The sequence below is a fragment of the Mycobacterium sp. Panama NTM2 genome (assembly GCF_054355555.1).
Genome location: NZ_CM135953.1, coordinates 1,190,942 through 1,246,917 on the forward strand (window position 1 = coordinate 1,190,942; position 55,976 = coordinate 1,246,917).

The 55,976-nt window shown below is 68.6% G+C and carries 55 protein-coding genes and 1 riboswitch (2 of these 56 running past the window's edge); of the genes, 35 read left to right on the forward strand and 20 right to left on the reverse strand.

Features of this window, described 5'->3' with window-relative positions:
* Window positions 1-733, reverse strand: partial view of a hypothetical protein gene (locus tag ACXYX3_RS05790; protein ID WP_458610587.1) — the 5' end (the start) only. Its footprint begins 1,130 nt before the window's first position; 733 of the gene's 1,863 nt are visible here — the first part of the coding sequence; its start codon is at window positions 731-733; the stop codon falls past the left edge of the window.
* 256 nt (window positions 734-989) lie between these two features.
* On the opposite strand from ACXYX3_RS05790, the gene ACXYX3_RS05795 reads away from it, so the two are divergent.
* From ACXYX3_RS05795 to ACXYX3_RS05825, 7 genes are all read left to right on the forward strand, one after another.
* A complete protein-coding gene (locus ACXYX3_RS05795; protein WP_458610589.1) occupies window positions 990-1,688 on the forward strand; it encodes a serine/threonine protein kinase in 699 nt (232 codons plus the stop codon).
* A 51-nt stretch (window positions 1,689-1,739) separates the two neighbouring features.
* Complete coding sequence (locus ACXYX3_RS05800) at window positions 1,740-2,555, forward strand: N-acetylmuramoyl-L-alanine amidase (protein WP_458610591.1); 816 nt, start codon at window positions 1,740-1,742, stop codon at window positions 2,553-2,555.
* 48 nt (window positions 2,556-2,603) lie between these two features.
* Window positions 2,604-3,341, forward strand: coding sequence for a hypothetical protein (locus tag ACXYX3_RS05805; RefSeq protein WP_458610593.1), 738 nt, complete (start codon window positions 2,604-2,606; stop codon window positions 3,339-3,341).
* A gap of 137 nt (window positions 3,342-3,478) precedes the next feature.
* Window positions 3,479-4,222 (forward strand): serine hydrolase, encoded by a 744-nt coding sequence (locus tag ACXYX3_RS05810; protein ID WP_458610595.1) that lies wholly within the window; start codon window positions 3,479-3,481, stop codon window positions 4,220-4,222.
* A 70-nt stretch (window positions 4,223-4,292) separates the two neighbouring features.
* Window positions 4,293-4,601, forward strand: coding sequence for a hypothetical protein (locus tag ACXYX3_RS05815; RefSeq protein ID WP_458610597.1), 309 nt, complete (start codon window positions 4,293-4,295; stop codon window positions 4,599-4,601).
* Between the two features lie 698 nt (window positions 4,602-5,299).
* The gene (locus ACXYX3_RS05820) at window positions 5,300-6,022 is read left to right on the forward strand and encodes a GntR family transcriptional regulator (protein WP_241203097.1); all 723 of its coding nucleotides are present in this window, start codon (window positions 5,300-5,302) and stop codon (window positions 6,020-6,022) included.
* Between the two features lie 53 nt (window positions 6,023-6,075).
* A complete protein-coding gene (locus tag ACXYX3_RS05825) occupies window positions 6,076-7,632 on the forward strand; it encodes an NCS1 family nucleobase:cation symporter-1 (RefSeq protein WP_458610599.1) in 1,557 nt (518 codons plus the stop codon).
* A 1-nt stretch (window position 7,633) separates the two neighbouring features.
* Here ACXYX3_RS05825 and puuE read toward each other — a convergent pair whose 3' ends face one another.
* Window positions 7,634-8,545 carry an allantoinase PuuE gene (gene puuE, locus ACXYX3_RS05830; RefSeq protein WP_458610600.1) on the reverse strand — a complete coding sequence of 304 codons (912 nt, stop codon included), beginning with the start codon at window positions 8,543-8,545 and terminating at the stop codon, window positions 7,634-7,636.
* 89 nt (window positions 8,546-8,634) lie between these two features.
* Here puuE and ACXYX3_RS05835 point away from each other — a divergent pair, with 89 nt between their 5' ends.
* The 4 genes from ACXYX3_RS05835 (at window position 8,635) to ACXYX3_RS05850 (ending at window position 14,996) form a co-directional block, all read left to right on the forward strand.
* Complete coding sequence (locus ACXYX3_RS05835) at window positions 8,635-9,501, forward strand: MaoC/PaaZ C-terminal domain-containing protein (protein ID WP_458610602.1); 867 nt, start codon at window positions 8,635-8,637, stop codon at window positions 9,499-9,501.
* A gap of 128 nt (window positions 9,502-9,629) precedes the next feature.
* Complete coding sequence (locus tag ACXYX3_RS05840; RefSeq protein WP_458610604.1) at window positions 9,630-10,796, forward strand: GGDEF domain-containing protein; 1,167 nt, start codon at window positions 9,630-9,632, stop codon at window positions 10,794-10,796.
* A gap of 32 nt (window positions 10,797-10,828) precedes the next feature.
* Complete coding sequence (locus ACXYX3_RS05845; protein WP_458610606.1) at window positions 10,829-14,134, forward strand: error-prone DNA polymerase; 3,306 nt, start codon at window positions 10,829-10,831, stop codon at window positions 14,132-14,134.
* Window positions 14,135-14,345: 211 nt separating this feature from the next.
* Window positions 14,346-14,996 carry a nitroreductase family protein gene (locus ACXYX3_RS05850; protein ID WP_458610608.1) on the forward strand — a complete coding sequence of 217 codons (651 nt, stop codon included), beginning with the start codon at window positions 14,346-14,348 and terminating at the stop codon, window positions 14,994-14,996.
* A gap of 1 nt (window position 14,997) precedes the next feature.
* Here ACXYX3_RS05850 and ACXYX3_RS05855 read toward each other — a convergent pair whose 3' ends face one another.
* Both ACXYX3_RS05855 and ACXYX3_RS05860 read right to left on the reverse strand, forming a co-directional pair.
* Window positions 14,998-15,462: a tRNA (cytidine(34)-2'-O)-methyltransferase gene (locus ACXYX3_RS05855; RefSeq protein ID WP_241203090.1), complete on the reverse strand. Its 465-nt coding sequence runs from the start codon at window positions 15,460-15,462 to the stop codon at window positions 14,998-15,000.
* A gap of 21 nt (window positions 15,463-15,483) precedes the next feature.
* A complete protein-coding gene (locus ACXYX3_RS05860; protein ID WP_241203089.1) occupies window positions 15,484-15,636 on the reverse strand; it encodes a hypothetical protein in 153 nt (50 codons plus the stop codon).
* A gap of 243 nt (window positions 15,637-15,879) precedes the next feature.
* Between ACXYX3_RS05860 and ACXYX3_RS05865 the strand changes: the two genes are divergently transcribed.
* The 7 genes from ACXYX3_RS05865 to ACXYX3_RS05895 all read left to right on the forward strand — a co-directional run bounded on the left by ACXYX3_RS05865 (window position 15,880) and on the right by ACXYX3_RS05895 (window position 21,890).
* Window positions 15,880-18,207, forward strand: coding sequence for a HAMP domain-containing sensor histidine kinase (locus tag ACXYX3_RS05865; protein WP_458610611.1), 2,328 nt, complete (start codon window positions 15,880-15,882; stop codon window positions 18,205-18,207).
* Window positions 18,204-18,596 (forward strand): roadblock/LC7 domain-containing protein, encoded by a 393-nt coding sequence (locus ACXYX3_RS05870; protein ID WP_458610613.1) that lies wholly within the window; start codon window positions 18,204-18,206, stop codon window positions 18,594-18,596. Before ACXYX3_RS05865 ends, ACXYX3_RS05870 begins: the two co-directional genes overlap by 4 nt.
* 7 nt (window positions 18,597-18,603) lie before the next feature.
* Complete coding sequence (locus tag ACXYX3_RS05875; protein ID WP_458610615.1) at window positions 18,604-18,960, forward strand: DUF742 domain-containing protein; 357 nt, start codon at window positions 18,604-18,606, stop codon at window positions 18,958-18,960.
* Window positions 18,941-19,525, forward strand: coding sequence for a GTP-binding protein (locus tag ACXYX3_RS05880; protein WP_458610617.1), 585 nt, complete (start codon window positions 18,941-18,943; stop codon window positions 19,523-19,525). The genes ACXYX3_RS05875 and ACXYX3_RS05880 overlap by 20 nt, the downstream gene beginning before the upstream one ends.
* A 5-nt stretch (window positions 19,526-19,530) precedes the next feature.
* Window positions 19,531-20,091: a pentapeptide repeat-containing protein gene (locus ACXYX3_RS05885; protein ID WP_458610619.1), complete on the forward strand. Its 561-nt coding sequence runs from the start codon at window positions 19,531-19,533 to the stop codon at window positions 20,089-20,091.
* A 102-nt stretch (window positions 20,092-20,193) separates the two neighbouring features.
* Complete coding sequence (locus tag ACXYX3_RS05890) at window positions 20,194-20,673, forward strand: RrF2 family transcriptional regulator (RefSeq protein WP_458610621.1); 480 nt, start codon at window positions 20,194-20,196, stop codon at window positions 20,671-20,673.
* Window positions 20,670-21,890, forward strand: a complete 1,221-nt coding sequence (locus tag ACXYX3_RS05895; protein WP_458610623.1) for a globin domain-containing protein — start codon at window positions 20,670-20,672, stop codon at window positions 21,888-21,890. Before ACXYX3_RS05890 ends, ACXYX3_RS05895 begins: the two co-directional genes overlap by 4 nt.
* 1 nt (window position 21,891) lies before the next feature.
* Here ACXYX3_RS05895 and ACXYX3_RS05900 read toward each other — a convergent pair whose 3' ends face one another.
* Both ACXYX3_RS05900 and ACXYX3_RS05905 read right to left on the reverse strand, forming a co-directional pair.
* Window positions 21,892-22,458 carry a TetR-like C-terminal domain-containing protein gene (locus ACXYX3_RS05900; protein WP_458610625.1) on the reverse strand — a complete coding sequence of 189 codons (567 nt, stop codon included), beginning with the start codon at window positions 22,456-22,458 and terminating at the stop codon, window positions 21,892-21,894.
* Between the two features lie 184 nt (window positions 22,459-22,642).
* Window positions 22,643-25,210, reverse strand: a complete 2,568-nt coding sequence (locus tag ACXYX3_RS05905) for an FHA domain-containing protein (RefSeq protein ID WP_458610627.1) — start codon at window positions 25,208-25,210, stop codon at window positions 22,643-22,645.
* Between the two features lie 286 nt (window positions 25,211-25,496).
* Here ACXYX3_RS05905 and ACXYX3_RS05910 point away from each other — a divergent pair, with 286 nt between their 5' ends.
* On the forward strand, window positions 25,497-26,072 hold the full coding sequence (locus ACXYX3_RS05910) for a TetR/AcrR family transcriptional regulator (RefSeq protein WP_458610629.1): 576 nt from the start codon (window positions 25,497-25,499) through the stop codon (window positions 26,070-26,072).
* Here ACXYX3_RS05910 and ACXYX3_RS05915 read toward each other — a convergent pair.
* Complete coding sequence (locus tag ACXYX3_RS05915) at window positions 26,056-27,264, reverse strand: NADH:flavin oxidoreductase (protein ID WP_241203080.1); 1,209 nt, start codon at window positions 27,262-27,264, stop codon at window positions 26,056-26,058. The two genes, ACXYX3_RS05910 and ACXYX3_RS05915, sit on opposite strands and share 17 nt — an antisense overlap.
* Before the next feature lie 28 nt (window positions 27,265-27,292).
* Between ACXYX3_RS05915 and ACXYX3_RS05920 the strand changes: the two genes are divergently transcribed.
* The 5 genes from ACXYX3_RS05920 to ACXYX3_RS05940 all read left to right on the forward strand — a co-directional run bounded on the left by ACXYX3_RS05920 (window position 27,293) and on the right by ACXYX3_RS05940 (window position 31,189).
* Window positions 27,293-28,150 (forward strand): bifunctional methylenetetrahydrofolate dehydrogenase/methenyltetrahydrofolate cyclohydrolase, encoded by an 858-nt coding sequence (locus ACXYX3_RS05920; protein WP_241203079.1) that lies wholly within the window; start codon window positions 27,293-27,295, stop codon window positions 28,148-28,150.
* On the forward strand, window positions 28,147-28,431 hold the full coding sequence (locus ACXYX3_RS05925; protein ID WP_458610632.1) for a DUF3017 domain-containing protein: 285 nt from the start codon (window positions 28,147-28,149) through the stop codon (window positions 28,429-28,431). The genes ACXYX3_RS05920 and ACXYX3_RS05925 overlap by 4 nt, the downstream gene beginning before the upstream one ends.
* A 185-nt stretch (window positions 28,432-28,616) precedes the next feature.
* Window positions 28,617-28,745 (forward strand): hypothetical protein, encoded by a 129-nt coding sequence (locus ACXYX3_RS05930; protein ID WP_255729752.1) that lies wholly within the window; start codon window positions 28,617-28,619, stop codon window positions 28,743-28,745.
* Between the two features lie 100 nt (window positions 28,746-28,845).
* Window positions 28,846-29,976, forward strand: coding sequence for a ferredoxin reductase (locus ACXYX3_RS05935; RefSeq protein WP_458610633.1), 1,131 nt, complete (start codon window positions 28,846-28,848; stop codon window positions 29,974-29,976).
* Between the two features lie 10 nt (window positions 29,977-29,986).
* Window positions 29,987-31,189, forward strand: coding sequence for a fatty acid desaturase family protein (locus ACXYX3_RS05940; protein WP_241203076.1), 1,203 nt, complete (start codon window positions 29,987-29,989; stop codon window positions 31,187-31,189).
* A gap of 4 nt (window positions 31,190-31,193) precedes the next feature.
* On the opposite strand, the gene ACXYX3_RS05945 is transcribed toward ACXYX3_RS05940, so the two are convergent.
* The 4 genes from ACXYX3_RS05945 to ACXYX3_RS05960 all read right to left on the reverse strand — a co-directional run bounded on the left by ACXYX3_RS05945 (window position 31,194) and on the right by ACXYX3_RS05960 (window position 35,425).
* Window positions 31,194-31,925: a class I SAM-dependent methyltransferase gene (locus tag ACXYX3_RS05945; protein ID WP_241203075.1), complete on the reverse strand. Its 732-nt coding sequence runs from the start codon at window positions 31,923-31,925 to the stop codon at window positions 31,194-31,196.
* Window positions 31,922-33,040 (reverse strand): homoserine O-acetyltransferase MetX, encoded by a 1,119-nt coding sequence (gene metX / locus ACXYX3_RS05950; protein WP_458611988.1) that lies wholly within the window; start codon window positions 33,038-33,040, stop codon window positions 31,922-31,924. Before metX ends, ACXYX3_RS05945 begins: the two co-directional genes overlap by 4 nt.
* Window positions 33,041-33,045: 5 nt before the next feature.
* A complete protein-coding gene (locus ACXYX3_RS05955; RefSeq protein WP_458610636.1) occupies window positions 33,046-34,392 on the reverse strand; it encodes a bifunctional o-acetylhomoserine/o-acetylserine sulfhydrylase in 1,347 nt (448 codons plus the stop codon).
* Between the two features lie 39 nt (window positions 34,393-34,431).
* A riboswitch (SAM riboswitch) is annotated at window positions 34,432-34,551 on the reverse strand.
* Window positions 34,552-34,594: 43 nt separating this feature from the next.
* The gene (locus ACXYX3_RS05960; RefSeq protein WP_241203073.1) at window positions 34,595-35,425 is read right to left on the reverse strand and encodes an alpha/beta fold hydrolase; all 831 of its coding nucleotides are present in this window, start codon (window positions 35,423-35,425) and stop codon (window positions 34,595-34,597) included.
* Between the two features lie 61 nt (window positions 35,426-35,486).
* Between ACXYX3_RS05960 and ACXYX3_RS05965 the strand changes: the two genes are divergently transcribed.
* Complete coding sequence (locus ACXYX3_RS05965) at window positions 35,487-36,356, forward strand: exodeoxyribonuclease III (protein WP_458610638.1); 870 nt, start codon at window positions 35,487-35,489, stop codon at window positions 36,354-36,356.
* Here ACXYX3_RS05965 and ACXYX3_RS05970 read toward each other — a convergent pair.
* Window positions 36,307-37,332 (reverse strand): lipase family protein, encoded by a 1,026-nt coding sequence (locus ACXYX3_RS05970; protein WP_458611989.1) that lies wholly within the window; start codon window positions 37,330-37,332, stop codon window positions 36,307-36,309. The genes ACXYX3_RS05965 and ACXYX3_RS05970 overlap by 50 nt on opposite strands.
* A gap of 88 nt (window positions 37,333-37,420) precedes the next feature.
* Here ACXYX3_RS05970 and trpS point away from each other — a divergent pair, with 88 nt between their 5' ends.
* Complete coding sequence (trpS, locus tag ACXYX3_RS05975; protein ID WP_458610639.1) at window positions 37,421-38,434, forward strand: tryptophan--tRNA ligase; 1,014 nt, start codon at window positions 37,421-37,423, stop codon at window positions 38,432-38,434.
* 13 nt (window positions 38,435-38,447) lie between these two features.
* Window positions 38,448-39,500: an inner membrane protein YhjD gene (gene yhjD / locus ACXYX3_RS05980; protein ID WP_458610641.1), complete on the forward strand. Its 1,053-nt coding sequence runs from the start codon at window positions 38,448-38,450 to the stop codon at window positions 39,498-39,500.
* Window position 39,501: 1 nt separating this feature from the next.
* Here yhjD and ACXYX3_RS05985 read toward each other — a convergent pair whose 3' ends face one another.
* On the reverse strand, window positions 39,502-40,719 hold the full coding sequence (locus ACXYX3_RS05985; RefSeq protein ID WP_458610642.1) for a D-alanyl-D-alanine carboxypeptidase family protein: 1,218 nt from the start codon (window positions 40,717-40,719) through the stop codon (window positions 39,502-39,504).
* A 150-nt stretch (window positions 40,720-40,869) separates the two neighbouring features.
* Between ACXYX3_RS05985 and ACXYX3_RS05990 the strand changes: the two genes are divergently transcribed.
* Both ACXYX3_RS05990 and ACXYX3_RS05995 read left to right on the forward strand, forming a co-directional pair.
* Window positions 40,870-42,012, forward strand: a complete 1,143-nt coding sequence (locus tag ACXYX3_RS05990; RefSeq protein ID WP_458610644.1) for a metallophosphoesterase — start codon at window positions 40,870-40,872, stop codon at window positions 42,010-42,012.
* 123 nt (window positions 42,013-42,135) lie between these two features.
* Window positions 42,136-42,291 carry a hypothetical protein gene (locus ACXYX3_RS05995; protein WP_458610646.1) on the forward strand — a complete coding sequence of 52 codons (156 nt, stop codon included), beginning with the start codon at window positions 42,136-42,138 and terminating at the stop codon, window positions 42,289-42,291.
* A 60-nt stretch (window positions 42,292-42,351) separates the two neighbouring features.
* Here ACXYX3_RS05995 and ACXYX3_RS06000 read toward each other — a convergent pair whose 3' ends face one another.
* The 4 genes from ACXYX3_RS06000 to ACXYX3_RS06015 all read right to left on the reverse strand — a co-directional run bounded on the left by ACXYX3_RS06000 (window position 42,352) and on the right by ACXYX3_RS06015 (window position 45,739).
* Complete coding sequence (locus ACXYX3_RS06000; RefSeq protein WP_241203067.1) at window positions 42,352-42,654, reverse strand: hypothetical protein; 303 nt, start codon at window positions 42,652-42,654, stop codon at window positions 42,352-42,354.
* 162 nt (window positions 42,655-42,816) lie between these two features.
* The gene (locus tag ACXYX3_RS06005; RefSeq protein WP_458610648.1) at window positions 42,817-43,818 is read right to left on the reverse strand and encodes an SMP-30/gluconolactonase/LRE family protein; all 1,002 of its coding nucleotides are present in this window, start codon (window positions 43,816-43,818) and stop codon (window positions 42,817-42,819) included.
* 14 nt (window positions 43,819-43,832) lie between these two features.
* A complete protein-coding gene (locus tag ACXYX3_RS06010) occupies window positions 43,833-45,221 on the reverse strand; it encodes an aspartate aminotransferase family protein (protein ID WP_458610650.1) in 1,389 nt (462 codons plus the stop codon).
* On the reverse strand, window positions 45,218-45,739 hold the full coding sequence (locus tag ACXYX3_RS06015) for an Lrp/AsnC family transcriptional regulator (RefSeq protein ID WP_043406241.1): 522 nt from the start codon (window positions 45,737-45,739) through the stop codon (window positions 45,218-45,220). Before ACXYX3_RS06015 ends, ACXYX3_RS06010 begins: the two co-directional genes overlap by 4 nt.
* A gap of 123 nt (window positions 45,740-45,862) precedes the next feature.
* Between ACXYX3_RS06015 and ACXYX3_RS06020 the strand changes: the two genes are divergently transcribed.
* Entirely contained in the window at window positions 45,863-47,356 is a 1,494-nt protein-coding gene (locus ACXYX3_RS06020) for a gamma-aminobutyraldehyde dehydrogenase (RefSeq protein ID WP_458610652.1), read from the forward strand.
* 74 nt (window positions 47,357-47,430) lie between these two features.
* Here the strand turns inward: ACXYX3_RS06020 and ACXYX3_RS06025 are convergent, their stop codons facing one another.
* Window positions 47,431-48,291, reverse strand: a complete 861-nt coding sequence (locus tag ACXYX3_RS06025; protein ID WP_458610654.1) for a universal stress protein — start codon at window positions 48,289-48,291, stop codon at window positions 47,431-47,433.
* A 9-nt stretch (window positions 48,292-48,300) separates the two neighbouring features.
* Window positions 48,301-49,812, reverse strand: a complete 1,512-nt coding sequence (locus ACXYX3_RS06030) for an APC family permease (protein WP_458610656.1) — start codon at window positions 49,810-49,812, stop codon at window positions 48,301-48,303.
* A 161-nt stretch (window positions 49,813-49,973) separates the two neighbouring features.
* Between ACXYX3_RS06030 and ACXYX3_RS06035 the strand changes: the two genes are divergently transcribed.
* Entirely contained in the window at window positions 49,974-50,990 is a 1,017-nt protein-coding gene (locus ACXYX3_RS06035) for an NAD-dependent epimerase/dehydratase family protein (RefSeq protein ID WP_458611990.1), read from the forward strand.
* Here the strand turns inward: ACXYX3_RS06035 and ACXYX3_RS06040 are convergent.
* The gene (locus ACXYX3_RS06040; protein WP_458610658.1) at window positions 50,931-51,536 is read right to left on the reverse strand and encodes a TetR/AcrR family transcriptional regulator; all 606 of its coding nucleotides are present in this window, start codon (window positions 51,534-51,536) and stop codon (window positions 50,931-50,933) included. The genes ACXYX3_RS06035 and ACXYX3_RS06040 overlap by 60 nt on opposite strands.
* A gap of 244 nt (window positions 51,537-51,780) precedes the next feature.
* On the opposite strand from ACXYX3_RS06040, the gene ACXYX3_RS06045 reads away from it, so the two are divergent.
* The 4 genes in view from ACXYX3_RS06045 to ACXYX3_RS06060 are tightly spaced (at most 10 nt apart) and all read left to right on the forward strand, a layout consistent with a single transcriptional unit that may run on beyond the window.
* Window positions 51,781-52,866 (forward strand): polyprenyl synthetase family protein, encoded by a 1,086-nt coding sequence (locus ACXYX3_RS06045; protein ID WP_458611991.1) that lies wholly within the window; start codon window positions 51,781-51,783, stop codon window positions 52,864-52,866.
* Window positions 52,866-54,371 (forward strand): phytoene desaturase family protein, encoded by a 1,506-nt coding sequence (gene crtI / locus ACXYX3_RS06050; protein WP_458610660.1) that lies wholly within the window; start codon window positions 52,866-52,868, stop codon window positions 54,369-54,371. The genes ACXYX3_RS06045 and crtI overlap by 1 nt, the downstream gene beginning before the upstream one ends.
* On the forward strand, window positions 54,371-55,318 hold the full coding sequence (locus ACXYX3_RS06055) for a phytoene/squalene synthase family protein (RefSeq protein WP_458610662.1): 948 nt from the start codon (window positions 54,371-54,373) through the stop codon (window positions 55,316-55,318). Before crtI ends, ACXYX3_RS06055 begins: the two co-directional genes overlap by 1 nt.
* Window positions 55,319-55,328: 10 nt before the next feature.
* Window positions 55,329-55,976 carry the start of an FAD-dependent oxidoreductase gene (locus ACXYX3_RS06060; protein ID WP_458610664.1) on the forward strand. Its footprint extends 879 nt past the window's final position, so 648 of the gene's 1,527 nt are visible here — the first part of the coding sequence; its start codon is at window positions 55,329-55,331; its stop codon lies off the right edge, out of view.

A 55,976-nucleotide genomic window follows, 5' to 3' on the forward strand; every position in this document is an offset into this window, starting at 1 on the left:
CGCCTTGCTGATTAGCCCCTGCGCTGGATGGTGGAGCTGCTTGCGAAGGAGGTGACGGCGGCGCGAACGACTGGGGCACGGACGCCGGCGGGGCGAACGCCGGTGCGGAGGCGCTGAGCGTGGGGTTCAGCGCCCGAAGCTTACGGAACAGGCTCAGCCGTTTCGCAACGACGCGGTCGGCCAGCGCGACGACACCGGATTGCTGTCCCCATGCGGACATCCACACCTGAACGGCATAGGTTGAGTCGGAGAGTTGTTCGACGTCGATCGACAGCGTCGGCTTGTTCTTCAGCACAGCGCCGAGACCGAGGCCGCGGGCGCGAAAGTTCAACTGGCCCGGCCCTGATACCTCACGCCACCAGACCGAGCCGAAGTGCCGCTGGATCACGTCGACAACATCCGCCGGCTGCGCTTGCACAGTGATCTCGCGCTGCTGCTTCGCCGCGATGCTCAGCGCCCAGCCGAGAACGAACGCCACCGCGACGATGACGATGATAGCGATCAGGAAGTCCACGGCCGACCTACTGACGAGCGTCGAGCGGAGTGGCCGCCCAGAACGTGCGCACAGGTCGGTCTGCCACCCATGATTCCCCCCCAGATCGTTTGCGGACGCGCGGTCTGAGTGTCGTCCGACGTACATTCTGGCCGATCCTCTCAAGAACCGCCGCCCATCGTGACGGAAACAGAGGAGCAACCGACCAGTAGGGCGGCAAAGCGTCCATCGGGTGTCCATCTCGCGAGATCGTCTGATCGTTCGAACTCGCCTGCACACAACGGATCGACAGCTGTCGAATTCGCCGCATAGGCGCCCGCCAGCCGGGGTTCGACAGTAGGATTCGCGCGCAGAGGCAAATGTCGTTCGACAGCACCCGAGGTACGGATCGTCGGCCGGGGCCGCGCCATTCCCGACGACGCGGGGTAGCGCTGTGGTTTGCTTTTACCGGGGTGTCGAGACGCACGCCGCGGTGGGGGCTTTGAGGGGGTACTTGATGACCGACGATTCTGGACCGATGTTTCCGTTGCCGACCGAGACGTCGGGCGGCGCACCGACGGGCGCTGCTCCGCAGCCGTCGGGTTACCCGCGGATGGGCGCACCGCATCCCAACGTCGGCCCGATCTCCTCGGCGCCGTCCACCGGGGGCGTTCAACCCAAGCACTGGGCCGTCATCGGAGTCGTCGCGGCCGTCGTGATCCTGGTGGCCGTGCTTAGTGGGGTGCTGCGCGGCGAGGACACGCCGGAGACCGCCGCCGCGCAGGATTCCTCGACGGCGGCTGACGACAGTGCATCATTGGCGGTCGAGCCCGAGATCGACTACGCCCCAACTCCGCCGATCGTGAGTTCACGGCCCGCGTCCGAGGTGGCGCTCCGCGTAAGCGCACCCATCAGTCAGCCCCCCTGTGACGGCACCGGGATCGTCGTTTTGGGCTCGGCGGTCGTGCCCGGCAGGTACGAGTCGGAGATTCAGCGTCTGCTGAACGCCAACCCCGGCGCCGACTATCTGCGCACGGATCACGCGTGCCCGTCCTTGCGGCAGGTCTCGGATGCGGGCACGCCGATCTACGCGGTGTACCGGCCCGGTGGCCGCACCCAATCGGAAGTGTGCTGGGCGGTGCGCGCGGCGGGTGGCGACGCGTACGGCAAGTGGCTCGACATGACCACCGATCCCAAGTTCATGCTGCCGTGCTAGGCGAATCTCAATTGACGGATGCCACAGCACCCAAGACAGGACCGAAGCCCGGTGTACTCAAACTTTTTTCGTGAATGCGCGCGGCGCGGCGACACGACCGACGGCGTCGAGTTCGGACGTCGCAACCTGCTTCAGCTCGCCGTTGCTGCCGGACTCGGCGTGACGCTCGCGGCGTGCTCGAACGACACCGTGGCGGCGCCGCAGTCGACCACGCCCACGCCGCCGGCGACCAGCGGCCTGCCGGTGCCGCAGCCGAAGGTGCCACCTCCTCCCGCCGGGCACCCGGCGTCGATGCTGTGCCGGGATGCCTGGGGTGCGCGTCCCGCATTCCCCGGCAGCGTGCCGCAGACCATCACCCGGATGACGATCCATCACTCGGCGGAGGCGCTGGGGGACAACCGGAACATCACCCAGCACCTGCGTCAGCACCAGCTCTACCATCAGGACGGCCGGGGTTGGATCGACATCGCGTACCACGTGGGCGTGGATCGCAACGGTAACATCTTCGAACTGAGGGCGCCGGAACTCGTCGGTGACACCGCGACGGAATACGACCCGACCGGTCACTTCCTCGTGCTCTGCGAAGGCAACTTTGATGAGGAGACTGTCCCAGAGGCGCTACTCGACGGAGCGGCAACGGCATTCGCCTGGGCGGCGCAGACGTTCCACGTCGCGTCCGACACTCTTGCCGCCCATCGGGACTTCGCGCCCACGGAGTGTCCCGGCGCGAACCTCTACTCCCACGTCGCATCGGGAGATCTGAAGCGCCGCATCGACGACCTGCTGGCCACCGGAGGCGTGGACCTCCGGCGCATCTGCGGGGACGAGGCCGCTGCCGTCGTCGCGAAAATCGAGGCCGGCCAATGACGCTGTGAAATAGGAACAGCCACAACGGAATTCGAAGGAGTGCGCGCAATGACCGATCCGCATCAGCCGCTGTTCTCGTCGCCGGGATATGAGCCCTCCGGCGGCATGTCAACACCTGGCGCCGCAGCACCCGCGGGCTATCCGCAGGCCGCGGGCGGGAGCGCATACCCACAGATCGGCTTGTCGGGTGGGCCTGCTCCGGGACGTGGGCCGGCGACGTCCGCACCCGAGCGGCAGCGCTACATGCTCATCGCGGGTGCGGCGCTCGCGGTGATCGCGCTGGTGGTCGTGGCGGTGGCGACGTTGACCGGATCGGGTGATTCCGGTTCTACGGCGGCGTCGCAGACCCGCCCGGCCGGGACGGATCAGCAGTCCGGGTCGAGCGGCGCCGGCAGCGGCGGCGAGCCCGCGCGTTCCGAAACGACGGGGAGGAACACGCCGACGGAGTCCGTGCCACCACCGTTGGTGCAGTCCCCCGACTCCTACGACGAATCGTGCGGCAACGGCTTCCACGTCACGGGTCGATCGGGCTGGGCGACCAACTCCGGGCGGGGTAGCAACGAGACGTCCTGCTCCTTCGCTCGCAGTGTCCTGCTGGCGTACTGGGATCAAAACGGTTCCGCGAGTATGGATCCGCGCACTGTGGTCGCAGGGGGCAGGGTCGCGTGTCCGACTACCGGCGGGCGCTGCGCCGGAAACGACTTCGTCATGGAGTGCGCGGTGTTCGGTAGCGACCCCTGGATCACGTGCACCGGTGGCCGGAACGCGCGGGTTTACATCTATTGAGGCGCAACCGGCCTGGCTTGTGTCGCCCAGTTGCAGCGGTACTGGTGTCCCTGGCTAGCGTCGTCGCCGGATGCGGCCAGGGGGGTCCGACGGCAGCCCCCTCGTCTACTCCGCCGTCGGCGACCTCGACACTCGCTGTGGCGCCACTCCCCCCGGCCCTGCCGACGCCGGTGCAGGACGGCGACCTGATCGCGAGCTTCTCGGCTCTCGCCGAGACGATCGGGGGATCTGTCGGCGTCGCCGTGTCGAACGGCGTGCAGACGTGGATGTTCGGCGCGGAGACGACAGGCCCCGCGTGGTCGACGATCAAAGTGCCACTTGCGATCGCCGCCCAACGGTCACTCGGCGACACTGCGCAGCCACTCGCCGCGCGCGCGATCGAACAGTCCGACAACGCGGCCGCCGAGGAGCTCTGGTCGATGTTGGAAGGAGGGACGACCGCAGCCGCTGCCGTTGAGACCGTGCTGCGCGAGACGGGCGATCCCTCGACCGTGGTCCAACCCGAGCGAGTGCGGCCGGGTTTCACACCATTCGGGCAGACTGAGTGGTCGACTCAGATGCAAGCCAGATTCGCGGCTCGCCTTCCGTGCGTCGCGGGATCGGCACCCGTCGTCGAGCTGATGCGCAATGTCGGCCGCGGCCAGCAATGGGGTTTGGCGGACCAGACCGATGTCGCTGTGAAAGGCGGCTGGGGACCGGACGTGGACGGCATGTACTTGGTGAGGCAGATCGCCCTGCTGGGAGATGCGGCCGGCGCGGTCGGCGTTTCTCTAGCCGCGCGGCCGAGTGACGGCTCGTTCAACTCAGGCGTCGCGGCAGTCAGCCAGCTGGCGCAGTGGGTGACCGCCAATCGGGGGCGGTTCGCACCGATGCCTTGCTGAGGCAGCATCTTGCCAAAGATCGTGTTCATGCCGATCGCCCGTTCTCAAAGGCAATTAACACGGCTCTCGCGTGCGCAAGTACGCACCCACCGACGGGCAGCTGGTGCAACCTTTGCCCTCCGCGCAGGGCTTCCTCGACCGCGTCACCGTCGATGACGACGAAGCCGTCGAGTGGCGTCCGAAGGGGCAAGAGTCTCCTGTGATCATCGATGCGGACACCCGATTCGGCCGGCTATCCGTCGGCGGCATCAGCGCTTGCGTGCTGATGGAATGTTCCGACGACGGTTACGAAATCGATAAGATCGCAACGGAATTGGGTCTAGACGTGCGCGAGGTGCGGTTGGCGATCGCCTACGAGCTCGAGGCCCGGCCCGCTTAGCGGCCGATCGAGAAACCGGGGCGGGGGTGAAGGATGCGAATGTAAGGTTCCATCTCGATGCGGACATCTTGGGCGGAGGCGCGCACACCGCAACCGCGCAAGCTGGCGACGGAGGACACCCTGTTCGACGTGTAACGGCCGCCTAACCGCATCGGACTGAACAGGCGGCGCGCCCGGTGTAACCGATATTCGCGTTACGCCTCCGCCATTGTGAAATGCGCCGTCGCAAGTATCGGATGCAAGACGCGTCACGTAGTCATAGGTCATGGCGAATATCCATGACAGCCCGATGAATGCGGGTCTTGGATAACACGGTTCGGCAGCAATTGGCGAAAGCCAATAGAGAGCAACGCCCAATATTCGCTCAGTCCCGACGACCAGCGCTTTGGGCACCATCGGCCATTGGTGCCTGTCTCTACGACACGCCATCGTACGAGCGACACACTACATCGCGTGACGAAATAACGAGCGCTCCGTGTGGCCCTGGGACGGACGCGAAACTGCGGGTCATCGCTTACTTGAGATGCGCTCGAGGATATGACACGAAAATTAGACAGGTTCTTTGTGCCATGGCGTGAGACAAAGCTAAGTCACCGCAGGTCGTTCACTCAGCCCTATGACAGCGGATCTTAGAACGTACAATCAACACCCGTTTCCCGGTTAGCACGGCCGAAACATCGACCCCCTAGTGTTCGGTGATGCCGTCCCGTCGACGGTCCGCCCTGCTCGACAAACTCGTCGTCGAGAAGCCCGGCCGGCCCCAGCACGCGATCCTCGACGAGCTGCGCCGCGTCATCCTCTACTGCGCGGTGCCGCCGGGAAGCCCCATTCCGCTCGCCGAGGTCGCCGACCTTTTCGGCGTGAGCCAGATCCCGGTACGCGAAGCACTCAAGACCCTGATCGGTGAGGGGTTGGTGTCGCACCGCAGTAACGCCGGATATGCGGTCGCGCAGCTGACCCGCCAGGAACTGCGCGAAATGTACATCGTCCGAGAGACATTGGAGTCGGCGTCGCTGGCGGCGGCGATCGCCAACGCCACCGACGCCGATCGCGCCGCGGTCACCGCCGCCAACGACGTCCTGCACGACGCGCTGCGCGCCGACGACCCGGCGGCCTACCACAGACGCAGCCGCGAGTTCCACCTCGCGCTCGCCCGGCCGTCGCGGATGTACCGACTGCTGCACATGCTCGAATCCGCCTGGAACGTCACCGAACCGGTGCAGTCGATGGTGCACGTGCGGGCAGCAGACCGAGCCGATCTGCACGCCGACCACTGCCAGATGGTGCGCGCGTTCCTCGCCGGCGACGTGGAGGAACTGCTCACCGCGTCCGAGACGCACTCCCAACGCCTGAACGCCCTGATCGCCACGCTTCCCGCCGGCACCGGCCTGCTCGCAGCGGATATATCTTCCCCGCAATAGCGGGGTGTTTCGGCGGAAACACCGCCGCAACACATCCTGGTTACCGTCCGGCCATGACCGATATCGACTCTTCGCAGACCGTCAAGGATCTCCCGCCCGGCACGGTCGTCGGCGCAGGTGACGTCGTCGAAGCATCGGGTCACCCCGTCGGGGGTGGCGTCATCAAGCCCGGTTACGACCCCCGGTTGACGAACGAGGATCTGGCGCCGCTGGGCAAGCAGACCTGGTCGTCCTACAACATCTTCGCGTTCTGGATGTCCGATGTGCACAGCGTCGGCGGATACGTCACCGCGGGCAGTCTGTTCGCGCTCGGGCTGGCCAGCTGGCAGGTGCTCGTCGCGCTGCTGATCGGCATCGTGATCGTCAACGTGTTCTGCAACATGGTGGCCAAGCCGAGCCAGGCCACCGGGGTGCCGTATCCGGTGATCTGCCGCAGCGTGTTCGGTGTGCTGGGCGCCAACATCCCGGCGATCATCCGCGGGCTGATCGCGGTGGCCTGGTACGGCATCCAGACGTATCTGGCCTCGGCGGCCCTGGATGTGGTTCTGCTGAAACTGTTTCCGGGCCTCGCCCCGTACGCGGACGTCGACACGCACGGGTTCCTCGGGTTGCCGCTGCTGGGCTGGGGCAGCTTCATCCTGCTCTGGGTGCTGCAAGCCTGCGTGTTCTGGCGGGGCATGGAGGCGATCCGGCGGTTCATCGACTTCTGCGGCCCCGCCGTGTACGTCGTCATGTTCCTGCTGTGCGGCTACCTGATCTACAAGGCGGGCTGGGGCGCGATCGACCTCAACCTCGGTGACGTCACCTACACGGGCCTCGATTCGGTGCCGGTCATGCTCGGCGCCATCGCCCTGGTCGTCTCCTATTTCTCCGGACCGATGCTCAACTTCGGCGACTTCTCCCGCTACGGCAAGTCTTTCGCCGCGGTCAAACGCGGCAACTTCCTCGGCCTGCCCGTCAACTTCCTGCTGTTCTCGCTGCTGGTGGTCGTCACCGCGTCGCTGACCGTCCCGGTGTTCGGCGAACTGATCACCGATCCCGTCGCCACCGTCGCCCGCATCGACTCGACCTTCGCGATCGTGTTGGGCGCGTTGACATTCACCATCGCGACCATTGGCATCAACATCGTCGCCAACTTCATCTCCCCGGCGTTCGACTTCTCCAACGTCAGCCCGCAGCGGATCAGCTGGCGCGCCGGCGGCATGATCGCCGCGGTGGGATCGGTCCTGATCACGCCGTGGAATCTGTACAACAATCCCGAGGTCATCCACTACACGCTCGAGACGCTCGGCGCGTTCATCGGCCCACTGTTCGGTGTGCTGATCGCGCACTACTACCTGGTGCACAAACAGCGCGTCGTGATCGACGACATGTTCACTCTGGATGAGAACGGAACCTACTACTACACGAAGGGATACAACCCTGCGGCAGTGATCGCCACCGCGGTCGCCGCGGTGGCCGCCGTGATCCCGGTCCTGCTGGGCGGATCGGTGGTAGGGATGTACACCGCCGCGCAGTACAGCTGGTTCATCGGCTGCGGTATCGGCTTCGCGCTGTACTACGTGCTGGCCACCCGGACGGCGCGGTTCGCCGTCGCACCGATCGGGTGATCTACCGCCGCGGCGGGTGCACCTCGCGCCAGTGCTCGGCGATCTCGATGCGCCGCGCCAGCCACACGTGATCGTGGGACTGCACGTGGTCGAGGAAGCGCTCGACGGCCCGGCTGCGGGCGGGCCTGCCGGCCAGCCGGCAGTGTAGTCCGACCGACAGCATCTTGGGCCGCCCGGCGAGACCCTCGGCGTAGAGCACGTCGAAGGCGTCCCGCAGATGGGCAAAGAATTCCTCGCCGTTGGAAAAACCTGCGGGAGAGGCGAATCGCATGTCATTGGTGTCCAGCGTGTAGGGCACCACGAGATGGTCGGTGTCGTGCACGCGGACCCAGTAGGGCAGATCGTCGGCGTAGGAGTCGGAATCGTAGGTGAAGCCGCCGTGCTCCACGACGAGCGCACGGGTGCGGGGCGAGTCGCGTCCGGTGTACCACCCTCGCGGTGGCGCTCCGGTCAGCTCTTGCAGGATCTGAACGGCCTCGGCCATGTGCCGGCGTTCGACGTCTTCGGGAATGTTCTGGTAGGAGATCCATCTCAGGCCGTGGCAGGCGATCTCGTGGCCCAGTTCGGTGAACGCGGTCACGGCGTCCGGGTTGCGTTGGAGGGCGCGGGCGACGGCGAAGATCGTCAACGGGATGTCGCGGCGCGAGAACACGTCGAGCAGCCGCCACAGCCCGGCGCGCGAGCCGTACTCGTAGAGCGACTCCATGCTCATGTGCCGGTCACCGAACGCTTCGGCAGGCGTCATCTCCGACAGGAACGTCTCCGAGGCCGGATCGTCGTCGAGCACCGAATTCTCGGCGCCTTCCTCGTAATTGAGAATGAACTGCACAGCGATCGCGGCACCGCCCGGCCACTGCGGGTCGGGTGGGGTGCGGCCGTAACCGACCATGTCACGGGGATAGCTCTGGGCCATCGGATCATCGTCACAGAAGACGCTCTCTCCGGCGCGCCGAAGACGGAAGGCCTTGCCAAGGCGCACCACGATGGCATAGGCAATGACTCATGCCCATCGATCCGAACGCCGTTGGCGTCACCACCCCGCCGCAGACCTTCCGGTGGAAGGACCGCGACACGCTGCTCTACGCGCTCGGAGTCGGGGCGGGTACCGGGGACCTCGCGTTCACCACCGAGAACAGCCACGACATCGCGCAGCAGGTGCTGCCCACCTACGCGGTCATCGCATGTTCCCCGTTCGCCGCGGCCGGGGTCATCGGATCGTTCGACTTCTCCAAGCTGCTGCACGGCTCCCAGAGCGTCCGCCTGTTCGCGCCGCTGCCGGCCGCCGGCGAGCTCAGTGTGGTCAACGAGGTCGCCGACATCCAGGACAAGGGTGAGGGCAAGAATGCCATCGTCATGCTCAAGGCCACCGGCAGCGATCCGGAGACCGGCGACGCGGTCGCGGAGACGTTGACGACGCTGGTGATCCGCGGTGCGGGCGGCTTCGGCGGTCAGCCCGGAACGCGGCCCGCCGCGCCGGAGATCCCGGATCGCGCGCCCGATGCCACGGTCGTTCTGCCGACCCGGGAGGACCAGGCGCTGCTGTATCGGCTCTCCGGTGACCGCAACCCGCTACACAGCGATCCGTGGTTTGCTGAATTGGCCGGTTTCCCGAAACCGATCCTGCACGGACTGTGCACCTATGGGGTTGCCGGACGCGCGCTCGTCGCCGAACTGGGGGCCGGTGACGCCACCCGCGTCACGGCGATCTCGGCGCGGTTCACCTCACCGGTGTTCCCCGGCGACACGCTGTCGACGTCGATCTGGCGCTCTGGTGGGGGCCGCGCGGTTTTCCGCACCGAGGCGGCCGGACCGGACGGTTCGAACGCCCGGCTGGTGCTCGAGGACGGGGACGCGGAGTTCCTGGACTGACACAGTCTGACACGGTGTGACACTTTTCCCGGTCATTTCTGTGGGCAACTATTTGCTGCGCTGGTAATCTTCGCCTGTGGGTGGGGGTTGTGACCTGAGCCGCATCGGGGCTCGATACGGGGACGGACATGGTTGACCGTTTGCGTGTTTCTCGGCTCGGTGGAATCGGCGCTGCGCTGTGGGGTGCCGATCACTTCTACTGGTTTACTGCGATCCTCGCCGCCCGGGGCATGCAGACCGCCACATGCCGGCTGATCGCCCTCTGCATCGCCTCTCTCGGCATCCTGCCCCTCGGACTTCTCGCCAGCCCAGCGGGCCCTCAGACGTCGGCCGGTGAGATCGCCACCGTGGTCATCGCGGTCAGCTGTTTCGCGCTGTCGATGCTGTGGCTGCGGGCGCACTGGCCCTCGCGTGCGCAGTCGCTGCTGTGCGTGCTGGTGGCGTCGGTGGCCATCGGGGTGTCAGTCCTCATCCAGGCCAATCCGGTGGTCGGGCTGACCGGGGCGGCCAACTACGCGGTGCTGACGGCGTTCGTGGTGAGCTTCCACACGCCGCGCCTGCTGGCAATGGTCTGGTCGGTGGGGGCGGTGACGCTCGGTGTACTGATCATCCACGTGGGCGCGAGCGATCCGGCGCTGGCCGTGTGCGCGGCCGGGATCATCGTGTTGCTCAACGTGTTCGTCGCGTTCGCCTGCCGGGCGATGCTCGTGCTGATCCAGCCCGACGCCCACCACGGCGACATCGAGCAGCTGACCGGATTGCTGCACCGGGATGCGTTCTATCAGGCGGTGGCGACGCTGCTCGCGTCGCGTAGCCGCAGCGACGACCGGTATCTGGTGGTCGTCGCGGTGAACATCGACAGCTTCTCGCTGCTACTCGGCTTGAGTGGGGCCAGTGGGGGCATCCGGGCGCGGGTGGCGGTCGGACAGGCACTGCGCGAGACCGTCCGGCACAACGCGAGCGTCGCGCATGTCTCCGACCACGACTTCCTCATCGCCGACACATTCACCACCGCCGACGCCTCTCCACTGGTCGAGCGGGTCCGCGGCGCGATCGCCGCGACGCCGCAGCGGCTCACGGCCAGCATCGGGGTGGTCTGTACGCCGTTGCCGCCGCTCGCGGCCGAGCCTCCCGACGACGTGCTGGACAAGCTGATCGCGATCGCCAACCAGGCGATCGAGCAGGCCAGGATGGCCGGCGGCAACCAGGTCCGGTACGTGCTGCGACCGACATTGGACGAAGAGCCGGACGACAACGGTGACGAGCCGCATCCCGGCAACGGCAGGATCGCCTGACATCTCGAACGGGTGTTCGATAAGCTGGTCGGGTGGGTTGGCACAACGGTCCGCCGGGCTGGGGCGAGATGGAGCGCGTCCTCACCAGCAAGCCGCGCCGCGCCGGCTGGCCCATCGACCAGCAGGTCGGCGACGGCGGTGACAGCCCCGCCTGGTCGCGTAAACGGGGGGAGTACCAGCCACCGGACGCGCCCGCCCGTCCGCGCTCGGCCCCGCACTCGTCGACACCGTATGCCGAACTGCACACCCACTCCGCCTACAGCTTCCTCGACGGCGCGAGCACGCCCGAAGAACTCGTGGAGGAGGCCGCCCGGCTGGGTCTGCGGGCCATCGGGCTGACCGACCACGACGGGCTCTACGGCGTGGTCCGATTTGCCGAGGCGGCGAGGGAACTCGACATGGCAACTGTCTTCGGCGCCGAATTGTCCCTCGGGGGAGGGAGCCGGACCGACGATCCCGATCCGCCGGGGCCGCACCTGCTGGTGCTGGCGCGAGGGCCGGAGGGATACCGGCGGTTGTCCCGCGAGCTGGCCGCCGCACACCTGGCAGGCGGGGAGAAGGGCGTGCTGCGCTATGACTACGACGCGCTGACCGACGCCGCGGGCGGGCACTGGCAGATCCTCACCGGCTGCCGAAAAGGACATGTGCGCCGAGCGCTGGCCGCCGGCGGCCCGGACGCCGCGGCCGCCGCGCTCGCCGATCTGGTCGACCGGTTCGGCCGTGACCGGGTCACCGTCGAACTCACCCACCACGGGCATCCCCACGACGACGAACGCAACGCCGCCCTGGCCGCGCTGGCGCCGCGCTTCGGTGTCGGTGTCGTCGCCACCACCGGCGCACATTTCGCCGAGCCGGGGCGGGGCAGGCTCGCGATGGCGATGGGGGCGATCCGGGCCCGGCACTCGATGGACGAAGCCGCGGGGTATCTGGCTCCGCTGGGTGGTGCCCATCTGCGCTCGGGGGAGGAGATGGCACGGGTGTTCGCTCACTGCCCCGAAGTGGTCAGTGCCGCAGCCGAACTCGGTGAGCAGTGTGCGTTCGGCCTGGCGCTCATCGCACCACAGTTGCCGCCCTTCGATGTGCCGGCCGGCCACACCGAGAACAGCTGGCTGCGGCATCTGGTGATGCAGGGGGCGCGGGAGCGCTATGGCCCGCCGGAGCGCTCGCCGCGCGCCTATGCCCAGATCGAGCACGAACTGCGGATCATCGAACAGTTGAACTTCCCGGGGTACTTCCTCGTGGTCCACGACATCACCCGGTTCTGCCGGGAGAACGACATCCTCTCCCAGGGGCGCGGGTCGGCGGCCAATTCGGCGGTCTGCTACGCGTTGAAGGTCACCAATGTCGATCCGGTGGCGAATGATCTGCTCTTCGAACGCTTCCTCTCACCGGCCCGCGACGGGCCACCCGACATCGACATCGACATCGAGTCCGATCTGCGCGAAGAGGCCATCCAGTACGTCTACCGGCGCTATGGCCGCGAATACGCCGCGCAGGTCGCCAACGTGATCACTTACCGCGGGCGCAGTGCCGTCCGTGACATGGCTCGTGCGCTCGGCTTCTCCCAGGGGCAACAGGATGCGTGGAGCAAGCAGCTCAGCCAGTGGGGCAACCTGGCGGATGTCACCCATGTGGAGGGTATCCCCGAGCAGGTCATCGACCTGGCGCAGCAGATCTCGAATCTGCCGCGGCACATGGGGATTCACTCCGGCGGCATGGTGATCTGTGATCGGCCCATCGCCGATGTGTGTCCGGTGGAGTGGGCCCGCATGGAGAACCGCAGCGTCCTGCAGTGGGACAAAGACGACTGCGCGGCCATCGGTCTGGTCAAGTTCGACATGCTGGGGCTCGGCATGCTCTCGGCGCTGCACTACTGCATCGACCTGGTCAGCGAACACAAGGGCATCGACGTGGACCTGGCGACGCTGGATCTGTCCGAGGCCGCGGTCTACGAGATGCTGCAGCGCGCCGACTCCGTCGGGGTGTTCCAGGTGGAATCGCGCGCCCAGATGGCCACTCTGCCCCGGTTGAAACCGCGGGTGTTCTACGACCTGGTGGTCGAGGTGGCGCTGATCCGGCCCGGCCCGATCCAGGGCGGGTCGGTGCACCCGTACATCAAGCGGCGCAACGGTGAAGAAGAGGTCACCTACGACCACCCGTCGATGGAGTCGGCCCTGCGAAAGACCTTGGGAGTGCCGCTGTTCCAGGAGCAGCTCATGCAGCTGGCCGTGGACTGCGCGGGGTTCTCGGCCGCCGAGGCCGATCAGCTGCGCCGCGCCATGGGCTCGAAACGCTCGACCGAGAAGATGCGGCGGCTGCGGGGTCGGTTCTTCGACGGGATGGCCGAGCTGCACGGCATCACCGGGGACGTGGCGCAGCGGATCTACGAGAAGCTCGAGGCGTTCGCGAATTTCGGTTTCCCCGAGAGCCATTCGCTGAGTTTCGCTTCACTGGTGTTCTACTCGTCGTGGTTCAAGCTGCACCATCCGGCGGCGTTCTGCGCCGCGCTGCTGCGTGCTCAGCCGATGGGGTTCTACTCGCCGCAGTCACTGGTCGCCGATGCCCGTCGCCACGGCGTGGCGGTGCACGGCCCGGACGTCAACGCCAGCCTCGCCCACGCCACGCTGGAGAACGCGGGCACCGAGGTGCGGCTCGGGCTCGGCAGCGTCCGGCACATCGGTGACGACCTGGCGCAGCGGCTGGTCGAAGAGCGGGCCCGCGGCCCGTTCACCTCACTGCTCGATCTGACCGGGCGCGTGCAGCTGAGTGTGCCGCAGACCGAGGCGCTGGCCACCGCCGGCGCTCTGGGCTGTTTCGGGATCACCCGGCGGGAGGGGCTGTGGGCAGCCGGTGCGGCCGCGGCCGAGCGTCCCGACCGGTTGCCCGGGGTGGGGTCGTCGTCCCATGTCCCGTCGCTGCCCGGCATGACGGAGCTGGAGCTGACCGTCGCCGACGTGTGGGCGACCGGGGTGTCGCCCGACCGGTATCCGACCGAGTTCCTACGCGAGGATCTGGCTGCGATGGGAGTCGTGCCGGCCGACCAGCTGCTGTCGGTGCCCGACGGCACCCGCGTACTGGTCGCCGGTGCGGTGACTCATCGGCAGCGGCCGGCGACGGCGCAGGGGGTGACGTTTGTCAACCTCGAGGACGAGACCGGGATGGTCAACGTGCTGTGCATGCCCGCGGTGTGGGCGCGGCACCGCCGGTTGGCCCAGACCGCGGCGGCGCTGGTGGTGCGCGGCATCGTGCAGAACGCCACCGGCGCGGTGACGGTGGTGGCCGATCGGATGGGCCCGCTGAGTCTGCGGGTGGCGTCGAAATCCCGCGATTTCCGCTGACTCCCGGTTCCCCGCGAGCGTGCGTGTCTGCGGCCACCACACCGGGTCCCGCGCGGAATCTGCGCACGCTCGCCGGTTCGAACGCCACGGGCAACATGCTGCCTTGGAACAGTTTTCGTCTGTCGAGCGTGCGTGGACTCGCGCACTCACCCGGCGGGTCGCCCGCAGACACGCACGCTCGCCAGAAGAACGGCGAAGGTACCCTCGGCACATGACATCCGAGACGCTCAATCTCTCCGCCGACGACGTACTGACCACGACCCGCTCGGTGCGCAAGCGCCTCGATTTCGACAAGCCCGTGCCCCGCGAGGTGCTGATGGAATGCCTCGACATCGCCCTGCAGGCGCCGACGGGCAGCAACAGCCAGGGGTGGCAATGGGTCTTCGTGACCGACCCCGACAAGAAGCTCGCGCTGGCCGAGATCTATCGGACCAACGCCACGCCGTACCTGAACGCCGAGAAGCCCACCTACGGCGACGAGCGTGACGAGCGGGCGCCGAAGGTGATGGACTCCGCGAGCTACCTCAACGAGAACCTCGAGAAGGCCCCGGTCCTGTTGATCCCGTGCCTGGAGGGCAAGCCGCGCGACACCGTCTCGGGTGCCAGCGCGGGCTACTGGGGATCGCTGCTGCCCGCGGTGTGGAGCTTCATGCTGGCGCTGCGTTCGCGAGGACTCGGCTCAGCCTGGACCACGCTGCATCTTATCGGCGACGGGGAGCGTCAGGCCGCCGAGCTGCTGGGCATCCCGTTCGACTCCTACAGCCAGGCCGGGCTCTTCCCGATCGCCTACACCAAGGGCACTGACTTCAAGAAGGCCAAGCGGCTGCCTGCCGAGCGGCTCACGCACTGGGACACGTGGTGAATCAGACGCTCCCGGCGAAGTCGTGCTGACGCCACGCCTCGTAGACGGCGACGGCGGCGGCGTTCGACAGGTTCAATGACCGCCGCCCGGACAGCATCGGGATGCGCACCCGGGCGGTGACGTGCGGGTCGGCCAACGTCTCGGCGTCCAGCCCGGTCGGCTCCGGCCCGAACAGCAGCACGTCGCCGGGTTGATAGGCGATGTCGGCGAACGACGCGTCGGCATGGGCGGTGAAAGCGAAGACCCGCGCCGGCATGACGGCCGACCACGCCGACTCCAGATCGGCGTGCACGGTCACCGACGCCAGATCGTGGTAGTCGAGCCCCGCGCGACGGAGCTTGGGCTCGGACAGGTCGAAGCCCAGCGGCTCGACCAGATGCAGTTCACACCCGCTGCCCGCGACCATGCGAATCGCGTTGCCGGTATTGGGCGCGATACGCGGCGAGTAGAACATCACCCGAAACACCCTTGGCAGGGTAAACGGGTGTCAGTCCAGACAGGTCTCGTAGCTCGCGATCGAGATCAGGCCGGCGAGAGTGTCGGTGTCGACCATCTCGCTGCTCATCGCTCGCATCAGGGGTGAATCGCCGATCTCGGACGCATCGGCGAGTAGTGCCATCTCCACGCCATTGTGGGTCATTGCTACTCCTCCAAAAGGGGTCACCATCGATTGTGCCTGCAGATCAGCGGCACTTCACCCTCTGACACGCAACGGGTCTGAAACGAAATCGCAACGCCCACAACAGACTCGGAGCCACCGTCTTTGCTGGTTCTGCACCTGTGCGTCGAACTCTGGCGACCCGATGACCGGGCTGGCATACTCAGCGCATTCGCCAGGCGCTTCACGCCCGCCCGACGAGGGCGCCATCAGCCAGGATGCTTCATGAATCACGCTCGATCCTCGATCAAGCGGCCGCCGCGGTGGGCGCTGTCCAACTGGCCGGTCCGCGTCAAGGTCGTGGCCATCGTGTTGGTGCCGCTGCTGCTGGCCGGTGTGTTCGGCGGGCTGCGCATCCACGCCGCGACCTCGGCCGCTCAGACGTTGCGGCTCGCAGCTGCCCGGGCGGAGATGGTGCCCGCCGTCGCGCAGTACCTGGCCGCTGTGGAAGCGGTGCTGGTGAGCGCGACGGACGGTGGTGACGTGCCCGCGAGCGTCTCCGCGTTCGAGTCCCGGGCCGCCGACCTGCAGCGTCGACTGAGCTCGACCGACGTCGACGACGCGGTGCGCCTGGCGACGAACACGCTGCTCGATTTCGGGCGCGATCTCGTCGGCAAGAGCACGTCGGGCGGCAACGATCTGCGCAGCCGGGTCATGACGTACGCCCCGCTGCTGATCACCGCAGAGACCGCGATCACCGGCTTGGTGGCCGGAGACGACGAGACGGTCCGCACCGCCGGCGAGGCGCTTGCGAGAGCGGTCGGTGCCCGCGGCCAGATGACGATGCAGCAGGTGCTCGTCGACCGTGGAGCAGATTTGCCCGAGCCGGAATTGCGCTCGTCGATGATCACGCTGGCCGGTACCGAGCCGTCGACGGTTTCGGCGATGGGCGCCTTCCTCGGTGGCTCCACCGACGCCGCGGCGGCGCTGCGGTCGGAGATGGTCAAGCGGATGTCGCTGCTCTCCGACCCGGCCGTGGTGCTGCCGAACAACCCTGACCTCCTGGCGTCGCAGCGCGTCACCCGCGACATCGCCGACGGGATCATCACCGATACGTCCCGGTCGATCCCGGCGACCGTCTCCGACCAGGCCGCGGCCGCTCGGACCGCCGCGATCCGCGACGCCGCGGTCGTCGGCGCGGTGCTGCTGATCGCACTTCTGTTGGTCACCCTCGTGGCGCGCAGCCTGGTCCGGCCGCTGCGCACCCTGCGCGACAGCGCTTTGAAGGTGGCGCACGAGGACTTGGCCCGGGAGGTCGAGCAGGCCCGCATCGACGGCAAGACGCCCACGGTCGCGCCGCTCTCGGTGCCCACGTCCGAGGAGATCGGCCAGGTCGCCCACGCCGTCGACGAACTGCACGAGCAGGCGGTGGCGCTCGCGGCCGAGCAGGCGCGGCTGCAGATGCAGGTGACCGACATGTTCGAGACGCTGTCGCGGCGCAACCGAACGCTGGTGGACCAGCAGCTCGCCGTGATCGACCAGCTGGAGAACGACGAACAGGACGCCGACCGGCTGCAGAGCCTGTTCCGCCTCGATCATCTCGCGTCGCGGATGCGCCGCAACGGGGCGAACCTGATGGTGCTGGCCGGGGCCCGCATCCCCCGCGAGGACGCCGAGCCCGTCGCCGTCGTGGCGATCGTCCACGCCGCCGCGTCCGAGGTCGAGGACTATCACCGGATCAGCGCCGAGGGCCTTCCGGACAGCGCGGTGACCGGCGCGGTGGCAGGTGACCTGGTGCACCTGCTGGCCGAGCTCCTCGACAACGCGCTGCGGTACTCCCCGCCGACGGCTCCGGTGCAGGTCTCGGCCGCCCGTACCGGCAACGGCGGCCTGGTGCTCGAGGTCGCCGACGCGGGCCTGGGGATGAGCGAATCCGATCTGCGGGTCGCCAACAGCAGATTGCAGTCCGGCGGTGAGGTCAACCCGTACACCGCCCGCCACATGGGGTTGTTCGTGGCGGGCCGGCTGGCCGGCCAGCACGGTCTGGTCGTGCGGCTGCGCAACACCGTCGCGGGTCGGCCGTCGTCGGGCACCACCGCCGGGGTCTACGTGCCGGCCGAGCTGCTGGCAGCACCGCCGGCACCACCCCCGGCCCCGCCGCAAGCAGCACCCCCGGCACCCCCGGCTCCACCACCGGCGCCGGCACCCCGGCCCGTCGTCGCCCCCGCGCAGAACGGCCACACCCGCGCGCGGCATGCCAGGGACGACTCCGACGACGACGCGATCTATCAGACGATGCTCTCCGAGTGGCTCGTCGACCCGCACGAGCTGTCCCACAGCACCGACCTGAACTGGCAGACCGTCTGGGATCACGGCTGGTCGGCCGCGGCCGCCGCCCAGGCTGCACCCGTGCAGGAACGCACCCCCGAGGGTCTGCCCATCCGCCGTCCCGGTGCCCGGCTGGTCCCCGGCGCCGCGCAGCACACCGACGCGGCGGGCGGTGCCCCCCTGGTCCGCGATCCCGACGCGGTGCGTGCCGGCATGGCCAGCCACTTCGGCGGAGTGGCGGCCGGGCGGCGGCACGCCCGCGAGGATCGAGAGGACAGCAGGTGAGCGAGTCGCTCGATTGGCTGGTGTCGCGGTTCGCGCGGGAGACACCGGGGGTGTCGCACGCGATCCTCGTTTCGGCGGACGGCCTGCTGACGGCGGCCAGCGAGCACATGCCCGCGGAGCGGGCCGATCAGATGGCTGCCGTCGCCTCCGGGTTGGCCAGCCTGTCGGCCGGCGCCGCGCAGCTGTTCGACGGCGGGTACGTGCTGCAGTCGGTGGTCGAGATGGAGAACGGCTACCTGCTGCTGATGCGGGTGGGCGACGGCTCCAATCTGGCCACGCTGGCCGCGCGCGGTGCCGACATCGGTCAGATCGGTTACGAGATGGCCGTTCTCGTCGAACGGGTAGGCGCGGCGATCGCCTCGCCACCACGTGACCCCCTTCGCTCGTGAGACTCCGGTGACCGAAGAGCCGGGACCCCGCCTCGTCCGCCCGTACACGCTGACCGCAGGGCGCACAGACGCGGGCGTCGATCTGCCGTGGGAGGCCCCGGTCGGGCCCGCGCCGACGCCGCCGCCAGGGAACTGGCCGAGTGCCGATGTGCGGGCGCAGATCATGGCGGTGTGTCCGGCCAGGTTGTCGGTCGCTGAGATCGCTGCGCACTTGGGGCTGCCTCTCGGCGTGGCGCGGGTCGTGGTCGGTGATCTGGTGGTGCAGGGTTATGTGACGGTGCACGACACCCTGTCCGCGACGACGACCACCGACGAGCGGCGGGACCTGATCGGAAGGACGCTGCGTGGCCTCCGAGCGCTTTAGGCCAGGGCATGCCAGGGCCGCCTCGACGAAGATCGTCGTGTCCGGTGGCTTCGGCGCGGGCAAGACCACATTCGTCGGCGCGGTGTCGGAGATCGTGCCGCTGCGCACCGAGGCTCTGTTGACCGACGCCTCGCAGGGTGTCGACGAACTCGCCGGATTGCCCGACAAGACCACGACGACGGTGGCGATGGATTTCGGCCGCATCACCCTCGGCGACGATCTGGTGCTGTACCTGTTCGGCACACCCGGACAGCGCCGGTTCTGGTTCATGTGGGACGACTTGATCCAGGGCGCCATCGGGGCGATCATCCTCGTCGATGTCCGTCGTCTGGAGGAGAGCTTCGCCGCGGTCGACTTCTTCGAGGCCCGCGATCTACCGTTCCTGGTGGCGGTCAACGAGTTCGACGGTGCGCCGCGTCATTCACTGACCGCGGTGCGGACCGCGTTGGCCCTGCCCGATCACGTCCCTCTGATCACCGTCGACGCGCGGGATCGCGAATCGACGAAATCGGCGCTGATCGCGGTCGCCGAGTACGCCCTGAGCCGGTTGACCCCGGCCGGCTGAGCGCGATGGACGATCAGACCGACCGCGAGTTCACCGACGCCGATTTCCGCGACGAGGATCTGAGCCGGTTACGCACGGAGCGGGTGGTTTTCGACGCCTGCGACTTCTCCGGCGTCGATCTGTCGGAATCCGAGCATGTCGGCAGCGCCTTTCGGAACTGCACCTTCCGGCGTACCTCGTTGTGGCACAGTGCGTTTCGGCACTGCAGCTTCCTCGGCTCGACGTTCGTCGAATGCCGGCTGCGGCCGGTGACGATCGTCGAGTGTGATTTCACGCTCGCCGTCCTCGGGGGAGCGGATCTACGCAAGGTCGATCTGTCGGAGTGCCGCCTCCGTGAGGTCAGCCTCGTCGGCACCGATCTGCGCGAGGCGGTGCTGGCGCGTGCAGACCTGACCGGAGCCCGGGTTCAGGGCGCTCGCCTCGACGACGCGGATCTGCGAGGGGCGCGCGCCGACCCGACGTTCTGGACGACGGCTACGCTGCGCGGCGCCAAGATCGACATCGAGCAGGCACTCGCCTTCGCTGCCGCGCACGGCCTCGACATCCATGGTGGCTCATCGCCGTAGATGCAGCTGAAGTCGCAGGTAGAAAAACTGCACGTCGCGAGGTGTTTGACCGCATAGCTCGAAAAGTCGCATTCCCGCTGCGCAATTAATAGCGTCACAGGCATGCAGCTCACCCGGTTCACCGATCTCGGACTGCGGGCCCTGATGCTGCTCGCGGCCGGCGAAGCCGACGGGCGGCGGGTGACCACCAAAACCATCGCCGCCGGCGCCAACGCTTCCGAGCATCACATCGCCAAGGCCGTCTCCCGACTGTCCGAGCTGGGCATGGTGACTGCCCGCCGCGGCCGGGTCGGCGGCCTGACGCTGACCGAGCAGGGTCGCACGGCCTCGATCGGCGGCCTCGTGCGAGCTCTCGAAGGCGACCGCGAGGTGATCGAGTGCGGCGGCGACAACCCGTGTCCGCTGATTCCGGCATGTCGTCTGCGCCGTGCCCTCGCCGACGCCAAGGAAGCGTTCTACGCCGAACTCGATCGCCACACCGTTGCGGACCTGGCCCGCACCACCATGCCTGTGCTGCTGGGCTCCCCGCAGCGCATCCCGATCGTCCGAGAAGACACCACCGCCGAAAGGAACCCCCGATGACCCTCACTGCCGCACCGGTCGCGCTGCAACCCGCGCACGCACACCTCGTCTCCGCGACACTCCCGCTGATCGGTGCTCACATCGACGAGATCACCCGGGAGTTCTACCGCCGGATGTTCAGTGCGCACCCCGACCTGTTGCGCAATCTGTTCAATCGGGGCAACCAGGCCCAGGGCGCCCAGCAACGCGCACTGGCGGCGTCCATCGCCACCTTCGCCAGCCATCTCGTCGACCCCGCGTTGCCGCATCCGGTCGAGTTGCTGTCCCGGATCGGACACAAGCACGCCTCCCTAGGGGTGACCGCGGACCAGTATCCGATCGTGCACGAGCACTTGTTCGCCGCGATCGTCGACGTGCTCGGCGCCGACACCGTGACCGCTGATGTCGCCGACGCGTGGGACCGGGTGTTCTGGATCATGGCCGACACGCTGATCGAGCTGGAACGCGGCCTGTACCGCGATGCGGGGGTGGCCGACGGCGATGTCTACCGGCGGACACGCGTGCTGTCGCGGGAGGACGACCCGTCGGGCGCTGTGCTGATCAGCGTGCAACCGCCCGGCCGATTCCGAGCGGAACGAGCTGCGGCCCAGTATGTCTCGGTCGGGGTGACGCTGCCCGACGGGGCGCGCCAGCTGCGCCAGTACAGCCTGGTCGACGCGGACGCGACACAGCTGACTTTCGCGGTGAAACCGGTCGACGCGGCCGAGGGTCGACCCGCGGGCGAGGTGTCCACCTGGATCGCGGAGCATGTGAGGGTCGGTGACCTGCTCGACGTGACGATCCCGTTCGGCGACCTGCCCGCCCCGAGCGGCCGCGACCCGCTACTGCTGATCTCGGCCGGTATCGGCGTCACCCCGATGATCGGCCTCCTGGCCCACCTCGCCCGCACTGCCCCGCACACCGTCGTGCGCGCGCTGCACGCCGACTGCAGCGAGTGGGCACACCCGTTGCGCGAGCGGCAGAATCAGCTCGTGACGGCTCTGCCGAACGCCACACTGCACACGTGGTACGAGGACGGCCCGATCGATGACGCGGCCGGCGCGCGCCGGGGCCTGCTCACCCTCGACGGCGTCGACATTCCCACCGACGCCGAGGTGTATCTCTGTGGCAACAGTGGATTCGTCCAAGCGGTGCGGGCTCAGTTGGTGGCCCAGGGTGTCGACCTGTCCCGGGTGCACTGCGAGCTGTTCGCGCCCAACGACTGGCTTCTCGGCTGAGTCAGCCCGCGGTGCTGACCGCGCGCGTCACCAGATCGGCGACCGCGCGGCAATAGTCGTGTTCGACCCGCGCGCTGGTGTACAGCGCGCAGGTCTGCAGCGGCGAAACGAGCAGTTGCAGCACGGTGATGGGCCGAACCTCGGGACGGAATTCGCCGCGCTGGGTGGCGCGCTCGACGATGGTTTCCATCATCTGGAGGTGCCGGCGCCACAGCAGCAGCCTGGCCTCGTCGTCCACGGTGTGGGACTTGCTGTCGATGACGAGCATCCGCGCGATGCGGCGGCCGACGGGATCGTTCAGGTAGGCGCTCACCGATTCCGCGAGCGCACCCAGATCGCCGGCGAGGCTGCCGGTGTCCGGTGTGCCGATCGTGACCGACGTGGAGCTCAGCAGTGCGTCGACGATCAGATCCTGCGGGCGGTGCCATGAGCGGCGGATCAGATCGGCGTCGAGTTCGGATCGTTGGGCGACGCCCTCGATGCTGAAGCGGTCCACACCCCACTGCTGCAACTCCGCCAATGCCGCATCCAGTGCCACGGCACGCAACGCCGCATCGCTGTCGCTCACGTGATGAATCCCCCCTTGCAGAACCCCGCTCATCCTATTGCGTGTGCAAGGGCCCTCCGTGCAGAGAATTCGTCGTCGCGACTCCTCGCTGCGCTCGTCGTCACGCGGTGTCTGATGGCGCGACTCCTCGCTGCGCTCGTCGTCACGCGGTGTCTGATGGCGCGACTCCTCGCTGCGCTCGTCGTCACGCGGCCTTCAGCCGGATCTTCCACCTCACGAACCCGACGTACACCACGCTGATCGCCACGAGCATCCCCACGTCGAACAGCCAGGCGCCGGAGGTGTGTTTCCAGTGATCGTCCTGCGGAGTCAGCGGTCCGGGCACCAGCCGGATCAGGTCGATCGTCGATGCCGACGCGGCGAAACCCCACCGCGCCGGGGTGGCCCACGACATCTGGTCGAGCACGATCCGGTCGGTCACCGGGATCATGCCGCCGGAGAACACCAGCTGGCTCATGATCGCGACCACCAGCAGCGGCATGATCTGTTCGGCCGAGCGCGCCAGCGCCGACAGGGCGAGGCCGACCATGGCCGCGGCGACCGTGGTGAGCGCGATGTCGACGAACAGTTCGAGGCTGCGATTCCCGATCACCGCACCGGAGTCGACGGCACCGGGCCCCCAGCCCTTACCGATGATCGCGATCGCTGTCACGATCGCCGACTGTACGATCGCGAACGCGGTGAACACCACCATCTTGGCCAGCAGATACGCCGACGTCGACAGTCCCACCGCCTGCTCGCGCCGGAAGATCGCACGTTCTCCGATGAGCGCACGGATCGTCAGCGCGGTCCCCATGAAGATCGCACCGACATTGAGCATCACCAGGATCTGGCCGGGTTCGTTGGGGGCTTCCCCGCCCTGCACCGCCGTCACCGGCACGCCGAACCCCACATCGCCGGGCACCGACAGGGACAGCACACCCATGATGAACGGCAACAACATCAGGAACGCGAAGTAACCGCGGTCCGAGACCACCAGTCGGATCTGCCGTCGCGCGATCGTGGACAGCTGCCTGCGCAAGCTGGTGCGCGTCGGGTTGCCGAGCTCCGACGGTGTCAGTGCCGGCGGCTGCGGCGGTGGGGGACCGTGCTGGTCGAGATAGCGCTGAGCAGCTGCATCCGGATCGCCGGCGACGGCGGAGAAGATGTCGGCCCAGTTGGTGGTCCCCATCGAGGGTCCGATCTGGCTGGGCGGTCCGTAGAACGCGGTCTTGCCGCCGGGCGCCAGCAGCAGTACCTGATCGCAGACGTCGAGATAGGTCAGGGAGTGGGTGACGACCAGCACGACGCGTCCCGCGTCGGCGAGTTGGCGCAGCATCGTCATCACCTGCCGGTCCAGCGCAGGGTCCAGACCCGATGTCGGTTCGTCGAGGATCAGCAGTGACGGGCCGGTCAGCAGTTCCAGCGCCACCGAGGCACGTTTGCGCTGGCCGCCGGAGAGTTTGTCGACGCGGGTGTCGAGGTGCTTGGTCATTTCGAGTTCCTCGAGCACCTCGTTGACGACCTGTTCCCGGTCGGCCTTCGTGGTGTCGGGCGGCAGCCGCAGTTCCGCGGCGTACATCAGGGCCTGCCGCACGGTCAGCTGGCCGTGCACGACGTCGTCCTGCGGCACCATCCCGATCCGGGAGCGCAGCGAGGCGTACTCGGCGTGGACGTCATGCCCTTCGAACGACACCTGCCCCGTCGTCGGGTGGGTGTAGCCCGCCACCAGACGGGCGAAGGTGGACTTGCCCGCACCCGACGGGCCGATCACCGCGGTCAGAGTGCCCGGCCGGGCGGAGATCGAGATGTTGTCGAGCAGCGTCTTGTTGTTCTCGATCGTCCACGTCACCCCGTGCACGTCCAGACCGCCGGTCGCCGTCGCGGCCGCCGTCTCGGTGCGCCGGACCAGCGTGCCGTCCCGGAAGACCAGGTCGACGTTGCCGATCGTGACGGTGTCGCCGTCGGCCAGCAGCTGCGTCTCGACCCGTGAGCCGTTGACGAACGTGCCGTTGATGCTGCGGTTGTCGCGGATCTCGGTGCCGGCCGGCGTCGCGACCAGGGTGGCGTGGTGCCGGGAGGCCAGTACGTCGGGGATGACGATGTCGTTGTCGCTGGCGCGGCCGATTTTCACCGAGCCCGGCGGCACCTCCGGCGCACGGCCGGGCCGCAGGATCTTGAGCATGCTGGTCGCGAGGTTGCCGTCGCCGCTCGAGCGGGGGGCAGCGGCGGGTCCCATCACGGTGGCCGTCGACTCCATCGCCGGCGACGAGATCGGTGGCTGCTGGACCGGGCGCGACGGCGGCGGCGGGTAGCCGGTGCGCGGTCCACCGGTGGGGTAGGAGCGCGCGGCGGGCGGCCGCGTGGGGGCGCCCGGATGGCTGACCGGCTGGCTCGGCCACTGACCGCTCGGGCGGCTCGGCACCGGGACCGCGGTGGTGGGTGTCGTGCCCGCCGAGCCCTGGTGCCTGCCCACCTCGAACGTCAGCAACGGGCCGTCGGGATTGCCGATGTGCAGCTGGGCACCGTCGGTGATGTCGACGACCGGCACCCGGCGGCTGTTGACGAACATCCCGTTGAGCGAGCCGTTGTCGATCGCGAGCCAGCGGCCCTGGTCGAAACGCAAAACGAGGTGCGCACGGGAGATCAACGGGTGGGCGATCCGCACGTCGGCGCGCAGGTCCCGGCCGACGACGACGTCGTTGCCGGCGGCGAAGGTGCGGGTGGACCCGTCGTAGCGCACCGTCAGCGCAGGGGGTGCGGATCGGGTCACAGAACCGCTCCGGCGGCGACAGTAGACATCGCGCGCAACTCTATCGGTAGGCCCCGCTCATCGCCGGTCCGCCTGCGACTCTGTGGGAGAGATGTGGGCGTTCTGTGTCCTGCCCGTGATCTCGCCGTTCCCTGCCGCTGTGGCGACACGCCCATCTCGGGCAGCATGAAATGCACTGCGGCTGCCGGGAATAGCGCAGGGTCAGTATCGTCATGCGGGATCATCGGGAATCCGTCGTACGCGAGCATCGCATTTTAGAGGTAAACCTCTACTTTAGGGTGGAGCAATGCCGCGGCCCGCCCGATACACCGTCGACGTCCTCCTCGACGCAGCGGCGGACCTGTTGGCCTCCGACGGTCCCGGTGCGGTCACCATGTCGGCGGTCGCGCGCAGCACCGGCGCGCCGAGTGGCTCGGTCTACCACAGGTTCCCGACGCGCGCCGCGCTGTGCGGGGAACTGTGGGTGCGCACCGAGGAGCGACTCCTGGATGCGCTGTCCGAGGTGCTCGACGGTGACAGTGGCAGCGACGGGGATCCGGCGCACCGCGGCGTGGCCGGTGCGCTCGGCGTGCTCGGCTGGTGCCGAGCTCATCCGATCGAGGCGCACGTGCTGCTGACGGGCCCCGCTCAACTCGGGCTCGAGGACTGGCCCGACCATCTCGTCGGGCGCCGGAAACGCTTGCAGCGCAGGCTCAAGAAGGTGCTCGGCGAGATCCCCGGGGACACCGCGCGGGTCAGCGCGGCGGTGATCGACGTGCCGTACGCGATCGTGCGGCGTCACCTGGGTGCGCGTCAGGCGATTCCCGCGGCTGCCGAAGCGATCGTCGAGGACTGCGCGCGAGCGCTCACCGCCCCGAACTGACCGGCGACGGCGAACCGGTCACGACGCAGTGCGTGTGGCGGTAGATCGTCGCCATGCACTGGTTGCAGTGCGTGCACAGTGATCTGACGGCGGTGCCGTCGGCCCGGATCCGGTTGATCAGATCCGGCTCGGCGAGCAGGGCCCGCCCCATCGCGACGAAGTCGAAGCCCTCGGCCATCGCCAGGTCCATGGTCTCGCGGTTGGTGATGCCGCCCAGCAGGATCAGCGGCATCGAGAGCTCGGCACGGAACAGCCGGGCGTCGCGCAACAGATACGCCTCGCGGTAGGGATATTCGCGGAAGAACTTGTTGCCCGTCATCCGGATGCCCCACCGCAGAGGTGGCTTGAAGGCGCCCGCGAACTGCTTGACGGGTGCCTCGCCGCGGAACAGGTACATCGGGTTGACCAGGGAGCTGCCTGCGGTGAGCTCGATGGCGTCCAGCCCGCCGTCCTCCTCGAGCCACTTCGCGGTCTGCAGCGCCTCCTCGGTCGAGATCCCGCCCCGAACACCGTCGCTCATGTTCAGCTTGGCGGTCACCGCGATCGGCGTGCCCGCCTTCTCGACGGCACGGCGGACGGCGAGCACGGTGCCGCGGGCCACCTTGGCACGGTTGGCCAGCGAGCCGCCGAACTCGTCGTCGCGCCGGTTGATCAGCGGTGACAGGAACGAGCTGGCGAAGTAGTTGTGGCCCAGATGCACTTCGACGGCGTCGAAGCCCGCGTCGATGGCCATCCGCGCCGCCTGGGCGTGCGCCTCGGTGATGTCGGTGATGTCGTCCCGGGTCGCCCGCTTCGCGAAGCGCATCGACAGCGGATTGAAGAAGCGCACCGGGGCGTAGGCCGTCGTCCCGTTCGACTTCGAGTTCGCCACCGGGCCGGCGTGGCCGATCTGCGCGCTGATCTTCGCACCTTCGGCGTGCACGGCATCGGTGAGCTTGCGCAGTCCGGCCATAGCGTCGGGCCGCCAGTAGATCTGGTTGCCCTCGGTGCGTCCGCCCGGGGCGACCGCCAGGTAGGCGACGGTGGTCATGCCGACCCCGCCGGCGGCGGGCAGTCGGTGGTAGGTGATCAGGTCCTCGGTGACCAGAGCGTTCGGCGTCGCGGCCTCGAACGTCGCTGCCTTGATCACGCGGTTGCGCAACGTGATGGGACCCAGCGCGGCTGGAGTGAACACATCGGGGACAGTTGTCATGTCTAGAGAGCCTGTCACAATGATCGCCGTGGGTGCGATCACTTTGGACGGTAAGGCCACGCGCGACGAGATCTTCGTCGACCTCACGGCGCGCGTGGCGCGGCTCGTGGAGGCCGGTCACACCCCGGGCCTGGGTACCGTTCTCGTCGGGGACGACCCCGGATCGCAGGCCTACGTGCGGGGCAAGCACGCCGACTGCGCGAAGGTGGGCATCACGTCGATCCGCCGGGACCTGCCCGCCGACATCAGCCAGGCCGACCTGATCGCCACGCTCGACGAGCTCAACGCCAACCCCGAGTGCACCGGGTACATCGTGCAGCTGCCGCTGCCGCGGCATCTCGACGAGAACGCGGCGCTGGAGCGGATCGACCCCGACAAGGACGCCGACGGGCTGCACCCGATGAGTCTCGGCAAGCTCGTGCTCAACGAACCCGCCGCGCTGCCCTGCACGCCGCGGGGCATCGTGCACCTGCTGCGGCGCTACGAGGTGGAGATCGCCGGCGCGCACGTCGTCGTGATCGGCCGCGGTGTCACGGTCGGACGTCCGCTCGGCTTGCTTCTCACCCGGCGTTCGGAGAACGCGACGGTGACGCTGTGCCACACCGCGACCCGCCACCTGCCGCAGATCACCCGCGAAGCCGACATCATCGTCGCCGCCGCCGGGGTGCCGCACATGGTGACCGCGGAGATGGTGCGGCCCGGCGCCGCGGTCGTCGACGTCGGGGTCAGCCGCGACGAGGCCGGCAAGCTCGTCGGCGACGTGCATCCCGGTGTCTGGGATGTGGCCGGGCACGTGTCGCCCAATCCCGGTGGCGTCGGGCCGCTCACGCGGGCGTTCCTACTCACCAACGTCGTCGAGCGCGCCGAGGCTGCCGCCGCGTCGTGAGGGCAACCCGCAGGCTGTTCACCGGACAGTGGCCGATCTTGGCCGTGGGGCTGTCCCTGTTGGCGGCGTTCGTGCTGGTGGCGATGGGTTACTGGCGCCGGGGCGCGCTCGTGATGGCGATCGCCGTGGGGATGGCCTCGGCGTTGCGGTTGACCCTGCCCGAGGACCGCGTAGGGCTGCTCGCGGTGCGCAGCCGCACGGTCGACGTCGCCACCACCGCCGCGGTCAGCGCGGCGATGCTCTACATCGCGTGGACGATCGACCCGCTAGGCACCAGCTGAGCGCCGGTCTTTGCTGAGCCGGCGGGTCCATCTGCGACGGCCGACCGCCTCGCCGGACTGTCTCGGCTGCGGACGCGCGCGACGGCGTCGGCACCCGTGCGCGCACTGTCCGGCCATCCCGTGCCGACCAGGATGCTCGAGCACGCCCGGTTCATGTCGGGGGCGGCGCGCCACCGCACGATGGGATGACGGTGGTCCCGATCGGCAGCGCAGGCGGGCCGGCGGCGCGGTTCCCGCAGCCGGCTCAGACGCCGCGTGCCCGCCCGACGATGCAGGCCACGTGGGGTTTCGGCGACGCGCTGCCCAACCGGTGAACAGATGTTTCGTTACCGGCAGGTAGGGATACTCCGGAGGCGTCCTCTCCGCTGTGACTGCAGTCACAGCGAGTACTGCGAAGCGCATCAGGGGTGAGCCATGGCCAGTGTGGTCAAGACGGTGGCGCGGTGGTCGAAGAAGCCGGCGCGCGACGTCGAAGCGCCGAGCGGGGGGTGGGTGAACATGGTGCGGGGGCTCGCGGCCCGCGCCACCACGCCGCTTCTCCCCGACGACTATCTGTCTTTGCTCAATCCACTGTGGTCGGCCCGTGAGCTGCGGGGCGAGATCGTCGAGGTCCGCCGGGAGACCGACGACACGGCCACCGTGGTGATCCGCCCGGGCTGGGGCTTCGCCCGCGACTACCAACCCGGCCAGTACGTCGGCATCGGGTTGCGCGTCGACGGGAAGTGGCACTGGCGGTCGTACTCACTGACATCGGTGCCCGAGCCGGATCGCGACGAGATCTCGATCACCGTGAAGGCCACCCCGGAAGGTTTCCTGTCCACCCACCTCGTCGACGGGGTCGAACCCGGCACGATCATTCGCCTGGCCGCACCGCAGGGCGAGTTCACGCTGCCCGATCCGCCGCCGGAATCGCTGCTGTTCATCACCGCCGGCAGTGGCATCACGCCGATCATGGCGATGCTGCGCTCGCTGCGCGCCCGCGGCCAGGAGCCAGACATCGTGCACATCCACTCCGCCCCGTCGGCCGAATCGGTGATCTTCCACGACGAGCTGCGCGAACTGGAGAGCCGGCAGCGCGGCTACCGCCTCCATCTGCAGCTCACTCAGGAAGACGGCAAGGTGGAACTGACCGAGCTCGACCAGATCGTCTCGGATTGGCAGAAGCGCTCCGCGTGGGTGTGCGGCCCGTCGGCGATGCTCGATGCGGCCGAGCAGGTGTGGGAAGAACACGGCCTCGCCGATCAGCTGCACATGGAGCGGTTCACGATCGCGGCTACCGACAAGGGCGGCGAAGGCGGGACCGTACACTTCGGGATCTCCGACAAGTCCGCCGAGATCGACGGCGCCACAACCATTTTGCAGGCCGGCGAGGATGCCGGTATCCAGATGCCGTTCGGTTGCCGGATGGGTATCTGCCAGACCTGTGTGCTCCCGCTCGAAGAGGGGCACGTCCGGGACATCCGTTCCGGGCAGGAACACGGTGCGGGCGACCGCATCCAGACATGTGTGTCCACCGCCTCCGGTGACTGCACCATCAAGATCTGAGGAGACTTCCATGGCGATCACCGACATCAAGGTCTACGCACATCTCACCGAGGAGGACGTCGAGAACCTCGCTGCCGAGCTCGATCAGCTTCGCGCCGACATCGAGGAGTCCCGGGGGGAACGCGACGCGCGCTATGTGCGTCGCACCATTCAGCTGCAGCGCGCGCTGGCGGCCGGTGGGCGGATCGCGTTGTTCGCGAGCAGCAGCCGGATCGCAAGGGTGGCCGGCACCGCGATGTTGGCCTCGGCCAAGATCATCGAGAACATGGAGTTGGGCCACAACGTCATCCACGGCCAGTGGGATTGGATGAACGACCCCGAGATCCACTCCACCGAGTGGGAGTGGGACACCACGTGCCCGTCGTCGCAGTGGAAGTACTCGCACAACTTCGTCCACCACAAGTACACCAACGTCGTCGGTCTGGACAGCGACGTCGGCTACGGCATCATGCGGGTGACCCGTGACGAACCGTGGGAACGGTGGATGATCGGCAACCCGATCTACAACCTGCTGCTCGGCACGTTCTTCGAATGGGGGGTGGCGGCACACCACATCGAGGTCGACAAGATCCGCAAGAAGGAGAAGACCTGGGCCGAGGCGCGCAAGGACATGCGGGTCATGGGCCGCAAGATCGCCAAACAGGTGGGCAAGGACTACATCATCTTCCCGGCGCTGACCGGGACCAACTGGAAGCACACCCTGAAGTGCAACGCGGTGGCGAACTTCATCCGTAACTACTGGGCCTACATGGTGATCTTCTGCGGCCACTTCCCGGACGGCGCAGAGAAATTCACCGTCGAGGAGTTCGAGAACGAGACCCGCGGCGAATGGTATCTGCGACAGATGTTGGGGTCGGCCAACTTCCACGCCGGTCCGATCATGGCGTTCATGAGCGGCAACCTGTGCTATCAGATCGAGCACCACCTGTTCCCGGACCTGCCGAGCAACCGCTACGCCGAGATGAGCGTCCGCATCCGAGAGCTCTGCGAGAAGTACGACCTGCCCTACACCACCGGGCCGCTGCTGCGGCAGTACTGGCAGTCGTTCTGGACCATCCTGAAGCTCGCGCTGCCGGACAAGTACTTGAAGGCCCCCAGCGATGACGCCCCGGAGACGGCGTCGGAGCGGCGCTTCGGGCGGGTCGAGCCCACCCCGGGGACGCCGAAGCGCGGGCTGCGCACCGCGCTTCGGGAGCGCACCAGGGCGGCGTGAGGCCTCAGGATAGGGTGGCGCGCACGCACACCGTCACATACGGCAGCGCGAGGCCGGTGGAGTTCGCCAGTGCGGGGTGGGTGGCGAGCAGGTCGCGCACCCGGTCCAGGGTGCGGGTGCGCACCTGTTCGGGCGAGGTGATGCAGTAGCTGCGGGAGGCCACCAGGTCGATCAGCGCTTGCGGTGTCAGATAACTGGTCCACTCGACCTGATGCCGTGACACGTCGGTGAACGGGTCGGGCAGCGCGACGGTCTGGCTGAACGGATCGACCTCGTGGCCGATGATCTGGCCGAGATCCTTGACCCAGCCCAGCCTTTCGTCGCGGTTGTTCCAGACCAGGCCCAGTCGGCCGCCGGGCCGGAGCACCCGTGCGACCTCCTCGATCGCCTGCGCCGGGTCGAACCAGTGCCATGCCTGGGCGACGAGCACGGCGTCGACGCTGTTGTCCGGCAGGGGGATCTCCTCGGCTGTCCCGAGCAGGGCGGGGGTGTCGGGCAGTGAGGTGCGCAGCAGCTCGAGCATCTCCGGGATCGGGTCGACGGCGACGACGTCGAGGCCGCGTTCGACCAGCCGGGTGGTCAACTTGCCGGTGCCCGCGCCGAGATCGAGCACGGTGTGGGCGTTTTCGGGAAGCAGCCATTCGATGGCCTCCGGCGGATACGATGGGCGGCCCCGCTCGTAGGCGGCGGCTTCGGCGCCGAAGGACAGCGACCGTTGCGGTGCTGAACCGCTCACCGGCCGGCCAACTCCAGGGTGCGCCGGATCAGCTTTCCCACCGCGTCGGTCTCCACCAGGAACCCGTCGTGCCCGAAGTCCGAATCGACCACGTCGAGTCCGTCGCAGCCCGGCAGCAGATCCGCCAATTCCTGTTGCAGCCGAAGGGGATACAGCCGGTCGGAAGTGATACCGCCCACCACGGTGGGCACCGGGCATCCCCTCAGCGCGGCAGCCACGCCTCCGCGGCCACGACCGATGTCATGGCTGGACAGCGCGTCGGTCAACGCCACGTAGGTGCCGGCATCGAAGCGCGACACCAGCTTTCGGCCCTGGTACTCCAGGTAGCTCTGCACCGAGTAGCGGCCGCCCGCGGTGGGGTCTTCCCCCGGCTGTGCGGTATTGCCGAATCGCTCGTCGAGTTCGGCTTCGCCGCGATAGGTCAGGTGGGCGAACCGGCGGGCGATCTCCATCCCGGTGTCGGGGGAGTGGCCGGTGTCGTGGTAATCGCCGTTGCACCAGTGGGGATCTGAGGTGATCGCGGCGACCTGCGTGCTCTGCGTCCCGATCTGGTCGGCGGTGGCGCGTGCTCCTACCGCGAGCACCAGCGCCGCGCGGACGTTGTCCGGGTGGGAGACGATCCATTCCAGCGCCCGGGCGCCACCCATGGAACCGCCGATCACGGCGGCCACCTCGGTGATGCCGAGTCGTTCGAGGACCGCGACGTCGGCGGCGACCTGGTCGCGCACCGTCGTCGCCGGGAACCTCGAACCCCAGGCTTTGCCGTCGGGCGCGACGCTGCTCGGTCCTGTCGAACCGCGGCAGCCGCCCAGCACGTTCGTCGAGATCGCGCACCAGCGGTCGGTGTCGATCGGGGCGCCCGGGCCGGCCACTCCGTCCCACCACCCCGGAGTCGGGTGGTCGGGTCCGGCGGGCCCGGTGATGTGCGAATCGCCGGTCAGGGCGTGCAGCACCACCACGACGTTGTCGCGCTCAGGTGACAGCTCACCCCAGCGCTGCACCGCGATCGACACGTCGTCGAGCACGGCGCCGGATTCCAGCGTGAGCGATCCGATGTCGACGATGCCGATCTCGCCTTCGGGCGGCAGCGCCACGCGATCGTTCACCACGTCCATGACGGTCACGGCTGCACCTCGAGCAGTTGCGCATCGGCGGTTCCACCGGCGCGCTGCGCCGCGGCGAAGCCCTGCTCGAGATCGGCCAGGATGTCGTCGATGCCCTCGATCCCCACCGCCAGGCGCACCAGTCCCGGGGTGACGCCGGTGGCGAGCTGCTCCTCGGCCGAGAGCTGCTGGTGGGTGGTCGAGGCGGGGTGGATCACCAGCGAGCGCACGTCACCGATGTTGGCGACGTGGCTGTGCAGTGTCAGCGCGTCGACGAATGCCTTGCCCGCGGGCACCCCGCCGGCCAGCTCGAAGGCGAGGACCGCGCCGGTTCCCTTAGGCGCCAGCTTCTTTCCCGTCTCGTACCACGGCGAGCTCGGTAGGCCGGCGTAATTGACCGAGATCACGCCCTCGTGACCGGCCAGGTACTCGGCCACCCGCTGGGCGTTGGCGACGTGGCGCTCCATGCGCAGGCTCAAGGTTTCCAGGCCTTGGGCGACCAGGAACGCGTTGAACGGCGATGCGGCAGAACCCAAGTCGCGCAGCAGCTGGACGCGGGCTTTCAGCGCGAACGCGGGCGCGCCGAGTTCGGCGAACACCACGCCGTGATAGCTCGGGTCGGGTTCGGTGAATCCGGGGAAGCGCCCGTTGGTCCAGTCGAAGGTGCCGCCGTCGACGATCACGCCGGCGATCGCGGTGCCGTGCCCACCGAGGTACTTCGTCGCCGAATGCACGACGATGTCGGCCCCGTGGCTGATCGGCTGGATCAGATACGGCGTGGCGATCGTGTTGTCCACGATCAGCGGTACCCCGGCGTCGTGCGCCACCGCGGCGACGGTCGGAATGTCGAGGACGTCGATCTGCGGATTCGAGATCGTCTCGGCGAAGAACGCTTTCGTGTTGGGACGCACCGCGGCCCGCCACGACTCGGGGTCGTCGGGATTGTCGACGAAGCTGACCTCGATGCCCAGTTTGGGCAGGGAGTAGTGGAAGAGGTTGTAGGTGCCGCCGTAAAGCCGTGGGCTGGAAACGATGTGGTCGCCGTGCTGGGCGATGTTGAGGATCGCGAACGTCTCGGCGGCCTGCCCGGAGGACACGAACAGTGCCGCGACGCCGCCCTCGAGTGCGGCGATGCGCTGCTCGACGACGTCCTGGGTGGGGTTCATGATGCGGGTGTAGATGTTGCCCGGTTCGACGAGCCCGAACAGCGCTGCGGCGTGGTCGGTGTCGCGGAACGCGTAACTGGTGGTCTGGTAGATCGGCAGTGCCCGGGCGCCCGTGGCGGTATCCGGTGCCTGGCCGGCGTGCACCTGCTTGGTCTCGAAAGCCCAGTTGGCGGTGGGATCGGGGTTGTCGAGGCTCATCGACGTCTCCTCCATGAACGGGGGGCCCGTTTCACGGCGGACCCGCGCTTGCCTTATAGCCGTTGTCGGCTACTCAACCTGGTCGTCTCCCGGGGCACCCCACCGCGGTTGGAGGGTTGCCGGCCAGCAAGCCGGGGCTTGACGCTGGCACTCATGACCGCCACGAAGAATAACGCACCCGGCGGATCGGGTGCCACCGGGTTCAGCTGATGGCGCGCTGCGGGCCGGTCTGTTCGTCGAGGAACTCCCGGATCACCTCGGCGATGCGCTGGGGTGCCTCGAACATCGGGATGTGGCCCACGCCGTCGAGTGTGGTGAACCGCGTCGACTCGGGCAGGTGCTTGCGGAAGTGGGCGGTGAACCGCGGGTGGGGCAGTACCCGGTCCTTCTCGCACACCACCAGATAGGTGGGTGTCGAGGTGTCGGCGAGTTCCATCAACCCCGGCATCAGCAGGGCTTTGACCAGCAGCTGGTAGTAGGCCGGGCAGTGTCGGACGTCATCGATGATCTCGAGGATGTCGTCGTCGGTGATGCCGTCGGGGCGGGCGCTGACCGGCACGCTGGTGAGGAACCGCGCGCCGGGCACGCGGGCTGCCCGCGCTCCGAGCAACTTGGCCACCACCCAGACGGGCATCCCCATCACGAACTTGAACACGATCTCGTATTTGGCCGGCGTCCACCGGTGCCAGCCGCCGGCCGGGGCGATACCGACCAGGGAGCGCGCCCGGTTGCGGCGTTCCAGCTCGAAGGCCACCCAGCCCCCGAGGGAGTTGCCCACGATGTGGGCGGTGTCCCAGCCGAGGCGGTCGAGGTGGCGCTCGACGTCGTCGGCGAGGGTGCCGCTGTCGAGCAGCCAGGAGCGGTTGGGGCTGCCGCCGTGGTGGCCCGCCATCGTCGGCGCGTACACCTCGTAGCGGCCGGTGTCGGCGAGCGCCGGCGCGACGTCCTTCCACACGTTGTTCGACATCATGAACGGGTGCAGCAGCAACACCGGCTCTCCGGAGCCGAGGTGGATCGGCGCGCGTGGGCTCATAGCGCCCGACCCTAAGGTGATACCGGCGGTACCGCAAGAATGCCCGCTAGGGTCGACGGCCGTGACGAGCTCCCTCACGATCAGCACCGTCAACGTCAACGGCGTCCGCGCAGCGATCAAGCAGCGTTCGGAGGACAACCGCGGCCTGCTGGCCTGGTTCGCGCAGACCACCGCGGACGTGGTGTGCCTGCAGGAGACCCGCGCCGATGACGAGCAGGTGGCCGAGGCGCTGGCGCCGGTGCTCGCCGACGGCTGGCACCTGGCCTCTGCCGCGCCCCACGTCAAGGGCCGCAACGGGGTCGCGGTGGTGTCCCGCACGCCCCACGATGATGTCCGGATCGGTTGTGGCGCAGTGGAATTCGCCGCGCATGGTCGCTACCTCGAGGTGGACACCGGTGGTGTCACGGTGGGCAGCGTGTACTTCCCGACCGGGGAGGCCGACACCGAACGGCAGCGGGAGAAGGAACGCTTCATGGCCGCGGTGGCCGAGCGGATGGCAATTCTGCGCGCCGACGGCCGTGACGCGGTGCTCTGCGGTGACTGGAACATCGCCCACACCGAGAACGACATCAAGAATTGGAAGGGCAACGTCAAGAAGGCCGGCTTCCTGCCCGAGGAGCGGCAGTGGCTGACCGACCTGCTGGCCACCGGATGGGTGGACGTGGTGCGGGTGGCGCATCCGGAGCAACCTGGGCCCTATGCGTGGTGGTCCTGGCGCGGCAAGGCCTTCGACAACGACGCCGGCTGGCGCATCGACTACCAGCTGGCCACGGCGGGGTTGGCGGCGCGGGTGGCCGCGGTGCGCACGGAACGCCCCGCTGCGTATGCGCTGCGCTGGTCCGATCACTGCCCGGTGACGGTCACCTACGCGTCATTTCGGCTCAGCAGCCGACGCGGGTGGGGGTCGCCAGCGCGCCATCGGCGTCGTTGATGGCTCCGCGCACCACATCGAACACCCGCGGGTCCCACGTCAGCCCCGTCTCCCACGGCAACCCGACCGAATCGGAGACGAAGATGCTGTGGGTGTCGTCGAAGGACACGCAGCGGCGGTGGGGCAGTACGCGGTCGCTGACGTCGGTGGCCAGCGCGCTGCGGGTGGCGACGATCCCGTCGTTGGGCCACACCATCGGGTTGACCGGAGCCGGGTGGGTGAAGCGAGTGCCACCGATCACGACGACGGGGATCCGGTCCAGCACGCCTGCCTGGTACTCGTTCCACCCGCGTGGACCCATCAAGTAGCCCTGGTTGACCTCGCGCCCCGAACCGGTCTGCAGCCGCGTCACCTCGGCGGCCATCGCCAGCGACGCCTTCTCGCAGTAGGCGTCGCCCGCGCAGTCCGACAACGGGGTGATGCCGTTGGCGTAGTCGGACAGAAACGATCCCTCCCACGGTGTGCCCAGCGTGGTCAGCGAGCGGATGCGGATCGGCGAGCCGAGGCTCTGCAGCACCCGGAACGCCGCCCGCGAATAGAGCCCGCCCATCGAGTGGCCGACGACGTCGACGACGTCGACACCGCGCGTGTCGTGCAGGTAGCTGAGGAAGCGGGCGAGGTGTTCGCCCGCCAGATCGATCGACGCCGTGGAATCGACGGTCATGATGTCGGGCAGGGTGATCGGGCAATCTCCGAACGCGCCGAAACCGCCCTGGTCGGTGACGGGTCCGCGGCCCGCCATGGCCGGCGACGTGTACACGGTGTGGCCCGCGGCGAGCAGGTTCTCTCGCAGTGCGGTGTCGGTGTTGCCGGCGGCCAGACCGGACCGGCATGCGTCGTCTCCGGTGGTGAACGGGCTGACCGCATCACCGCCGGAGACGATGACGACGGCGCGACCGGGTGCGGCGTGCGCGGGGCCGGCACCCATGAACGTCGCGATGACGAGCAGGACAAGGACTGACGCCGATCGCCGCATGCGAACCCCCTCGGTTGCGCGCATGCTACCCAGGACCGGTCGACCGCCGGACGAAACCGCGACGGCGCGTGAAAAACTGGACCTCACCATGAGCACTTCAGCCAAGCCCGTCGTCTTCTCGGGCGCGCAACCGACGTCGGACTCTCTGCATCTGGGCAACGCGCTCGGCGCGGTCGCCCAGTGGGTCGGTCTGCAGGACGGTCACGACGCCTACTTCTGCGTCGTGGATCTGCACGCGATCACGCTGGCCCAGGACCCCGCGACGTTGCGCCGGCGCACACTGGCCACCGCCGCGCAGTACCTGGCCCTGGGCGTCGACCCGGCCCGCGCCACCGTGTTCGTCCAGAGCCATGTGCCCGAGCACAGCGAATTGGCTTGGGTGCTGGGCTGTTTCACCGGTTTCGGGCAGGCCTCACGGATGACCCAGTTCAAGGACAAGTCGGCCAAGCACGGCGCGGACGCGCAGACCGTCGGCCTGTTCACCTATCCGATCCTGATGGCCGCCGACGTGCTGCTCTACGACACCGAGCTGGTTCCGGTCGGCGAGGATCAGCGCCAGCACCTCGAGCTGGCCCGCGATGTCGCGCAGCGCTTCAACACGCGCTTCCCCGACACGTTCGTCGTTCCCGAACCGATGATCCCCACGGCGACCGCGAAGATCTACGACCTGGCGGAGCCGACCGCCAAGATGAGCAAGTCCGCGGCCACCGATGCCGGGCTGATCAGCCTGCTCGACGACCCGGCGCGCACGGCCAAGAAGATCCGGTCCGCGGTCACCGACAGCGAGCGCGAGATCCGTTTCGATCGCGACGCCAAGCCGGGAGTCTCGAATCTGCTGACCATCCAGTCGGCGGTGACGGGCACCGCGATCGACACCTTGGTGGCGGGCTACGCCGGCCGCGGCTACGGCGATCTGAAGAAGGAGACGGCCGACGCCGTCGTCGAGTTCGTCACCCCCATCAAGGCGCGGGTCGACGAGTACCTCGCCGATCCTGCGGAACTGGAGAACGTGCTGGCCGCCGGCGCGCAGCGGGCGCGTGAAGTGTCTGGCAAGACGGTGGCCCGGGTATATGACAGGTTGGGGTTCCTCGCACCGCGATAACGGGAGGCTGACGATGACGGCGCCGGACGGCTCGGGATCCCCGGACGAAGCGCAGGACGAGCCCGGGTTCCTGGACCGGCTACGGGCGCGAATGCCGTGGTTCGACCACGTGATGCGGGCCCAGCAGCGTTACAACGACAGCAAAGGCGACTTCTACGCCGCCGGCATCACCTACTTCACGATCTTCGCGCTGTTCCCGTTGCTGATGGTCGGGTTCGCGATCGGCGGGTTCGTGCTCGCCTACCAGCCGCAGCTGCTCGACCAGCTCAAGGCCAAGATCGCCACGGCCGTCAGCGGAGACCTCGGCCAGCAGGTCGTGCAGTTGATGGACTCGGCGATCGAGTCCCGGGGCACCGTCGGCGTCATCGGGCTCGCGACCGCCGCGTGGGCGGGCCTCGGCTGGATGGCCAACCTGCGCGAGGCGCTCAGCCAGATGTGGGGTCTCTACCGCGAGGAGCAGCCGGGTTTTCTCAAGACCAAGCTCTCCGACCTGCTGGCGTTGCTGTCGACGTTCGCCGCGATCGTGGTGACGGTGGCGCTGTCGGCGCTGGGCAGTTCCTCGCTGATGGGCAACGTGCTCGACTGGCTGGGTCTTGCCGATTCGACCCTGGCCAGTGTGCTGCTGCGGGTCGCTGCGATCGCGGTGTCGATCGGGGTGTCGTGGTTGCTGTTCACGTGGATGATCTCTCGGCTGCCGCGGGAGTCGGCGAGTTTCCGCAGCAGCGTGCGCGCGGGTCTGCTGGCCGCGGTCGCGTTCGAGGTGTTCAAGCTGGTGGCGTCGATCTACCTGAAGTCAGTGTTGACGGGGCCGGCGGGCGCCACGTTCGGCCCCGTCCTGGGGTTGATGGTGTTCGCCTACATCACCGCGCGGTTGATCCTGTTCGCTACGGCGTGGGCGGCGACGATGCCGGAGAACGCGGTGGAGGCGCCCATCCCGGCGCCGGGTCCGGCCGTCATCCGCAACCGCATCGTCACCCGGCCCGGGCTTGCGCCGTGGCAGGCGGCGGGTGCCGCGGCGGTCGGCGCGCTGGGTGCGTTCGGATTCGCGCGGCGGCGTAGACGCTAGCTCAGTGCTGGGGTCTGCGATTGAGCGCGCGGGCCCCCATGATCAGGCTGAACACGATCACCGCGCCGACGACTCCGACGCCGACGCGCACCGGCATGGCGTCCACCTCGGGTAGTGCCGCGCTGGCCTTGGTGGTCGCGGCGGCTGCGGCGGCGGGATCGGCCTCGGGGGTTCGCAGTGACGGATCCGGTTCGACGAGTGTGCCGACCTTGGTGCCGGGCGCGGTGGCGTAGCCGTAGTCGAGCAGGTGCGCGGCCTGCTCCCAGGGGGCGATGGGCTGCCGGGTACCCCGCATCAGCACCGCCACCAGACGTCGGCCGCCGTGGTCTGCGGCGCCGACGAACGTCTGCCCGGCATCGTCGGTGTAGCCGGTCTTGCCGCCGAGCGCGCCGGGATAATTCGCCAGCAGCTTGTTGTCGTTCTCGATCGGGTAACCGCCGTCGCCGCGTCCGGGGAACGGAAACTCCTGCGTGTGAACGATGTTCGAGAAGACGGGGTTGTTCCACGCGTACCGGTAGAACAGCCCGACGTCGTAGGCCGACGTGCTCATACCCGGTCCGTCCAGCCCGGACGGGGTCGCCACCCGCGTGTCCCGGGCGCCGAGTTTGTTGGCCAGCGCGTTGAGTTTGGTCAGCGTGGCGTCCATACCGCCCAGCTGCATCGCCAGCGCGTGCGCGGCGTCGTTGCCCGAATGCATCAGCAGGCCGTGCAGCAGGTCGTTGACGGAGTAGAAGCCGCCTTCGCCGACACCCACTCGGGTGCCTTCGGCGTTCGCGTCCTCCTGCGTGCCCGGCACCACCTTGTGCAGAGGCAGGTCGCGGATGGCCTGCATCGCGACGAGCACCTTGATGATGCTCGCCGGTCGGTGGCGGCCGTGCGGGTCGCGCGCGGCGATCACGTCGCCGGAGTCGAGGTCGGCCACCAGCCACGCCTCGGCGGAGACATCGCCCGGAACCGGGGGAGTGCCCGGTGCGGTGATCACGCCGCACCCGGAGAGCGCGTCGCCGCCCATGGGCTTGGCGGGTACGGGCAGCGGTGCCGGCGGATCGCCGGATTCCGGAACCTCCGACGCGTCGACGGCGGGCGGGGTCGCCTCCCGGTAGGGGCAGGTGTTCGCCTCAGGGACGGGCGGCTGGGCCGCAGCGACCGGCGCCAGTGCCAGCATCGCCGCCGTGAGCAGCGCAGACACCCGCAGCGGGAACGTCGTGAAGGTCGCCATCGGGGATGAAGATTAGGCGATCACGACATCTCGATCGGTGAGCCACGCGGTGACGGATGTGATGAGAGTTTCGCAAGTGACTAGCCATGACGACCTCCGGCGAGGCTCACCTAGGCTGGCGGGACCGCCCGAGCCGCCAGAAAGTGATCCATGTTCCTCGTCGTTCTCGGCTCGCTCCTCGGGCTGATGACCCTTTATGTCTGGTTTCGCACCGTGCGGTCCACGACCCGCCCTGGTCGGATGCGCCGGATCCTGACCGCCCTGCTGCTGGTTCTGACCGCGCTGCTGGTGGCGGCGCTGATGTCCCGGCGCGATCCCGCCGGCTCCGGCTGGCTCGCCTGGCCCGGTTATCTGTGGTTCGGCCTCCTGGTCTACCTCGTGCTGGCGCTGCTGGTCCTCGAGCCGGCGCATCTTGCGGCGCGGCTCGCCCGGCGTCGCCGCCCGGCCGATGACACACCGGACCAACATCGGCGGCTTTTCCTGGCCCGGGCGGGCGCGGTCGCCGCAGGCGCGGCAGCGGTCGGCGTGACCGGCGTCGGTGTCGCGACCGCACTCGGGCCGCCCGACGTGCTGCGTGTCCCGGTGCGGCTGCCCCGGCTGGCCCGTGAGTTCGACGGCTACCGCATCGCGGTGGTGTCCGACATCCACCTCGGGCCTCTGCTGGGTCGCCGGCACACCGAACGGATCGTGCGGATGATCAACGAGACCGAACCCGATCTGGTCGCCGTGGTCGGCGACCTGGTGGACGGTGCGGTCGCTCAACTCGGGTCCGCGGCGGCACCGTTGGCCGACCTCGTGGCCCGCGACGGTGCGTTCTTCGTGACCGGCAACCACGAGTACTTCGTCGACGACACCGGCGAGTGGCTGACCGAGCTGGACCGGCTCGGCCTGCAGGTGCTGCGCAACGAGAACACCAGAATCCGGCGGGGCGCAGCGGCGTTCGATCTGGCCGGGGTCAACGATCTGGCCGGGCGGTCGGCGCAGGCGCCGCCCGACTTCGACGCGGCGCTGCGCGGTGTCGACGCCGCGACGCCGACGATCCTGCTGGCGCACCAGCCGGTCCAGGTGGCCGAAGCGGCGCAGCGCAACGTCGATCTGCAGCTGTCCGGCCACACTCACGGAGGACAGATGTGGCCGTTCCACTACGCGGTCGAATTGGCTCAGCCGTCGCTCGCGGGCCTGTCCACCGTGGACGGCACACAGCTCTATGTCTCGCGGGGCGCGGGCTTCTGGGGGCCGCCGGTGCGTGTCGGTGCACCGCCGGACATCAGCGTGCTCACATTGGGCCGCTGAGCGTGTTTAGGTGCCCTCGCGGGCGGATACTTTCTCATCAACTTCACGGCCAACACTGAGCGAAGCACTCAGGTCGGCCGAGCACGCTGAGGAAACCAGGCAATTCAGCGGAAGGACGTTGAGATGGCGAGCAAGACGAATGTCACCGCGGGTGTGGTCGATCTGAGGTCCCACCCCGCCTATGGCGCCGCGGAGCGGCGGGCCAAGGCGATGGAAGAGGCGATGCGCCGTCACCCGTCGTTCCAGTCGCGGACCCCCGCGCCGTTGCACGCCAGCTGACCCCCCACAACAAAGGGGCACCTCCTGGCGGAGGTGCCCCTTTGTCGTCTCTCACCGTGCTCAGCGCACGTTGACGTAGACCGTCTGGCTGCTCACCGAGCGGGTGTTGTCACCGTTGGAGGTGGCGTTCGGTACCGCCTCGCGGACGGCGGGCCCGTGGGTCACGGACACGACCGACGCCTCGTCGAGGGGTGTGCTGCTCTGCCGGTTGACGACGACCCGGTTGCCTTGCGCCTCGAGCGCGCTGATGGTGTCAGCGGCGCTTCCGGCTCCGGTCGGGGCGGCCAGCGCGGGGGCGGCGAACCCGAGGACGCCGGCGGTGAGGGCGGCGGCAGCGGTCGTGGTGATGGTGAATGTCTTCATGGGGTGCTCTTCCCTTGGTCGGGTCGGAGCCGTGGAGCGATGTCGCGCGGTTCTGACTGTGTGAAATTGTCGTTGTCCGACCGGACTTCGTGGTGTGTGTCCGATCCGGCGGGTACAACCGGGCGCTGACGGCAAAGCTTCCCGAATGTGACGCAGTGTGTCTCACAACACGGTGGCGGCGAGCGAGATGCTGCCGAGGTGCGGGCCCCCGATGCTGCCCAGCCACAGCCGGCCGTTGCTCTCCACCATGCCGGTGACCATCCGCAACTGGGGATGGGTGGTGCGCATCCCGGCGACCGCGGCGCCGGTGTCGGGGTCGAAGGCGACGACCCACACCACCGACTCGGGCTTGGGTTGCAGCCGGGCGGGCAGCCGCCAGATCAAGGTCCGAAGGAATGGCGGGCCTGCGGCGAGCCGGTCCGCAAGAGGGTTGGCCGGCGTGACCATCGCGCACCAGATGCGGCCGTCGGCGCCGGTGGACAGGTTGTCCGGCATGCCGGGCAGGTTCTCGGCGAGCGGACGCAGCGTCCCGGCGTGCGGTCCGGTCAGCCAGAACGTTGACAGTCGTCGTCCCTGGGTCTCGGCCACGACCAGCGCCGCGCCGTCCGCGGTCGGCGTCACCCCGTTGGCGAAGTACAGCCCGTCGGCGACAGTAGTGACGGCCCCGTCGGCATCGAGGCGGTGCAGAGCGCCGCGCCCGCGGGCCTCCAGGATGGCGCCCAGGTAGTCGGCCACGGTGAACGCCGTCGTCGACTCGGTGAAATAGATTGCGCCGTCGTCGGTTTGGGTGACGTTGGAGCAGAACTGGAGTCTCCGGCCGGCGATCGTGTCGACCAGGGTTTCGATTCGCCCAGTCCCCGGATCCAGTGCCAGTAGTCCGCGCGGGCTGTCGCAGATCAGCAGCCGGCCGTCGCGCGCGAACGCCAAACCGAGGGGCCGCCCACCGGTGTTGGCGACCACCGTGGGCGCGGTGCCGTCGGGCTCGAGGCGCACGATGCTTCCGTCGAGGGCGCCGGTCCAGAGCCGACCGGCGCCGTCGACGACGACGTCTTCGGGTTCGCCACCCGGGACGGCGGTCAGCGCGATGTCTGCCGCCGGGAAGTCCGGCAGGGCCCCCACCGGGGGCGCCTGCCAGCGGACGGGATCGATGGGCGGTTTGGCCATCCGCCCAGTCTCGCCTACATCCGGTTGCTGGCCTCGCTGAGTACCGAGTGCAGCACGTCGTAGATCGCGTCGAACTCGCGCTGCCCGCAGATCAGCGGCGGGGCGAGCTGCACGACTGGGTCGCCACGGTCGTCGGCGCGGCAGTACAGCCCGGCTTCGAACAGGGCCGGCGTCAGGAATCCGCGCAGCAGCCGCTCGCACTCCTCGTCGTTGAACGTCTCCTTGGTGGCCTTGTCCTTGACGAGTTCGATGCCGTAGAAGAACCCTTCACCACGGACGTCGCCGACGATGGGCAGCTCGTGCAGCTTCTCCAACGTGGCCCGGAACGCCGGGGCGTTCTCCTTGACGTGGTCGTTGATGCCCTCGCGCTCGAAGATGTCGAGGTTGGCCAGCGCCACCGCCGCCGACACCGGGTGCCCACCGAAGGTGTAGCCGTGCCCGAACACCGTGGACCCGTCGTCGAACGGTTCGAACAGCCGGTCGGAGGCGATCATCGCGCCGAGCGGGGAGTAGCCCGACGTCAAGCCCTTGGCGGAGGTGATGATGTCGGGGACGTAGCCGAAATCGTTGCAGGCGAACATCGATCCGATGCGGCCGTAGGCACAGATCACCTCGTCGGAGACCAGGAGCACGTCGTACTCGTCGCAGATCTCGCGGACCCGCTCGAAGTATCCCGGCGGCGGCGGGAAGCAGCCGCCGGCGTTCTGTACCGGCTCGAGGAACACCGCGGCGACGGTGTCGGGGCCCTCGAACTCGATGGCCTCGGCGATCCGATCGGCGCAGTAGCGGCCGAACGCCTTGGGATCGGAGCTGAACTGCTCGGGCGCCCGGTAGAAATTGGTGTTCGGAACGCGGAAGCCGCCCGGTGTCGGCGGATCGAACGGCGCCTTGAACGTCGGGATTCCGGTGATCGCCAGGGCGCCCTGCGGGGTGCCGTGGTAGGCGATGGATCGCGAGATCACCTTGTACTTACCGGGTTTGCCCGTCAGCTTGAAGAACTGCTTGGCCAATTTCCAGGCGCTCTCGACGGCCTCGCCGCCGCCGGTGGTGAAGAAGACCCGGTTCAGGTCACCGGGTGCGTAGCCCGCGATTCGCTCGGCGAGCTCGACCGCGGGCGGCGTCGCGAACGACCACAGCGGGAAGAACGCCAGCGACTCCGCTTGCTTGGCAGCGGCCTCGGCGAGCTCCTTGCGACCGTGGCCGACCTGGACGACGAACAGGCCAGACAGTCCGTCGATGTAGCGGTTTCCTTCGCTGTCCCAGATGTGGACGCCTTCGCCGCGAGTGATGACCGTGGGCGTGATGCCCGCGCCGTGGCGAGCGAAGTGGCCCCACAGGTGTCGGTTGGCCCGGGCGCCCAGGTCGGAGGTGGTTGTTTGGTCCGTTTCGGAGATGATCGTCATCGTGTACCCCAATTGTATTGCTGCTTAACGAGTTTCAGATAAACGAGGGTTTCTGTGGATATCACTCCCGGTAAGGCGCGGATCTGGGTGTTGAGAAGCTGCAGGAGGTGGTCGTCGTCCTCGCACACCACCTCGACGATGGCGTCGAAGGAGCCGGCCGTGAGCACCACGTAGTCGACGGACTCCAGGGCGGCGAGCTTCTCGGCGATCTTGGTGGTGTCCCCGGTGCAGCGCACGCCGATCATCGCCTGGCGGGCGAATCCGAGCTGCATCGGATCGGTGACGGCGACGATCTGCATGACCCCGGCGTCCACCATGCGTTGGACGCGCTGGCGCACCGCGGCCTCCGACAGGCCGACGGCCTTTCCGATGCCGGCGTAGGAGCGCCGGCCGTCCTGTTGCAATTTCTCGATGATCGCCTTGGACAGCTCGTCGAGCTGGAAGGCGGCACCGGGACGGGACTGGTTCACTCGGAAGGAGACAGGGCCGACGGCGTGCGGGACGCCCGGGTTGACCATGCCTGAGATTGTGCACGGAATCCGTCGTCTCAAGCAACCATCACCATGAAATCACTCGTTAGGTGTCGTTGACGGTGCCGTAATGCGTAGATTTCTCGGGTGCCGGCACGGTAGTTTTGGCGCATGACCGTGGTTTCTGAGACTGATGTCGCCGGCAGCTGGATCGACGGCGAACCGGTACGCACCGGTGGCGCCTCGCACACCGTGATCGACCCGGCGACCGGTGCGCCCGTCGCCCGGATGGCGCTGGCGGCTCCCGGCGACGTCGACCGGGCCGTCGCCTCCGCCCGCGCGGCGTTGCCCGGCTGGGCGGGCGCCACCCCGGCCGAGCGGTCGGCGGTGCTGGCCGCCCTGGCCAAGCTGGCCGACGCGGAGGCCGAGACGCTGGTCGCCGAGGAGGTCAGCCAGACCGGTAAGCCGGTGCGGCTGGCGCGCGAGTTCGACGTACCGGGCAGCGTCGACAACATCGACTTCTTCGCCGGCGCTGCGCGCCATCTCGAGGGCAAGGCGTCCGGGGAGTACTCCGGTGACCACACGTCGTCGATCCGCCGCGAAGCCGTCGGGGTCGTCGCGACGATCACGCCCTGGAACTACCCGCTGCAGATGGCCGTCTGGAAGGTGTTGCCCGCATTGGCCGCCGGCTGCTCCGTGGTGATCAAGCCCGCGGAGATCACCCCGCTGACCACGCTGACCCTGGCCCGGCTGGCGGGCGAAGCCGGCCTGCCGCCCGGGGTGCTCAACGTGGTGACCGGCGCCGGCGCGGATGTGGGCACTGCGCTGGCAGGGCATGCCGGGGTGGACATGGTGACGTTCACCGGGTCGACGGCGGTCGGGCGCAAGGTGATGGCCGCAGCGGCAGTGCACGGGCATCGCACCCAGCTCGAACTCGGCGGCAAGGCGCCGTTCGTCGTGTTCGACGACGCGGATCTCGACGCCGCGATCCAGGGCGCCGTCGCGGGCGCGCTGATCAACTCCGGACAGGACTGCACCGCGGCGACACGGGCGATCGTCGCGCGCGAGGTCTACGACGACTTCGTCGCCGGCGTCGCCGAGGTGATGGGCAAGATCGTCGTCGGCGACCCGCAGGACCCCGACACCGACCTCGGACCGTTGATCACGCTCGCCCACCGGGCCAAGGTGGCCGACATGGTGGCGCGCGCGCCGGGTGAGGGCGGGCGCATCGTGACCGGCGGCGTCGCCCCGGACGGCCCGGGATCGTTCTACCGGCCGACGCTGATCGCCGATGTGTCCGAGCAGTCGGAGGTGTACCGAGACGAGATCTTCGGGCCGGTGCTGACGGTGCGGTCGTTCACCGACGACGACGACGCGATCCGGCAGGCCAACGACACCGCATACGGGCTGGCTGCCTCGGCGTGGACGCGTGACGTCTACCGCGCACAGCGCGCATCACGGGAGATCCACGCGGGCTGCGTGTGGATCAACGACCACATCCCGATCATCTCGGAGATGCCGCACGGCGGATTCGGCGCCTCGGGATTCGGCAAGGACATGAGCCAGTACTCACTCGAGGAGTACCTGTCGATCAAGCACGTGATGAGCGACATCACCGGTGTGGTCGACAAGGAGTGGCACCGCACCATCTTCGCCAAGCGCTAGCTGTCGCGAGAGTGCTCTCACTGTCGTGATCTCGCCCGGATCGCAACCGTGAGTGCACTTTCGCGAAAGAGGTCCTACTCCTCGCGAGGCACCACGATCACCGGCACGTCGACGCCGGCGAGGATGCGGGCTGCCGTCGACCCGAGGAAGATGCGGCGCGGCGCGGCGAAGCGGGACGAGCCGACCACCAGCAGGTCGCCATCGTCCCACTTGAGCTTCTTGAGCGCCGACTCCAGCGTCATCCCGTCGGCCACCAGCGACTCGATCTCTGGTGCGTCGGGTAGCGCCCGTGCGGCGACGGCCTGGTTCTCCTCGGCCGCGGCGACTTGCAGCTGCCGAACCTCCCGTGCGCTGCCCGCCTCGGCGAGGTTCTCCGCCGACACCAGCGACAGCATGCGAATCCGCAGTCCGGCGGCGCTTGCCAGTGTGATCGCGAACGGCAGCGGGTTGTCATCGCCGGGCCGGGTGGGCACCGCCGCGGTCACCGCGGCGAACGTCTCGTCGGGATCCTCGGCGTACCCGCGCGGTGCCAGCGCCACCGGCAGCGGCGAGGAGTGCAACAGCGCGCCGGTGACGGGGCCGATGGTGTGCCGGCCGAAAAACCCGTCTCGGGCCCCGCCGACCACGATCAGGTCAGAGGACTTCTCCACCGCGGCGTCGATCAGCGTCTGCGCGAACGACTCTCCGACGACCACCGACGGGGTCGCCTCGACACCGTCGCGGGCCAGCGCGGCCACTGCCCGCGCCACCCACTCCTGGCCGCGTGCGAGCAGCATCCGCTGGTACTCCTGCCGCCCGGGATGGCCGTCGGGGAGTTCCTCACGCACGACGAGGACGACGTCGACGGTGGCGCCGAACGTCGTGGCGAGTGCGCTGGCCAAGGCGACGCCGTCGTCGCCGGTCGGTGTGGCGAGGTAACCCACGGTCAGGTGCATGGCGATTCCTTAGTAGACGTCGGGGACCTTGACTTCGGTGCCGGCGTTGAGCGTCTGGCCGCGGAAGAACCGCTTGGTGCCGAAGGCGAAACAGGCCAGCATCAGCGGGATGCCGAGCACCAGCATGCCGATGCCGAGCACGAACACGCCGCCGATCGGGCCGAATGCGGTGTAGCCGTAGTCGGGAGACATCATGTCCTTGGCGCTGATGACGAACGCGACCGCCATCGCGATCCCGCCGAGAAGCGGAAAGATGCCGCGGAAGAACAGGTTTCGCACCGAGGTGAACAACGTGCGCCGGAAGTACCACACGCAGGCGAATGCGGTGACCCCGTAGTAGAAGGCCACGGCCAATCCCAGCGACGCCACCGAATCGGCGAGCGCGTTCTCCGACAACACCTTCAGGAGCAGGTAGAAGAACAGTGCGGACAGACCCATCACGATGGTGCCGAACGCCGGGGTCATGTAGCGCGGATGCACGGCGGCGAAACGCTTCGGAATCGCTTCGTACACCGCCATCGACAAGGTGCCGCGCGCGGTCGGCAGGATCGTGGTCTGCGTCGACGACAGCGCCGACACCGAGACCGTCAGCAGCAGGGCCGATGCGGCGATGGTGCCGGCCACCGGTTCGCCGAGCACGGTGAGTACGTCGTCGGTGTTGTTGGAATTGTTCAGCCCGATCCCGACGTCACCGAAGCCGGCGAAGGACTGCAACGCATAGGCCACCAAGACGTAGGTGCACACCAGGATGAGCGTGGTGATCACCGCGGCGATGCCCGGTGTCTTGCCGGGATTCTTCGTCTCCTCGCCGACGGCCAGGCAGGCGTCCCACCCCCAGTAGATGAAGATGCACAGGATCACCGCGGCCGCGATCGACGAGGTGTCCAGTCCGCTCGGCCACAACCAGGACCACTGCGGTGTGATCGCTTGCGCCCCGGCGCTTCCCGTGAACACCCGGAACAACGCGAGCACGCTGACGACGATCAGCACGCCGAACTGGATGGCGATCAGGATGTTCTGCACCCGTTCGCTGACCACGATGCCGCGCGCCGAGATCAGCGTCATCGCGATGATGAAGAAACAGCCCAGCGAGACCGTCGTAACAGGATCGTCGGCCAGCGAATCCAGACCGAGGAAGTTGTACAGGTAGATGGCGGCGATCTCGGCGACGTTGGCCAGCACGATGATCGCCGACACCGCCAGTCCCCATCCGCCGATCCAGCCGATCCACGGCCCGAATGCCTTGGTGCCCCAGGTGAATGTGGTTCCGCAGTCCGGGGTGTCCTGGGACAGTTCCTTGTAGGCGAAGGCGACCAGCAGCATCGGAATGAACGCCAGCACGAACATCGAGGGCGCCTTCTCCTGCACCTCGAGAACGACGTAGCCGAGGGTGGCCGCCAGGCTGTACGCCGGCGCGACCGCGGCCAGGCCGATCACGACATTGCCCACCAGGCCGAGGGCGCCCGCCTGCAGACCCTTCCCGCCGACCGCGGGTGTCGACGGTTCCTCCGTGATCGCCATGCGCGGAAATATACGGACCTGTCAACGATCTGGCAGGACAGTGCGAAAAAGCTGTGGGTGCCTGTCGGCCGACGGTGAATTCGAGGTCGATGCGCGGTGGCCGCTTGTATCGATGCCATTGGCATCGTAATGTGGCCGCGACGCAACGAGGAGGCGGATCACTGGACATCGCGGTCACCGGAGCAACCGGATACGTGGGGGCCCACACGGCGCGCGCGTTGCTCGCGGCCGGTCATCGCGTGCGCCTGCTGGTGCCCTCGGCCGAGGCGCATGCGCCGGTGCTCGAGCGCCTTCGCGCAACGGGACCGGTGACAGTCCACGTCGGCGACATCTGTTGCGACGCAGACATCTCCGCGTTCGTCGCCGGCGCGGACGCGCTCGTGCACGCGGCCGGTGTGGTCGGCACCGACGAGCGGCGGATGCGGCTGATGTGGGACGTCAACGCCTACGCGACGGAGGCGATCCTGCACCGCGCGGTCGAGCGTGGCCTCGATCCCGTGCTGACCGTGAGCAGCTACAGCGCGCTCTGGCCGTCCCGCGACGGGGTGATCTCACCGAGAACACCCACCACCGAGGGGCGTAGCGCTTATGCGAAGACGAATGCGTACGCCGATCGGGTCGCGCGCAACCTGCAGGCAGCCGGCGCCCCCGTCGTCGTCACCTATCCGTCCAGCGTCGTCGGTCCGGCGTTCGGTACCGCTCCCGGGGTGACCGAACGCGGCTGGGCACCGATCCTGCGTTGGGCCGTGGCCCTGAGAGTGCGCGGCGGCATGCAGATGATCGACGTGCGCGACGTCGCCGATGTGCACGTGCGCGCGATGCGTCCCGGTCGAGGGCCACACCGCTACGTCTGTGGGGGAGAACTGCTGAGCTTCGACGACATGGTCGACGCGCTGTCAGCCGGGCTCGGTCGGGATATCCGGCGAGTCCGGTTGCCCGCCGCAGCACTGATCGCCGCGGCCCGCGCCGCCGATCTGCTGGCACGGCACGTGGCTCTGCCCGACGGACTGAGCTACGAAGCGGCCACCCTGCTGCTCGCCGCCACACCCACCGATGACAGCGCGACGCTGCACGACCTCGACATGAGTTGGCGGCCGGCACGCGAGGCGATCATCGCCTCAGTGCGGGGGAGCCGCACGGATGCTCGCGGACAGCAGCTCGGCGATCCGGCGCCGTAGCGCGTCGGTGTCGTCTTCGACCGCGATGGTCGTCGTCACCAGCGCCGCGCCCGCTGCCATCACCAGCACCGCACGGGCGTCGCGCTCGGCGCGCCGCCGGGCGGCAGGGGTGTCGGCGGCCAGGTGTTCGGCGAACAGTGCGACCGCGGGCGTAGTGAAGTTCGCCCAGAGCGCGCTGCGCACGGCGTCGTTCTCCCGCAGCGCCAGCAGCAGTCCGGGAACTGCTTCGCTGACGTCGCGCCGGTTGAACAACTCGTAGCTGCCCCGCACCACCCATTCGATCCAGCCCGCCAGATCCGTGCCGGCGAACGGCGTCAGGTCCGGGGTCTGCCCGAGGATCGCGTCCAACACCAGTTCGGCCTTGGATGTCCAGCGCCGGCTCAGGCTGGCGCGGCCCACGCCCGCGCGGGCGGCCACCATGCGCACGCTGAAGTCGTCCCAGCCCACCTCGAGCAGCAGTTCGCGCGTGGCGGCCAGCACACGCTCGTCGATCGTGGCGTCCCGCGGTCGCCCGCCCGCCGCTGCTGGGGGGTCATCGCGGATCATCCGACGATTCAAACAGGCACCTGACGCCACGGTGTAGTCGTGCTTGCGATCCCGCAGGTGCTATTCGCAGACATACGTGCTTGGCTTCTCAGTGGGTACAACCACGCACGAGGAATTTCCGGGGTCCGACCAATCCGGCCCGAAGGTCGTAACGAATGGAAGGTGCCGCGGCGGTCCGGCGAGGACGCATCACCAGAGGAGTGTGGGTTTGAGGGACAGCGAGTGGGTGCGCACGCGCCTGGTCATGTCGGGGGCGCGGCCCGCTACCACGGACCCGCTGGGTGCTTGGCGCGATGACCTGCGCGCCGAGGTGCGTGAACATCTGGCTGACTTCGTCCGCTCCGAGTGCGTCGGTCGACTCGCCGCAGCCAACGTCGACATCGCCGGTGATCTCCTCGCCGATTTCCTCGACGGCGGCAAGTACGTGCGGTCGACGTTCATGTATGTCGGCTGGCTGTGTGGGGCCGGCGAGAGCGACGCGGCCGTGCGCGCGTCGGCGAGCCTGGAGTTACTGCACGCGTTCGCGCTGATCCAAGACGACGTCATGGACTGCTCACCGCTGCGCCGCGCCCAGCCGGCCGCCCACGTCTCGTTCGGCCGGTGGCATCGCGAGCGCGGTCTCGCGGGGTCGTCCGACCGGTTCGGTGAGTCCGCGGCGATTCTGCTCGGCGATCTGTGCCTCGTGTGGGCCGAGCAGATGCTGCGCCGCAGCGGCATCGGCAGGCAGGCGCTGGACCGGGTGTGGCCGCACTACGACGACATGCGTACCGAGTTGGCGATCGGTCAGTTCGCCGACCTGGTGAACAGCTCACACGCTCTGCCCACCCTCGAGGAGGTTCTCGACGTGCTGCGTCGCAAGTCAGGCAACTACACCGTGCGCCGGCCGCTGGAGATCGGGGCGGTGATGGCCGGGTGCAGCGACGACGTGGTCGATGCGCTCTCGTCCTACGGCGCCGCGATCGGTGAGGCGTTCCAGCTGCGCGACGATCTCCTCGGGGTCTTCGGCACCCCGTCGCTGACCGGGAAGTCGGTCGGTACCGACCTGGAGGAGCGCAAGGCCACCAGCGTCGTCATCGCCGCCCACCAGCTGGCCGATGGGCCGCTACGGGATCAGCTGTTCGAGCTGATGAACCGCCCGCACATCGACGCCGAGGCCGCCGAGCACTGGCGCAACCTGATCGTCGCCAGCGGTGCCGTGACATGGCTCGAGGAGCTGATCGCCGACCGGCACAGCCTGGCCCTGGATCACCTCGACTCCGTCGCACTGCCCGACTTCGCCCGCGCCGCGCTGGCCGACATGGCCGTCGCCTGCACCCAGCGGGCGGCGTGATGCGTACCGTCACCGGACGCACGGACCGCGTCGTCATCGTCGGAGCCGGACTGTCGGGACTCTCGGCGGCACTGCAGCTGGCCGGCCGCGGCCGCCAGGTCACCGTCGTCGAGCGCGGCGCCCACCCGGGCGGGCGGGTCGGCCGCGAAGACATCCGCGGCTACAAGATCGACACGGGTCCAACGGTGCTGACGATGCCGGACATCATCGACGACGCGTTCGCCGCGGTCGGCGACACGCTGGCCGCGCGGCTGCCGATGGAGCGGGTCGACCCGGCGTACGAGGCGCGGTTCGCCGACGGCAGCGCGGTGCACGTCCACACCGACGCCGCCGCCATGGCCGCGGAGGTGGAGCGCTTCGCCGGCCGCGAGCAGGCCGACGGGTATCTGCGTCTGCGGGAATGGCTGACCCGGCTCTACCGCGCCGAGTTCGACGGCTTCATCGGCGCCAACTTCGACTCACCGCTGTCGCTGCTGACCCCGCAGCTCGCCCGACTCGCCGCACTGGGCGGTTTCCGCGGGTGGGAGCGCATGGTGCGCCGCCACATCACCGACGAGCGCTTGCTGCGAGTGTTCACCTTTCAGGCCCTCTATGCGGGTGTGCCACCGCAGAGCGCTCTGGCCGCGTATGCGGTGATCGCCTACATGGACACGGTGGCCGGGGTGTACTTCCCGCAGGGCGGGGTCCGGGCGCTGCCCGACGCGATGGCGGCCGCCGCCTCTGACGCGGGTGTCGAGTTCATCTACAACGCAACGGTTTCCGAGCTCGAGTTCAGCGGGTCGCGGGTGACCGCGGTGCGCACGGCCGAGGGTGTCCGGGTGCCGGCCGACGCCGTGGTGCTCACCACGGAGCTGCCCGACACCTACCGTCTGGTGCGTCGCACGCCCCGTCGGCCGGTGAAGCTGCGTGCCGCGCCGTCGGCGGTCGTGGCGCACGTCGGTTGCGAGGCGGTCGGGGAGGCCGCCGGCCATCACACGATCTTGTTCGGCGACGCCTGGCACCAGACGTTCGACGACATCATCGACGAGGGCCGCACCATGCGGGATCCGTCGCTGCTGGTGACCCGGCCGACGGCCGGCGATCCGTCGCTGGCTCCCGCGGGACGGGACCTTCTGTACGTCCTCGCGCCCGCGCCGAACACCGATGTCGGCGTGGTGGATTGGGACGCCGTGGGACCGGGTTACGTCGAGGACATGATCGACACCGTCCGCAAGCGCGCCCCGGGTGTCGCCGACGACGCCGAGGTGCTGCACGTCGTGACCCCGGCGGACTGGGGCAGGCAGGGCATGGCCGCCGGTAGCCCGTTCGCGTTGGCGCACACGTTCTCTCAGACCGGGCCGTTCCGGCCGGCCAACACCGTCCGCGGCGTCGACAACGTCGTGCTGGCGGGTTCCTCCACCGTCCCCGGGGTCGGCGTGCCGACCGCGATCCTGTCCGGTCGGCTCGCCGCGGACCGCATCACCGGGGTGCACAACAGCCAGCCCACCTCGGAGGTCAGCCGCTGATGATCCACACCGAGCTCGACGCGGCGGGCGTCCGCGATCCGTCACTGCGTGACGCCTACCGGCAGTGTCGCAGCCTGAACGCCCGCTACGGCAAGACGTTCTTCCTCGCCACCCGGCTGTTGGCCCCGCGGCAGCGACCCGCCGTGCACGCGCTGTACGGCTTCGCGCGCTTCGCCGACGACATCCTCGACGATCTCGACGACCCGCGCACCGTCGACGAACGCGCCGAGCAGCTCCAGCAGCTGTCCACGCGGTTGTTCAACGCCCTGGTCGAGAACCAGCCGTGCGGGGACGACCCGGTGCTGGCGGCGGTGGTGCACACTGCCCGTAAGTACGACATCGGGTGGGACTTGTTCGACGACTTCCTCGCCTCGATGCGGATGGATCTCACGGTCACCGACTATCCGGACCGCACCGCCCTCGAGAAGTACATGTACGGGTCGGCCGAGGTGATCGGGCTGCAGATGCTGCCGATCCTGGGCACTGTCGTGCCGCGGCAGGAGGCCGCCCCGTACGCCGCGGCGTTGGGCAAGGCGTTCCAGCTCACGAATTTCCTGCGCGACGTCGACGAAGACCTGCACCGCGGGCGGGTGTACCTACCCGCCGACGAGCTCGCCGTCCATGGCGTGGACCGCGATCTGCTGCGGTGGTGCCAGGCCAATCGGCGCACCGAACCTCGGCTGCGTGCCGCGTTGGCCGAACAGCACGCCATCACCCGCAAGATCTATGACGACGCCGAACCCGGCATCGGCAAGCTCGCGCCGGCGTCACGGCCGTGCGTGGCGGCCGCGGCGACGCTGTACTCGGAGATCCTCGACCGCATCGAGGCCTCGGACTTCGACATCTTCGGTCGGCGCGCGACCGTCGGCAAGCCGCGTCGCGCGGTCGTCGCGCTGGCCGGGCTGGGCAAGTCATGGGTGGCCCGCGCCCGGCACGGGAGCGTGTGATCGGTGGCTCGTGACTGACCGTCGCCGACAGACCTGGCCCGCCCGCCCCGGACGTCCAGCGATCACGGGGGACGGCGCCCCACCCCGCGTGGTCGTGGTGGGTGGCGGAATCGCCGGCCTCGCCGCGGCCACGGGCCTGGCTGAACGCGGGGTCGCCGTCGACGTCGTCGAGAGTCGGGACTACCTCGGCGGCCGGGTGGGCGGCTGGGACGAGACGCTGGCCGACGGCTCGCAGACCGGGATGAATCGCGGCTTTCACGCCTTCTTCCGGCAGTACTACAACCTCCGGGCGCTGCTCAGCCGGGCCGATCCGGGCCTGTCGGCGCTGACGCCGGTGGCCGACTACCCGCTGATCGACGGCGCCGGCCGGCAGGACACGTTCCGCGGGCTGCCGCAGACGCCGCCGCTGAATGCGTTGGCATTCGCGTTGCGTAGCCCCACTTTTCGGGTGCGAGACCTGGTGCGCATCGACGCGAAGGCCGCCGCGCCGCTGGCCGCGGTGTCGGTACCCGACACCTACCGACTGCTCGACGATCAGGACGCGCAGACGTTCCTGCGAGACATCAACTTTCCCGACGCGGCGCGTCACCTGGCGTTCGAGGTGTTCGCCCGCAGCTTCTTCGCACGTCCCGAGGCGTTGTCAGCCGGTGAGCTGGTG

Coding starts and splice junctions, on each gene's coding strand:
- ACXYX3_RS05805 (WP_458610593.1), top strand. CDS start 2,604: ATGACCGATCCGCATCAGCCGCTGTTCTCGTCGCCGGGATATGAGCCC.
- ACXYX3_RS05840 (WP_458610604.1), top strand. CDS start 9,630: ATGGTTGACCGTTTGCGTGTTTCTCGGCTCGGTGGAATCGGCGCTGCG.
- ACXYX3_RS05860 (WP_241203089.1), bottom strand. CDS start 15,636: ATGACCCACAATGGCGTGGAGATGGCACTACTCGCCGATGCGTCCGAG.
- ACXYX3_RS05885 (WP_458610619.1), top strand. CDS start 19,531: ATGGACGATCAGACCGACCGCGAGTTCACCGACGCCGATTTCCGCGAC.
- ACXYX3_RS05940 (WP_241203076.1), top strand. CDS start 29,987: ATGGCGATCACCGACATCAAGGTCTACGCACATCTCACCGAGGAGGAC.
- ACXYX3_RS05890 (WP_458610621.1), top strand. CDS start 20,194: ATGCAGCTCACCCGGTTCACCGATCTCGGACTGCGGGCCCTGATGCTG.
- ACXYX3_RS05985 (WP_458610642.1), bottom strand. CDS start 40,719: ATGGCGACCTTCACGACGTTCCCGCTGCGGGTGTCTGCGCTGCTCACG.
- ACXYX3_RS06020 (WP_458610652.1), top strand. CDS start 45,863: ATGACCGTGGTTTCTGAGACTGATGTCGCCGGCAGCTGGATCGACGGC.
- puuE (WP_458610600.1), bottom strand. CDS start 8,545: ATGGCCCAGAGCTATCCCCGTGACATGGTCGGTTACGGCCGCACCCCA.
- ACXYX3_RS05910 (WP_458610629.1), top strand. CDS start 25,497: ATGCCGCGGCCCGCCCGATACACCGTCGACGTCCTCCTCGACGCAGCG.
- ACXYX3_RS06005 (WP_458610648.1), bottom strand. CDS start 43,818: ATGGCCAAACCGCCCATCGATCCCGTCCGCTGGCAGGCGCCCCCGGTG.
- ACXYX3_RS05835 (WP_458610602.1), top strand. CDS start 8,635: ATGCCCATCGATCCGAACGCCGTTGGCGTCACCACCCCGCCGCAGACC.
- ACXYX3_RS05970 (WP_458611989.1), bottom strand. CDS start 37,332: ATGCGGCGATCGGCGTCAGTCCTTGTCCTGCTCGTCATCGCGACGTTC.
- ACXYX3_RS06045 (WP_458611991.1), top strand. CDS start 51,781: ATGTCGGGGGCGCGGCCCGCTACCACGGACCCGCTGGGTGCTTGGCGC.
- ACXYX3_RS05825 (WP_458610599.1), top strand. CDS start 6,076: ATGACCGATATCGACTCTTCGCAGACCGTCAAGGATCTCCCGCCCGGC.
- ACXYX3_RS05955 (WP_458610636.1), bottom strand. CDS start 34,392: ATGAGCCTCGACAACCCCGATCCCACCGCCAACTGGGCTTTCGAGACC.
- ACXYX3_RS05935 (WP_458610633.1), top strand. CDS start 28,846: ATGGCCAGTGTGGTCAAGACGGTGGCGCGGTGGTCGAAGAAGCCGGCG.
- ACXYX3_RS05995 (WP_458610646.1), top strand. CDS start 42,136: ATGGCGAGCAAGACGAATGTCACCGCGGGTGTGGTCGATCTGAGGTCC.
- ACXYX3_RS05795 (WP_458610589.1), top strand. CDS start 990: ATGACCGACGATTCTGGACCGATGTTTCCGTTGCCGACCGAGACGTCG.
- ACXYX3_RS06010 (WP_458610650.1), bottom strand. CDS start 45,221: ATGACGATCATCTCCGAAACGGACCAAACAACCACCTCCGACCTGGGC.
- ACXYX3_RS06000 (WP_241203067.1), bottom strand. CDS start 42,654: ATGAAGACATTCACCATCACCACGACCGCTGCCGCCGCCCTCACCGCC.
- ACXYX3_RS05895 (WP_458610623.1), top strand. CDS start 20,670: ATGACCCTCACTGCCGCACCGGTCGCGCTGCAACCCGCGCACGCACAC.
- ACXYX3_RS06025 (WP_458610654.1), bottom strand. CDS start 48,291: ATGCACCTGACCGTGGGTTACCTCGCCACACCGACCGGCGACGACGGC.
- ACXYX3_RS05990 (WP_458610644.1), top strand. CDS start 40,870: ATGTTCCTCGTCGTTCTCGGCTCGCTCCTCGGGCTGATGACCCTTTAT.
- ACXYX3_RS06040 (WP_458610658.1), bottom strand. CDS start 51,536: ATGATCCGCGATGACCCCCCAGCAGCGGCGGGCGGGCGACCGCGGGAC.
- ACXYX3_RS05820 (WP_241203097.1), top strand. CDS start 5,300: ATGCCGTCCCGTCGACGGTCCGCCCTGCTCGACAAACTCGTCGTCGAG.
- crtI (WP_458610660.1), top strand. CDS start 52,866: ATGCGTACCGTCACCGGACGCACGGACCGCGTCGTCATCGTCGGAGCC.
- metX (WP_458611988.1), bottom strand. CDS start 33,040: ATGGACGTGGTGAACGATCGCGTGGCGCTGCCGCCCGAAGGCGAGATC.
- trpS (WP_458610639.1), top strand. CDS start 37,421: ATGAGCACTTCAGCCAAGCCCGTCGTCTTCTCGGGCGCGCAACCGACG.
- yhjD (WP_458610641.1), top strand. CDS start 38,448: ATGACGGCGCCGGACGGCTCGGGATCCCCGGACGAAGCGCAGGACGAG.
- ACXYX3_RS05960 (WP_241203073.1), bottom strand. CDS start 35,425: ATGAGCCCACGCGCGCCGATCCACCTCGGCTCCGGAGAGCCGGTGTTG.
- ACXYX3_RS06030 (WP_458610656.1), bottom strand. CDS start 49,812: ATGGCGATCACGGAGGAACCGTCGACACCCGCGGTCGGCGGGAAGGGT.
- ACXYX3_RS06015 (WP_043406241.1), bottom strand. CDS start 45,739: ATGGTCAACCCGGGCGTCCCGCACGCCGTCGGCCCTGTCTCCTTCCGA.
- ACXYX3_RS05915 (WP_241203080.1), bottom strand. CDS start 27,264: ATGACAACTGTCCCCGATGTGTTCACTCCAGCCGCGCTGGGTCCCATC.
- ACXYX3_RS05865 (WP_458610611.1), top strand. CDS start 15,880: ATGAATCACGCTCGATCCTCGATCAAGCGGCCGCCGCGGTGGGCGCTG.
- ACXYX3_RS06055 (WP_458610662.1), top strand. CDS start 54,371: ATGATCCACACCGAGCTCGACGCGGCGGGCGTCCGCGATCCGTCACTG.
- ACXYX3_RS05930 (WP_255729752.1), top strand. CDS start 28,617: ATGACGGTGGTCCCGATCGGCAGCGCAGGCGGGCCGGCGGCGCGGTTC.
- ACXYX3_RS05850 (WP_458610608.1), top strand. CDS start 14,346: ATGACATCCGAGACGCTCAATCTCTCCGCCGACGACGTACTGACCACG.